General features: G+C 66.5%; 51 protein-coding genes and 2 tRNA genes (2 of these 53 only partly in view). 26 read left to right on the forward strand and 27 right to left on the reverse strand.

The window, feature by feature from the left end:
* The 5 genes in view from AB4879_RS02335 to AB4879_RS02355 are tightly spaced (at most 58 nt apart) and all read left to right on the forward strand, a layout consistent with a single transcriptional unit that may run on beyond the window.
* Window positions 1–269: the end of an amidohydrolase family protein gene (locus AB4879_RS02335; protein WP_370506255.1), read on the forward strand. It extends 901 nt beyond the left edge of the window; only the last 269 of its 1,170 coding nucleotides appear in the window; the start codon falls outside the window, past its left edge; it ends in the stop codon at window positions 267–269.
* A gap of 58 nt (window positions 270–327) precedes the next feature.
* Window positions 328–1,596, forward strand: coding sequence for a M24 family metallopeptidase (locus AB4879_RS02340; protein WP_370506256.1), 1,269 nt, complete (start codon window positions 328–330; stop codon window positions 1,594–1,596).
* Window positions 1,586–2,734 carry a M24 family metallopeptidase gene (locus AB4879_RS02345; protein WP_370506257.1) on the forward strand — a complete coding sequence of 383 codons (1,149 nt, stop codon included), beginning with the start codon at window positions 1,586–1,588 and terminating at the stop codon, window positions 2,732–2,734. The genes AB4879_RS02340 and AB4879_RS02345 overlap by 11 nt, the downstream gene beginning before the upstream one ends.
* Window positions 2,727–3,740, forward strand: a complete 1,014-nt coding sequence (locus AB4879_RS02350) for an enoyl-CoA hydratase/isomerase family protein (protein WP_370506258.1) — start codon at window positions 2,727–2,729, stop codon at window positions 3,738–3,740. The genes AB4879_RS02345 and AB4879_RS02350 overlap by 8 nt, the downstream gene beginning before the upstream one ends.
* On the forward strand, window positions 3,737–6,142 hold the full coding sequence (locus AB4879_RS02355) for a CaiB/BaiF CoA transferase family protein (protein WP_370506259.1): 2,406 nt from the start codon (window positions 3,737–3,739) through the stop codon (window positions 6,140–6,142). Before AB4879_RS02350 ends, AB4879_RS02355 begins: the two co-directional genes overlap by 4 nt.
* Here AB4879_RS02355 and AB4879_RS02360 read toward each other — a convergent pair.
* Complete coding sequence (locus AB4879_RS02360; protein WP_370506260.1) at window positions 6,139–6,726, reverse strand: TetR/AcrR family transcriptional regulator; 588 nt, start codon at window positions 6,724–6,726, stop codon at window positions 6,139–6,141. The genes AB4879_RS02355 and AB4879_RS02360 overlap by 4 nt on opposite strands.
* Complete coding sequence (locus AB4879_RS02365) at window positions 6,723–7,157, reverse strand: nuclear transport factor 2 family protein (protein WP_370506261.1); 435 nt, start codon at window positions 7,155–7,157, stop codon at window positions 6,723–6,725. Before AB4879_RS02365 ends, AB4879_RS02360 begins: the two co-directional genes overlap by 4 nt.
* 119 nt (window positions 7,158–7,276) lie before the next feature.
* Between AB4879_RS02365 and AB4879_RS02370 the strand changes: the two genes are divergently transcribed.
* The 12 genes from AB4879_RS02370 (at window position 7,277) to AB4879_RS02425 (ending at window position 17,477) form a co-directional block, all read left to right on the forward strand.
* Complete coding sequence (locus AB4879_RS02370) at window positions 7,277–8,467, forward strand: amidohydrolase family protein (protein ID WP_102808676.1); 1,191 nt, start codon at window positions 7,277–7,279, stop codon at window positions 8,465–8,467.
* Window positions 8,464–9,909 carry a FadD3 family acyl-CoA ligase gene (locus AB4879_RS02375; protein ID WP_370506262.1) on the forward strand — a complete coding sequence of 482 codons (1,446 nt, stop codon included), beginning with the start codon at window positions 8,464–8,466 and terminating at the stop codon, window positions 9,907–9,909. Before AB4879_RS02370 ends, AB4879_RS02375 begins: the two co-directional genes overlap by 4 nt.
* Before the next feature lie 252 nt (window positions 9,910–10,161).
* Complete coding sequence (locus AB4879_RS02380; protein WP_370506263.1) at window positions 10,162–10,929, forward strand: hypothetical protein; 768 nt, start codon at window positions 10,162–10,164, stop codon at window positions 10,927–10,929.
* Window positions 10,926–11,606 (forward strand): hypothetical protein, encoded by a 681-nt coding sequence (locus AB4879_RS02385; protein WP_199189966.1) that lies wholly within the window; start codon window positions 10,926–10,928, stop codon window positions 11,604–11,606. The genes AB4879_RS02380 and AB4879_RS02385 overlap by 4 nt, the downstream gene beginning before the upstream one ends.
* Before the next feature lie 25 nt (window positions 11,607–11,631).
* Window positions 11,632–13,128 (forward strand): class I adenylate-forming enzyme family protein, encoded by a 1,497-nt coding sequence (locus AB4879_RS02390; protein WP_102808674.1) that lies wholly within the window; start codon window positions 11,632–11,634, stop codon window positions 13,126–13,128.
* 15 nt (window positions 13,129–13,143) lie between these two features.
* Window positions 13,144–13,446 carry a hypothetical protein gene (locus AB4879_RS02395; protein ID WP_102808673.1) on the forward strand — a complete coding sequence of 101 codons (303 nt, stop codon included), beginning with the start codon at window positions 13,144–13,146 and terminating at the stop codon, window positions 13,444–13,446.
* Window positions 13,447–13,454: 8 nt separating this feature from the next.
* Window positions 13,455–14,093, forward strand: coding sequence for a fatty-acid--CoA ligase (locus AB4879_RS02400; protein ID WP_370506264.1), 639 nt, complete (start codon window positions 13,455–13,457; stop codon window positions 14,091–14,093).
* Window positions 14,094–14,103: 10 nt separating this feature from the next.
* Window positions 14,104–14,307, forward strand: a complete 204-nt coding sequence (locus tag AB4879_RS02405) for a bacterioferritin-associated ferredoxin (RefSeq protein WP_370506265.1) — start codon at window positions 14,104–14,106, stop codon at window positions 14,305–14,307.
* 2 nt (window positions 14,308–14,309) lie between these two features.
* A complete protein-coding gene (locus AB4879_RS02410; protein WP_370506266.1) occupies window positions 14,310–14,768 on the forward strand; it encodes a nuclear transport factor 2 family protein in 459 nt (152 codons plus the stop codon).
* Window positions 14,765–15,502 (forward strand): SDR family NAD(P)-dependent oxidoreductase, encoded by a 738-nt coding sequence (locus tag AB4879_RS02415; RefSeq protein ID WP_370506267.1) that lies wholly within the window; start codon window positions 14,765–14,767, stop codon window positions 15,500–15,502. The genes AB4879_RS02410 and AB4879_RS02415 overlap by 4 nt, the downstream gene beginning before the upstream one ends.
* Before the next feature lie 83 nt (window positions 15,503–15,585).
* Window positions 15,586–16,575: an NAD(P)H nitroreductase gene (locus tag AB4879_RS02420; RefSeq protein WP_370506268.1), complete on the forward strand. Its 990-nt coding sequence runs from the start codon at window positions 15,586–15,588 to the stop codon at window positions 16,573–16,575.
* Window positions 16,576–16,595: 20 nt separating this feature from the next.
* Window positions 16,596–17,477 (forward strand): universal stress protein, encoded by an 882-nt coding sequence (locus AB4879_RS02425; RefSeq protein WP_102808715.1) that lies wholly within the window; start codon window positions 16,596–16,598, stop codon window positions 17,475–17,477.
* Between the two features lie 26 nt (window positions 17,478–17,503).
* On the opposite strand, the gene AB4879_RS02430 is transcribed toward AB4879_RS02425, so the two are convergent.
* The 5 genes from AB4879_RS02430 to AB4879_RS02450 all read right to left on the reverse strand — a co-directional run bounded on the left by AB4879_RS02430 (window position 17,504) and on the right by AB4879_RS02450 (window position 22,625).
* Window positions 17,504–19,231 carry a GAF domain-containing sensor histidine kinase gene (locus AB4879_RS02430; RefSeq protein WP_370506269.1) on the reverse strand — a complete coding sequence of 576 codons (1,728 nt, stop codon included), beginning with the start codon at window positions 19,229–19,231 and terminating at the stop codon, window positions 17,504–17,506.
* Window positions 19,232–19,266: 35 nt separating this feature from the next.
* On the reverse strand, window positions 19,267–19,914 hold the full coding sequence (locus tag AB4879_RS02435; RefSeq protein ID WP_370506270.1) for a response regulator: 648 nt from the start codon (window positions 19,912–19,914) through the stop codon (window positions 19,267–19,269).
* 33 nt (window positions 19,915–19,947) lie between these two features.
* Entirely contained in the window at window positions 19,948–20,817 is an 870-nt protein-coding gene (locus AB4879_RS02440; protein ID WP_370506271.1) for a universal stress protein, read from the reverse strand.
* Between the two features lie 72 nt (window positions 20,818–20,889).
* Window positions 20,890–21,162: a dsRBD fold-containing protein gene (locus AB4879_RS02445; protein ID WP_370506272.1), complete on the reverse strand. Its 273-nt coding sequence runs from the start codon at window positions 21,160–21,162 to the stop codon at window positions 20,890–20,892.
* Window positions 21,163–21,233: 71 nt separating this feature from the next.
* A complete protein-coding gene (locus AB4879_RS02450) occupies window positions 21,234–22,625 on the reverse strand; it encodes an acyl-CoA dehydrogenase family protein (RefSeq protein ID WP_370506273.1) in 1,392 nt (463 codons plus the stop codon).
* Window positions 22,626–22,852: 227 nt separating this feature from the next.
* On the opposite strand from AB4879_RS02450, the gene AB4879_RS02455 reads away from it, so the two are divergent.
* On the forward strand, window positions 22,853–23,272 hold the full coding sequence (locus AB4879_RS02455) for a ChaB family protein (protein ID WP_370506274.1): 420 nt from the start codon (window positions 22,853–22,855) through the stop codon (window positions 23,270–23,272).
* Here AB4879_RS02455 and AB4879_RS02460 read toward each other — a convergent pair whose 3' ends face one another.
* From AB4879_RS02460 to AB4879_RS02480, 5 genes are all read right to left on the reverse strand, one after another.
* Window positions 23,273–24,568, reverse strand: a complete 1,296-nt coding sequence (locus tag AB4879_RS02460; RefSeq protein ID WP_102808662.1) for a nitrate/nitrite transporter — start codon at window positions 24,566–24,568, stop codon at window positions 23,273–23,275.
* Window positions 24,569–24,633: 65 nt separating this feature from the next.
* Window positions 24,634–25,434 (reverse strand): ABC transporter permease, encoded by an 801-nt coding sequence (locus AB4879_RS02465; protein WP_370506275.1) that lies wholly within the window; start codon window positions 25,432–25,434, stop codon window positions 24,634–24,636.
* Window positions 25,434–26,285, reverse strand: coding sequence for an ABC transporter permease (locus tag AB4879_RS02470; protein ID WP_370506276.1), 852 nt, complete (start codon window positions 26,283–26,285; stop codon window positions 25,434–25,436). The genes AB4879_RS02465 and AB4879_RS02470 overlap by 1 nt, the downstream gene beginning before the upstream one ends.
* Window positions 26,264–27,457: an ABC transporter substrate-binding protein gene (locus tag AB4879_RS02475; protein ID WP_370506277.1), complete on the reverse strand. Its 1,194-nt coding sequence runs from the start codon at window positions 27,455–27,457 to the stop codon at window positions 26,264–26,266. The genes AB4879_RS02470 and AB4879_RS02475 overlap by 22 nt, the downstream gene beginning before the upstream one ends.
* A 15-nt stretch (window positions 27,458–27,472) precedes the next feature.
* Window positions 27,473–28,504, reverse strand: coding sequence for an ABC transporter ATP-binding protein (locus tag AB4879_RS02480; protein WP_370506278.1), 1,032 nt, complete (start codon window positions 28,502–28,504; stop codon window positions 27,473–27,475).
* Between the two features lie 173 nt (window positions 28,505–28,677).
* On the opposite strand from AB4879_RS02480, the gene AB4879_RS02485 reads away from it, so the two are divergent.
* The 3 genes from AB4879_RS02485 to AB4879_RS02495 all read left to right on the forward strand — a co-directional run bounded on the left by AB4879_RS02485 (window position 28,678) and on the right by AB4879_RS02495 (window position 39,546).
* Complete coding sequence (locus AB4879_RS02485) at window positions 28,678–29,421, forward strand: DUF1906 domain-containing protein (RefSeq protein WP_102808657.1); 744 nt, start codon at window positions 28,678–28,680, stop codon at window positions 29,419–29,421.
* Between the two features lie 480 nt (window positions 29,422–29,901).
* A complete protein-coding gene (locus AB4879_RS02490; protein ID WP_370506279.1) occupies window positions 29,902–39,144 on the forward strand; it encodes a fatty acid synthase subunit beta domain-containing protein in 9,243 nt (3,080 codons plus the stop codon).
* A gap of 9 nt (window positions 39,145–39,153) precedes the next feature.
* Entirely contained in the window at window positions 39,154–39,546 is a 393-nt protein-coding gene (locus tag AB4879_RS02495; protein ID WP_102808656.1) for a holo-ACP synthase, read from the forward strand.
* Between the two features lie 3 nt (window positions 39,547–39,549).
* On the opposite strand, the gene AB4879_RS02500 is transcribed toward AB4879_RS02495, so the two are convergent.
* Window positions 39,550–39,939 carry a VOC family protein gene (locus AB4879_RS02500; protein ID WP_102808655.1) on the reverse strand — a complete coding sequence of 130 codons (390 nt, stop codon included), beginning with the start codon at window positions 39,937–39,939 and terminating at the stop codon, window positions 39,550–39,552.
* Window positions 39,924–40,253, reverse strand: a complete 330-nt coding sequence (locus AB4879_RS02505; RefSeq protein WP_199189965.1) for a helix-turn-helix transcriptional regulator — start codon at window positions 40,251–40,253, stop codon at window positions 39,924–39,926. Before AB4879_RS02505 ends, AB4879_RS02500 begins: the two co-directional genes overlap by 16 nt.
* A gap of 38 nt (window positions 40,254–40,291) precedes the next feature.
* Between AB4879_RS02505 and AB4879_RS02510 the strand changes: the two genes are divergently transcribed.
* Window positions 40,292–41,623: a dipeptidase gene (locus tag AB4879_RS02510; RefSeq protein WP_370506280.1), complete on the forward strand. Its 1,332-nt coding sequence runs from the start codon at window positions 40,292–40,294 to the stop codon at window positions 41,621–41,623.
* A gap of 36 nt (window positions 41,624–41,659) precedes the next feature.
* On the opposite strand, the gene AB4879_RS02515 is transcribed toward AB4879_RS02510, so the two are convergent.
* A complete protein-coding gene (locus AB4879_RS02515; RefSeq protein WP_370506281.1) occupies window positions 41,660–43,624 on the reverse strand; it encodes a hypothetical protein in 1,965 nt (654 codons plus the stop codon).
* Between the two features lie 82 nt (window positions 43,625–43,706).
* Window positions 43,707–44,180 (reverse strand): thioredoxin-dependent thiol peroxidase, encoded by a 474-nt coding sequence (bcp, locus tag AB4879_RS02520; protein ID WP_370506282.1) that lies wholly within the window; start codon window positions 44,178–44,180, stop codon window positions 43,707–43,709.
* Between the two features lie 87 nt (window positions 44,181–44,267).
* On the opposite strand from bcp, the gene AB4879_RS02525 reads away from it, so the two are divergent.
* On the forward strand, window positions 44,268–44,495 hold the full coding sequence (locus tag AB4879_RS02525) for a DUF3618 domain-containing protein (RefSeq protein WP_115320840.1): 228 nt from the start codon (window positions 44,268–44,270) through the stop codon (window positions 44,493–44,495).
* A gap of 156 nt (window positions 44,496–44,651) precedes the next feature.
* On the opposite strand, the gene AB4879_RS02530 is transcribed toward AB4879_RS02525, so the two are convergent.
* A complete protein-coding gene (locus AB4879_RS02530; RefSeq protein WP_370506283.1) occupies window positions 44,652–45,743 on the reverse strand; it encodes a M42 family metallopeptidase in 1,092 nt (363 codons plus the stop codon).
* Between the two features lie 136 nt (window positions 45,744–45,879).
* Here AB4879_RS02530 and AB4879_RS02535 point away from each other — a divergent pair, with 136 nt between their 5' ends.
* The gene (locus AB4879_RS02535) at window positions 45,880–47,607 is read left to right on the forward strand and encodes an MFS transporter (RefSeq protein ID WP_370506300.1); all 1,728 of its coding nucleotides are present in this window, start codon (window positions 45,880–45,882) and stop codon (window positions 47,605–47,607) included.
* Here the strand turns inward: AB4879_RS02535 and AB4879_RS02540 are convergent.
* The 4 genes from AB4879_RS02540 to AB4879_RS02555 form a co-directional block, all read right to left on the reverse strand.
* Window positions 47,604–47,765, reverse strand: a complete 162-nt coding sequence (locus AB4879_RS02540) for a hypothetical protein (protein ID WP_370506284.1) — start codon at window positions 47,763–47,765, stop codon at window positions 47,604–47,606. The two genes, AB4879_RS02535 and AB4879_RS02540, sit on opposite strands and share 4 nt — an antisense overlap.
* A 270-nt stretch (window positions 47,766–48,035) precedes the next feature.
* Window positions 48,036–49,235: a cytochrome P450 gene (locus tag AB4879_RS02545; protein ID WP_370506285.1), complete on the reverse strand. Its 1,200-nt coding sequence runs from the start codon at window positions 49,233–49,235 to the stop codon at window positions 48,036–48,038.
* Window positions 49,236–49,324: 89 nt separating this feature from the next.
* The gene (locus AB4879_RS02550) at window positions 49,325–50,710 is read right to left on the reverse strand and encodes an FAD-binding oxidoreductase (protein ID WP_370506286.1); all 1,386 of its coding nucleotides are present in this window, start codon (window positions 50,708–50,710) and stop codon (window positions 49,325–49,327) included.
* A gap of 119 nt (window positions 50,711–50,829) precedes the next feature.
* Window positions 50,830–50,905, reverse strand: a tRNA-Lys gene (locus tag AB4879_RS02555).
* Window positions 50,906–51,070: 165 nt separating this feature from the next.
* On the opposite strand from AB4879_RS02555, the gene AB4879_RS02560 reads away from it, so the two are divergent.
* Window positions 51,071–52,291, forward strand: a complete 1,221-nt coding sequence (locus AB4879_RS02560; protein ID WP_370506287.1) for an Ig-like domain-containing protein — start codon at window positions 51,071–51,073, stop codon at window positions 52,289–52,291.
* Here AB4879_RS02560 and AB4879_RS02565 read toward each other — a convergent pair.
* The 5 genes from AB4879_RS02565 to orn form a co-directional block, all read right to left on the reverse strand.
* Entirely contained in the window at window positions 52,288–53,574 is a 1,287-nt protein-coding gene (locus AB4879_RS02565; RefSeq protein WP_370506288.1) for a hypothetical protein, read from the reverse strand. The genes AB4879_RS02560 and AB4879_RS02565 overlap by 4 nt on opposite strands.
* Before the next feature lie 221 nt (window positions 53,575–53,795).
* Window positions 53,796–54,254, reverse strand: a complete 459-nt coding sequence (locus AB4879_RS02570) for a hypothetical protein (RefSeq protein WP_370506289.1) — start codon at window positions 54,252–54,254, stop codon at window positions 53,796–53,798.
* Between the two features lie 290 nt (window positions 54,255–54,544).
* Window positions 54,545–54,823 carry a hypothetical protein gene (locus AB4879_RS02575; protein ID WP_370506290.1) on the reverse strand — a complete coding sequence of 93 codons (279 nt, stop codon included), beginning with the start codon at window positions 54,821–54,823 and terminating at the stop codon, window positions 54,545–54,547.
* A gap of 312 nt (window positions 54,824–55,135) precedes the next feature.
* Window positions 55,136–55,208, reverse strand: a tRNA-His gene (locus AB4879_RS02580).
* A 43-nt stretch (window positions 55,209–55,251) separates the two neighbouring features.
* Complete coding sequence (orn, locus tag AB4879_RS02585) at window positions 55,252–55,887, reverse strand: oligoribonuclease (protein WP_370506291.1); 636 nt, start codon at window positions 55,885–55,887, stop codon at window positions 55,252–55,254.
* Between the two features lie 74 nt (window positions 55,888–55,961).
* Here orn and AB4879_RS02590 point away from each other — a divergent pair, with 74 nt between their 5' ends.
* The gene (locus AB4879_RS02590; protein WP_102808644.1) at window positions 55,962–57,533 is read left to right on the forward strand and encodes a helicase HerA-like domain-containing protein; all 1,572 of its coding nucleotides are present in this window, start codon (window positions 55,962–55,964) and stop codon (window positions 57,531–57,533) included.
* 70 nt (window positions 57,534–57,603) lie between these two features.
* On the opposite strand, the gene cmrA is transcribed toward AB4879_RS02590, so the two are convergent.
* Window positions 57,604–57,671 carry the 3' portion of a mycolate reductase gene (cmrA, locus tag AB4879_RS02595; RefSeq protein ID WP_102808643.1) on the reverse strand. 739 nt of this gene lie beyond the right edge of the window, so the window shows 68 of its 807 coding nt (coding positions 740–807); the start codon falls outside the window, past its right edge; the stop codon is at window positions 57,604–57,606.

The following is a 57,671-nucleotide window of genomic DNA, read 5'->3' on the forward strand; positions in this document are numbered from 1 at the left end:
GACACATGTTCAATCACGAGCTGGAGCATTCAGTGCGCGACTACTGGTCCAAACACATGAGCGCGTCGTTCATGGTCGACCCGCTGGGGCTGCAACTGATCGATCAGATCGGCGTCGACAACGTGATGTGGTCGTCGGACTATCCGCACAACGAGAGCACGTTCGGCTACTCGGAGAAGTCGCTGGCATCGGTGGTGGAGACGGTGGGTCCCGAGGCCGCAGTGAAGATAGTCAGCACCAACGTGCAGAAGTTCCTGGGGATCGCATGAGCGAGCGTGCGAGCGAATCATGGATGATGAGCGAGCGTGCGAGCGAATCATGGATCTGATGACGACATCGACCCAGTCCGGCGTCGTCCAGATCGCCCGGACCGGGTATGCGTCGCTGGACATTCCGCAGGAACCCGACTTCGACCGGATGCGTAGCGAAGTCGGCGCGCGGCTGCATGCCGCGATGGCCGATCAGGGCGTGGACGCACTGGTGCTACTGGGCAACGGCAACGTCATCTACGCGACCGGTATCAGCTGGCCGTTGGCGGACGCCGGGTTGTCGCATGTCGAACGGCCGGTGGCGGTGGTCTTGGCCGACGACGAGCACCCGCATCTGTTCCTGCCGTTCCGCGAGGGGGCGGCGATGGAGTCAGGCCTGCCCGATGACCATCTGCATGGGCCGATCTACCTCGAATTCGACGAAGGGGTAGCGGAATTCGCGAAGATCCTCGCCGGATTGGTCCCGGCGGGCGCGACGGTCGCGACCGATGAGTTGACCGGGGCGATGCGACGAGCGGGCGGGGCGCTGTTCCCCAGCGCGCCGGTGGACGCGGCCCCAGTGGTCGGTGCGGCGAAACTGGTCAAGACCATCGACCAGATAGCCTGCATCCGGCGTGCCTGTCAGATCACCGAACTGGCGGTCGCCGAGATTCACAAGTCGCTGGCGCCCGGTGCTCGACAGATCGACCTGTCTGCCGAATTTGTCCGTCGCACTTTCGAACTCGGTGCGACCACGAACATGTTCGACTCGATCTGGCAGGTCATGCCCACATCGAAGGCGCAGGGAACCTGGACCACGACCGGCGATCTCGCCCTGCCGCTGTTGACGACCGAGCGTGAATTGGCACAAGGCGACGTGTTGTGGACCGACGTGTCCATCTCCTACCACGGCTACTGCTCCGACCACGGGCGCACCTGGATCGTCGGTCAGGAACCGACCCGGGCTCAGCAGCGCCAGTTCGAGAGATGGAGTCGAATTGTCGACGGGGTGCTTGGGGTGACCAAAGCCGGCGCCACGTGTGGTGACCTCGGACGTGCGGCGATCGCCGCTGCCGGCGGGGAGAAGCCGTGGCTGCCGCATTTCTACCTCGGTCATGGTATCGGAACGAGTGCGGCCGAAATGCCGATGATCGGAACGGATCTCGGTCAGGAGTGGGACGACAACTTCGTCTTTCCGGCCGGAATGTTGTTGGTGTTCGAGCCGGTGGTGTGGGAGGACGGCACGGGCGGCTACCGCGGCGAGGAGATCGTCGTGGTTACCGATGATGGCTGGATGCCGCTGACCGCCTATCCATACGACCCGTACGAGGTACCCAATGGGAACTGAAATCGAGGCTGATGCCCGGGCTCTGCGGCTCAGCCGTCGTGAGCGTGCACTGGCCCAGATGGAGGCCCACGACCTCGACGTGCTTGTGCTCGGTCGGCAGGCCAATGTCCGCTATATTTCCGGAGCCCCGCAGCTGTGGGTGGTTGGCACTCGCCCGTTCGGTCCGATCTGTGAATTCGTACGCGCCACCGGCGAGATCCATCTCAACAGCACGTGGGATGAGGGTATTCCCGAGGAGATCCCGCACGAGAATCTGTATGGGTTCGCATGGAACCCGATGACATTGGTCGAGATACTGAAGAACATCAAGGGCGCCGACACCGCGCGTCGAGTCGGGACAGATGCCCTGACACCGACTTTCGCCAAACTGCTGCCGATGGCGTTCCCGAACGCGGAGCTGGTGGACGCCGAGCAGGCCATGCAGGCTGCCCGCCGCGTCAAGACTCCCGAGGAACTGCAGGTATTGCGGCACGCGCTGGCGATCGCCGAGGAGGGTCTGGCCACGGGTGCGGCGGCGCTCGGAGCGGGGACCACCACGAAGGCCATCACCGCTGTGGTGTTGGAGGCTGAGGCCGCCGGTGGAGTGAGCACCCCGGCCACCCAAGACGCCGCCTGGGTGACGTCGAAGGAGCATCCGTGGCGGCGCGCCGAGGGCGGTGATGCGATCCGCGAGGGCGACCTGGTGGTGTTGTCGGCCGGGGTGCTGGCCGACGGTTATGTCGCCGAGGTAGCCCGCACACTCTATGTCGGCGAGCCGACCGAGGCCGTGCGCGCGCTCTACCGGCGCCGAGATGCACTGTGGGACAGTTTGGTCGAGGTGTGCCGACCCGGCATGGCGACGAGCGCATTGTTGGATGCCTACGCTCGCGCCGGTGAGCGACTACCGGTCATGCCGGTGGCGCACGGCCTCGGCTTGGGCTTCGACCCGCCGGTCGTCTCGCCGCAGCTGCGGGCCACCGCCGAGGCTGAACTGTTGGAGGACGGGATGGTGCTTGCCGTCGCCGCCCACGTCTGGCAGGAGTCGGTCGGCTCGGTGATCACCCGCGACGCCGTCTTGATCACCGCTGACGGGTGCGAGGTACTGACGTCTAGTCCGGCGTGGACCGCCGCGGCAAGCGTCGCTACGAGCAATGGCTGAGACGAAACGCCCGTCGGCCGAGGAGATCATCCTCTACGACAAGGACCCGAAGACCAAGATCGCGACGATCACCTTCAACCGTCCCGAGTACCTCAATGCGCCGACCGCCGCGGCGCGCCTGCGCTATTCGGACCTGCTGTACCAGGCCGGAGTGGACGACCAGGTCAAGGTCGTCGTCATCCGGGGCGTGGGGGAGGATCTCGGCAGCGGTGCCGACCTCCCCGAGTTCATGGAGTTGCAGAACGACGAGGACGCCGGCCCCCGGCTCGGGGAATTCCGGATCCCGCCCGGCACGGTCGAATACCCGCCGCAGGGAACGTATCGCCGCGGCGCCTCGGTCGGTGCCTGGTACGCCAGCCCGCAGTCGGGTATCCGCACACTGCAGGACTTCAAGAAGATCTCGATCCTCGAAGTCAAGGGTTACTGCTACGGCTGGCACTTCTACCAGGCCGCCGATGCTGACCTGGTGATCTCCAGCGACGACGCATTGTTCGGCCATCCGTCGTTCCGCTACTACGGCTGGGGTCCCCGGATGTGGTGGTGGACCCAGATGATGGGCATCCGCAAGTTCCAGGAGATGGTGTACACCGGCCGGCCGTTCACCGCCGCCGAGATGTACGAGTGCAACTTCCTCAACAGCGTGGTGTCGCGGGACGAACTCGAAGACGAGGTCAGTCGGTATGCACTGGCCTGCGCGCGAAACCGGCCCACCGACACCGTTTTTCAGCAGAAGATGTTCTTCGAGGTGTTCAAGCAGTTCCAGGGCGAGTACTTGGGCAGCCTGCTCGGCAGCACGTTCGAGTCGCTCGGCGGCGCGGCCGTACGCGACGAGGACGAGTTCGACATGCACGCCGGACTCGACTCGGGGCTCGCGGGCGCGGTGAAGGACAACGACAGCAAGTTCCCACCGGAGTGGCGCCTGTCGAAGTCCGGACGTGCGAAAGTCAAGCCCCAGAAGGCCGAGGCAGAGAAGACCGCGACCAAGAAGACGAAGAAGAAGCGATGACCGACTCACCACTGAGCGGCTTTGTCGTGGTCGATCTGTCCACCGGCATCCCCGGCGGGTACTGCACCAAGTTGCTCGCCGACGCCGGCGCCGACGTCATCAAAGTCGAGGCGCCCGAAGGTGATCCGCTGCGGCGATGGTCAGCCTCCGGAGCGCGGATCGGACCACACGAGCACGGCGCGCTGTTCAGCTTTCTGGCCGGTGGCAAGCACAGTGTGGTCGCCGACCCGGCCCTCGACGAGGATTTGCGCTGGGTGGGCGACCTGCTGGCCGGCGCCGACGCCGTCGTCTGGTCACCGGATTCGCCGCTGGCCGAACACCCGGCGCTGACGCCTGCCGCTGTGCACGCCGCCCACCCGCACCTGATCGTCGCCGCAATCACACCGTTTGGTCTGGATGGCCCGTGGAGTGGCCGCCCCGCAACCGAATTCACGCTGCAGGCCTGGTCCGGCGGCATCGTCGGGCTGGGCCGCGGCGCACCGGACCGCGCACCGGTCTACGTCGGCGGCCGGGTCGGCGACTATCTGTCCGGGGCGTACGCCAGTGCGGCGATCCTGGCGTCCCGCATGCAGGTGCTGGCCGGCGGCGCCGGCGATCTCATCGATCTGTCCATGCTGGAAAGTCACGTCATGGGTCTGACCTACTACCCGGTGACCTACTCCGACATGCTCGGGCGGCCCTGGCGCGACGCCCGCAAACTGACCGTACCTGGCGTCGCCCGCGTCAAGGACGGCTTGGTGGACGTCGGATGTGGCACCGCTCAGCAGTGGTTCGACCTGTGCGCGATGATCGGACACCAGGAGTGGATCGACGAGAACGCGCCCGTGAGCATCACCGAGCAGGCCAGCGAGAAAGCCGACGAGCTGTATGCCTGGATGGCCGAGCGCACCGGTGACGAGGTCCGCGAGCTGGCCACGGCGTTCCGGATCCCCAACGCGCCGGTAGCGACGCCCGACACCATCGAGTCGCTGGAGCATTTCGTCGCCCGCAAGACGTTCGTCACCCACCCGGCCGGCTTCCGCCAGCCCGGTCATCCCTACCGGATCACCGGTGTCGAGTTGCGCCCGCCGTCGCCGGCACCGCGACTCGGGGAGCACACCGACCGGCATCGCCAGGCGCCGCGCCCGACCCGGCGGCCCGGCATTGCTCAGGATCGGTTGCCACTCAGCGGGATCCGCGTTGTGGACCTCACCACGTTCTGGGCCGGACCGTCGGCCACCCACCTGATGGCGCTGCTGGGCGCCGAGGTGATCCATGTGGAATCAGCGCGCCGCCCCGACGGCACCCGGATGATCGCCGGGGTTCCCGTCTCCGAGGATCACTGGTGGGAGAAGCAGCCGATCTTCGCAGCGCTGAACACCGGCAAGAAGGACATCACCCTCGACCTGGGCACTGAACGCGGACGTGAACTGCTGCTCCGGTTGATCGCCACCGCCGACGTGGTCGCCGAAAACTACACGCCGCGGGTGCTCGATCACCTCGGCTTGGATTATGCTGCGGTACAACGCATCCGGCCGGATATCGTGATGTGCCGCATGCCGGGTTTCGGGCTGGACGGCCCGTGGCGGGACAATCCGGCGTTCGCGTACGTGATCGAGGCCGCCGCCGGTATCAGCTGGCTCACCGGCTACCCGGACCGCAACCCGTACGAACCGTATTCCGTCGGTGATCCGAACGCCGGCCTGCACGCGTTGAACGCGGTGCTGCTCGCGCTCGAACATCGCCGGCGCACCGGCGAGGGGGCACTGGTCGAGGCCGCGATGGTGGATGCGGCGCTCAACATTGCCGCCGAACAGATCGTCGAGTACTCCGCGTACGGCGCGGTGCTCCAGCGTGCAGGCAACCGGGGACCGTCGGCATCGCCGCAGAACCTCTACCGCAGCAACGAGATCGACGAGTTCGGGCGGGATGACTCCTGGGTGGCGATCGCCGTCGAAAATGACGAGCAATGGCAGGCGCTGCGCAACGCGCTCGGCGATCCGGACTGGGCCGCCGATCCCGACCTCGACACCGAGAGTGGCCGACGGGCCCGCGAGGACGTCGTCGACCGGCATCTGGGCGCGTGGTGCCGGGACCGCACCGGGGACGAAATCGTCGCCGCGCTGTGGCCGGCCGGTGTCCCGGTGGCCAAGGTCATCCAGCCGCACCGGCAGACCGAGCTCGAACAGCTTGCCGCCCGCGAGTTCTTCGAAGTGCTCGATCACCCGGTGAACGAGCCGGCGCGATTCACCACGATGCCGTTTCGCCTGTCTGGCCGGACACCGCCGATCCACACCGCGCCTGCGCCGCTGCTCGGCCAGCACAATCATGAGCTGCTGGCCGAACTCGGCTTGTCCGACACCGATATCGAGGAACTGTCGGCAGCCGGAGTGATCGGCTCGGCGCCGCCGGGCGGAGGCTAGCGTAGGCCGGTGACGGCAGGGGTGACCAATTCCAGCAGCCACCCGCCCCACTGCGCGTCGGTGCGTTTGCCGGGCAGTGCCAACGCGCTGGACACGGTGACCAGCAGGCCGGTCGCGATGAAGGTACGAACACCCATGGCATCGGCGCCGGTGAGGTCCGTGATGGTCTGCTGCAGTGCCAGATAGCGGGCCGCCACCTCGTCGCGCACAACGGGGTCGCCCGCCGCGGCATACGCATGCAGCATGACCAATGCGACGATGCGGTCTTTCTGCAACAGGCGGCGATAGGCATCGCCGAGCGCGACAAGGGGCGCGCCGGAGTCCTCCTGGTGCGCCGGGGCGGTCGCGGCGAACGCCTCACTGACGCGATCGAACACCCAGGTAACGACCTCCAAGAAGAGTTCCCGCTTGGAGCCGAACATCTGCACGATGCGCGGATGGGAGACCTCCGCCCGCGCGGCGATCGCTTCCAATCGGGCTCCGGCCAGACCGTTTTCGGCGAACTCGATCGCGGCGGCGGCGATGATCTCGCGGCGGCGAACCGCCGCCGGCTTGTGCACCCGCGGAGCCGGAGAGTGGCTCATCGTCGTTCGGTACCCCGGATCTGGCGTTTGACCAGTTCGTTGTCGTACAGGCACCGGTAGGTCGTGATCAGGCCGTCCTCGTCGAATTCCAGCCGATCATCGCCGTGGAACTCGACGACGGTGCTGGTGTTGGCGACGGTTCCGGTGAACTTCCACGCCACCAGCACGGCACGCCGACGGACATCGGCGAACAGGCCCTCGAGGGCAAAGCTGTTGTCGGGGAAGGTCCGTGCCATCTCGGTCACGAAGTTCTTGATCGGCTCGCGCCCATACACGGTCTGGCCCAGCGCCGGTTCGTCGTAGACCAGGTCTTCGGCGCACAACGCCGCGACCGCGTCGCCGTCGTGATCGTTCCATGCGGTGGCCCACCTACGGCAGAAGTCCTGCACAGCGGGGGGATCGGAAATCGCGGCGAGGCTGATTGCTGTCATGGCAGCCAACTTACTGGTTTGTAAGAAATTCGACAACGGCCGGGGCTGGGGAGGGGGACGTATTGCCTCGACCGCACCTATGAGAATAGGATTCTCTCCAACTGCATAAGGAGGATTTCATGGGTCAACTGTCGCACCGGGTGGACGTGCCGTTTCCGATCTTCGACGCGGACAACCATCTCTACGAGCCGCCGGAGGCGCTGACCAAATTCCTGCCGAAGGAATACAAGGACTACGTCCAGTACGTGCAGGTCAACGGCCGCACCAAGATTGCGCTGCGCGGTCAGATCAGCAACTACATTCCCAACCCGACCTTCGAGGTCGTCGCCCGCCCGGGCGCGTGGGAGGAGTACTTCAAGTACGGCAACCCGGACGGTAAGACCAAGCGCGAACTGTTCGGTGAGCCGATGCGTGCCATCCCCGCGTTCTTCGAGCCCGGCCCGCGCCTCGAGGTGATGAACGAGCTCGGTCTGGACAAGACCCTGATGTTCCCGACCCTGGCCAGCCTGCTCGAGGAGCGGCTGTCCGACGACCCGGTGGCCATCCACGTCCTGGTCCACTCCCTCAACCAGTGGCTCGACGAGGTGTGGGGGTTCAACTACCAGAACCGCATCTTCACCACCCCCGTCATCACACTGCCGATCGTCGAGAAAGCGATCGAAGAGCTCGAGTGGGTGGTCAAGAGGGGCGCCCGCTGCATCCTGGTTCGCCCCGCGCCGGTCCCCGGATTCCGTGGGCCACGATCGTTCGCACTGCCCGAGTTCGACCCGTTCTGGGAGCGCGTCGTCGAGTACGACCTGCTGGTCGGCATGCACTCCAGCGACAGTGGCTACTCCCGGTACACCTCCGAATGGGACGGTGCCAGCGCGGAGATGCTGCCGTTCCAGACCAATGCGATGGGCATCCTCAACGAGTGGCGTCCGATCCAGGACTCGGTGGGGTCGTGGGTGATTCACGGTGCGCTGTACCGCCATCCGAAGCTGAAGGTCGCGATCGTCGAGGCCGGCTCGAAGTGGATGACTCCGCTGCTCGACGGCTTGGCCGAGGTCTTCCGCAAGGCCCCGGAGGCTTTCCCGAGTGATCCGGTCGAGATGGTCAAGAGCCGCATCCACGTCAGCCCGTTCTTCGAGGACGGCATCGACGATCTGGTCAACCTCGTCGGTGTGGATCAGGTGCTCTACGGATCGGACTGGCCGCATCCCGAAGGGCTGGCGGAGCCGACCTACTACATCGAGGCACTTCAGCATCTGAAGGCCGACGATCAAGCAAAGATCATGGGCGGCAACCTGTCTCGCCTCGTCACCGTGTGATTCGAGAAACACCCTGGCAGACCATCCCTGAGATGGTCTTGAGCGCGGCGGACCGATTCGGCGACTCGGAAGCGGTCGTCGACGGTCCGCTGCGACTGTCTTTCGCTGAGGTCGCGCACCGGGTGCGTTGTGCGGCAGGCGCGTTCGCGAACGTCGGCGTCGAGAAGGGTGACCGGGTCGCCATCTGGGCGCCCAACTCCGCGCAGTGGATGATCGCGGCCTTCGGGGTGCTCACCGCAGGCGGCATCGTCGTCCCGGTCAGCACCCGCTACAAGCAGGCCGAGGCCGCAGACATCATCACCCGCAGCGGTGCCAAGGCGGTCCTGGTCGAGAAAGGTTTCCTGGGACAAGATTTCATCGTCCCGTCCGGTGTGCCTGCGATCGACCTGAAGTCCGGCTTTCTCGACGACGGCCAACCCACGCAGCGGGAGGTCGGCGGAACCGACATCGCCGACATCATCTACACCTCGGGTACCACCGGCCGGCCCAAGGGCGTGATGATGAATCATCTGCAGAACCTGCGGATGTACGCCGAGTGGTGCGATCTGGCCGATCTGCGGCGAGGCGATCGCTACCTGATCGTCAACCCGTTCTTCCACACCTTCGGATACAAGGCCGGATGCATCGCCACCTTCATCCGGGGCGCAACGATGCTGCCCGTTCCGGTCTTCGATGTCGAGCGCGTTGTCGAGCTGATCGCGGCCGAGAAGATCACGATGCTGCCGGGGCCGCCGACGCTGTATCACTCGCTGCTGGCGGTGCCGGACAAGAGCAAGCTCGCCACGCTGCGGGCCGGGGTGACCGGTGCCGCCGACATTCCGGTCGAACTCGTCCGCCGGGTGCACGAGGAATTGCCGTTCCGCACACTGGCCACCGGCTACGGGCTCACCGAGGCCGGCACCGCGACGCTGTCCCGGCCGGGGGACTCGTTCGAAGACGTCGCCACCACGGCTGGCGTGCCGTGCGACGGAGTCGAGGTGCGCATCGCCGACGACGGCGAAGTGCTGGTCCGGGGCTACAGCGTCATGCAGGGCTACTTCGACGATCCGGCGGCCACAGCGGAGGCCATCGACGTCGACGGCTGGCTGCACACTGGAGACCTCGGCAGCTTCACCGAGTCGGGACGCCTGAAAATCGTCGGGCGCAAGAAGGACATGTTCATCGTGGGCGGCTTCAACGCCTACCCGGCCGAGATCGAGGGCTTCCTGATGGAACACCCCGCTGTCGCGCAGGCGGCGGTGATCGGGGTGCCCGACGAGCGGCTCGGTCAGGTCGGCAAGGCGTTCGTGGTGCTGAAAGGGGACCCTCCGCTGTCGGCGGACGATCTGATGGCCTGGAGCCGAGACCGGATGGCCGGTTTCAAGGTGCCCCGGTCGGTCGTATTCGTCGAGGGCCTGCCTCTGAACGCGACCGGCAAGGTGATGAAGGACCAGCTGCGCTGAGTATCCGGAAATATCATTTCCGCACTAAGAAGGCGTAATCTAAGCGTCGTCTGCGCCGGTGTATCGAATCCACCTACCGCCTGATGATAATGTCATTCTCACCGGTTATCGCGCGTCGGTCGTACGTGTGGCGGACCGCACAGTGGTCGCCCGTACGCTGGCGGGATGTTTGGTCCAGAGAGGAGTCCGACATGCGACGCATATCTGCTGTAGCGCGCCGCGTGCCGGACCGCAAAGACATGTGTGGGTGCCATGGCGGCTGAGGTCAACGAGAAGGCCGTCTCAGAAGCGCTGGCCGAGCTCGCCGAGGCCGAAGCCGCCGAGGCCGAAGCCCGAGCCGAGGCGGCGCGCGCCAAGGCCACCGCGGCGCGCTTGCGAGGTGCGGAGCCCGATTCCACGGATGAGGATCCCGCCGACGCCGACGCCCCCGCCGACTTCGACGCCGACGCCGACTTCGACGGCGACGACGACTTCGACGGCGAGGCGGAAGACTACGACGACGACGCCGAGCTCGAGCCCCGCGGCTGGTGGGCTCGCATCGGTGCGGTCACGGTGGCGGTGGCGGTGGTCGTCATTCTTGCCATCGCATCGATGGTGGTGACCGGTCTGATGCTCGTCGCGCACCAGAAGGTCGTCGCCCAACGAGCGCATCAAGCCGAGTTGGTGGCCGCGGCGCGCGAGGGCGTGATAGCGCTGCTGTCCATCGATTACAACCGGGCCAAGGCCGACGTCCAGCACGTCATCGACTTGTCCACAGGAACGTTCAAGGACGATTTCACCAGGGGTGCAGACGATTTCGTCAAGACCGCTGAGCAGTCCAAGGCGGTCACCGTCGGCACGGTCAAATCTGCCGCGTTGGAGAAAGAGAGCGGCGACACCGGCGTGGTGCTGCTGGCTGCTTCTTCGACCGTAACCAATGCCAATGGGGCACATCAGGATCCGCGCGCATGGCGGATGAGCGTGACTGTCGCGCGAGATGGTTCCCAATACAAGATGTCGAATGTGGAGTTTGTGCCATGAGCAGTGACAAGACCACCGAGCCTGTTGAGGGCGACAACACAGAGGTAGCCGTCGTCGACGAGGAGTCGACCGCTACGGAACTGGATGCGGAAACCACCGCCGAGGCCGCCGAGGGGGACGACACCGCTGGCGAAGCCACTACCGAAGCCGAAACCCCGGCCTCGGGTGCACGGCGCGGTCCGCTGAGTTGGGCCGGTAGGCACTGGGCGGCGGTCCTGCTGGTGGTATTGCTGGTCGCTTCCGCGGGTGCCGCCGGCGGCGTCTACTGGTGGTTGTACCGGCCGGATCAGCAGACCAATTCCGCGGCTCAGCAGCAGGCGATCAACGCCGCCCGCGACGGCACGGTGGCCTTGCTGTCGTACTCCCCGGACAGCCTTGACAAGGACCTGGCCAACGCCAAGGCGCACCTCACCGGCGAATTCCTCAAGTACTACAGCCAATTCACCGACCAGATCGTCGCACCGGCGGCCAAGCAGAAGGGCGTCAAAACCGAGGCGACCGTCGCGCGGGCGGCGCTCTCGGAGATGCACCCCGGTGACGCGACAGTGCTGGTCTTCGTCAATCAGGTGACCACCAGCAAGGATCGGCCCGATCCGGCCCTGGCGACCAGCAGCGTCATGGTGAAGCTGACCAAGACCGACGGCCACTGGTTGATCTCCGAATTCAATCCGATCTAGGCCAGCTGAGCAGGAGGACCAATCGATGAGCGTGGCACTGTTGTTGGAGATGGCCGCCTCCGATGCCGAGCGCGTCGGGGTGGTCAGCGACGACCAGCGACTCACCGTGGGCGAGCTGAACACGCTCGCCGACGGCGGGGCGGGCGTCATTGACTCCCGCGGTGCCGGCAGCGTGGTCTACGTCGGCCTCGGCGGGGTCATGCTGCCGCTGCTCATCTTCGCCTCGGCGCGTGCCGCACGGGCGTTCACGCCGCTGAACTATCGCCTGTCGGCCGAGGCGCTGGCCGAACTCATCGACCGGCTACCCGACCCGTTGATCGTCTTCGACGCCGAATACGGCGACGTGGTGGCCGGTTTGGGTGCTGCGCGAATCGAATCACGGGAGTTCCTGGCCGCGGCAGCGACGGCCGAGCCGGTCGCCGAATTCCCGGATCCCGACGACATCGCGGTGGTGCTGTTCACCTCCGGGACCACGTCGCGGCCCAAAGCCGTCGAGCTGTCGCACAACAACCTCACCAGCTATGTGACCGGCACTGTCGAGTTCGCGTCCGCCGAGCCCGGAGACGCCGCACTGATCTGCGTGCCGCCGTACCACATCGCCGGCGTCAGTGCGGCGCTGTCGAATCTGTATGCCGGCCGAAAGATGGTGTACCTGCCCAAGTTCGACGCGCGCGAGTGGATCCGGCTGGCCTCCACCGAAGCGGTCACCAGCGCCACCGTGGTGCCGACGATGCTCGATCGCATCATCACCGAGCTGGAGACCAACCCCACGCCGTTGCCGTCGCTGCGGTCACTGGCATACGGCGGCTCCAAAGTTGCCCTGCCCCTGGTACGCAAGGCGCTCGAGCTGCTGCCCGCGGTGGGCTTCGTCAACGCCTACGGCCTGACCGAAACCAGTTCCACCATCGCCGTTCTCAGCCCGGACGACCACCGGGCGGCGCATGCGGCCGCTGACGAGTCCGCCCGCAAGAGGCTCGGCTCGGTCGGTCAGCCCGTGCCGGGGATCGAGGTGCAGATCCGCGCCGACGACGGTACGGTCCTGGGCCCCGAGGAGGTCGGCGAGCTCTACGTCCGGGGCGATCAGGTCTCGGGCCGCTACGCCGAGATCGGCTCGGTGCTCGACGCCGAGGGCTGGTTCCCCACCAAGGATGTCGCCTACCTCGATGCCGACGGATACCTGTTCATCGGCGGACGCTCCGACGACACCATCATCCGCGGCGGGGAGAACATCGCCCCGGCGGAGGTGGAGGACGTCCTCGTCGAACATCCCCACGTGCGGGACGTCGCTGTCGTCGGCGTCGAAGATGACGAATGGGGCCAGATCATGGTCGCCGTCGTCGTGCCCGTCGCCGACATCACCCCGGATCCGGAAGACCTGCGCGCCCATGTGCGCACCCAGCTGCGTGGTTCACGCACCCCGGACCGGGTGGTGTTCCGCCACGAATTGCCCACCACACCGACCGGCAAGGTGCTGCGCCGCCAGCTTGCCGACGAGCTCAAGTCGCCGACCGCTACCCCGTGATCCCAGGAGGACAACATGATCAAGACCGGCACCCGACTGCAGAGCCAGGTATGCGACACCCAGGTGATCGTCGTGCGCTCATCGGAAAGTCTCGACGACCTGCGGGCCGGCGGCGTCCCGATGATCCCGCTGGATGGCGAGAAAACCGAAGGCGCGCAACTGGATCCGGAGTTCTCCGGCGGCACTGTGATGGGTAAGCGTTACGTCGACTCCGACGGCGCCGAACTTCTGGTCACCAAGGCCGGAGCCGGCAGTCTCAGTGTCGGCACCACACCGTTGGAGCAGAAGACCGCAAAACCGCTGCCGGCCAGCGACTAGGCGTCGGCATGGACGGCGCGGCGGAGGTCGAGACCCACACGCTCGTGCTGGCTATGGACTACCGGGTCCCGGATCCCAGCCGGGTCTGGCCGGTGCTGCAACGCAGCGAGTCCGCGCTCGCCGAGCTCGGCGCGCATTACGTGTTGGTCTACACCTCGACGCGTGAGCGTGGTCGCGTCATGGTCACCATCTCACTGCGGAGCAAAGAGCCCATCCTCGAGGTCTTGCGCTCGCGGGTGTTCCTCAACTGGTTCGACGCTGTGGGGCTCGACGACATCCCTGCCATCTTCGCCGGCGAGACGGTGGACAAGGTCACGCTCGTCGAGCCGTCCGAGGCGACCCCGCCGGGGGTGATCGTCGGGGCGATCGCCGCGGTCGACGACGTCCCCGCGATGATCGGGCGAGTTCACCAGGGACTGCCGCGGTTTGAAGCCGCCGGGGTGCGGGCCGTACGCATCTTCAAGGCCTTCGACGACGACCACGAAGTGATGATCCTGCAAGAACTCGACGACGAAGCCGACGCCTCCGACTGGGTGAATCATCCCGACGTGGCGGCGGAGTGGATGGGCCACACCGGAGTCGGGGCCTACCCGCCGGTCTTCGTCGGCCGGCTGCAGCACATCATGCGGCTGGACGAAAACGGCTGAGGGCCGACCGATGTTCGTCTGCCTTTGCAACGGTGTCACGAGCCAGGTGGTGGCCGAGGCCGTCGAGGCGGGCGCCACCACCACCAGACAGGTCGCGAAGGCGTGCGGAGCGGGCGCCGAATGCGGCCGCTGCCGGCGCACGGTTCGTGCCATCATCGACGCGGCCGACTCGGCGGAACGCAAGCGCCACAACGGCTTCCTACACAAGAGGTGACGATGGACGTGCAGCGCGTCAGCGACGAACTCGAGATCGCGTCGGTCCTGCACCGTTACGCCCGGGCAGTCGACACCCATGACTGGGATCTGCTGCGGTCCTTGTTCACCGACGATGCCCGTCTCGATTACAGCTCCGTCGGCGGCCCGGAGGACGGCCGCGACGAGGTCTGCTCCTGGCTGGAGCGATCGCTGGTGCTGATGCCGATGACGCAACACTTCGTCACCAACATCGAGGCGGACATCGACGGTGACACCGCAACAGTGCGAGCCATGTTCTACAACCCTATGCTGCTGCCGGGCGCGACTGAGACAAGCGCGTGCGGCGGTTACTACCACCACGTTATGGTCCGCACCGACAGCGGATGGCGCAGCAGGCAGCTGCGTGAGGAGAACCTCTGGTTCGACAATCCGCCGAGTCCGCGCAGGCGGGCGGAGTTGACCGAGGAGGCCGAGACATGAGTGGTGTCATCGTCACCGGAGCCGCGTCCGGGATCGGCCGGGCTTCGGCCGAGGCGCTGATCGCCGACGGACGCCGAGTCGCGCTGTGGGACATCGCCCCGGCGGTGGCGGAGGTGGCCGAGGCACTCGGCATGCCGCACACCGTGATCGACGTGTGCGACGGCGACGCGTTGAGTGCTGCCGTCGACGCCGCCGCGGCCGCGATGGACGGAATCGACGGGCTGGTGCACGCCGCCGGGCGGGTCATCGCCGAACCGGTCGGCGCTTTCACCGAGGAATCCTGGGACGCGGTGCTCGACGTCAACCTGCGCGCCCAGGCGATCCTGTCGCAACTGCTGCTGCCACACCTGCAGGAGGCCGCCCGTGCCGGTGCAGCCCCCGCGATCGTCGGCATCTCGAGCATCGAGGGACTGACCGCCAACCCGTTCATCCCGGCCTACTGCGCCTCCAAGGCCGGCCTGCTGGGGCTGACCCGATCGATGGCAGCTCAGCTGGGTCCGGACGGGATCCGGGTCAACGCGGTGTGCCCCGGCTTCATTCGCACCCCGATGCTGCAGATCGCTCTCGACGTCGACGAGGTGCGCGAGGGTTTCGAGGCGGCCGCGCCGATCGGCAGGCTGGGGAACCCGGACGAGGTCGGCGCGGCGGTGGCGTTCCTGATGTCGCCGAAGGCGTCGTTCATCACCGGAGCCCACCTGGTGGTCGACGGGGGAGTGACCAGCAGACATCCCTGACGCTGGGATCAGCCCACTCAAGTCCCCACAGCTTGGGACTTACGCCCCTGTCAGATCCTGCGTGGCGCGGCGACAGTGGACGTATGAGCGTGCCGTTTCCCGAGCCCGAGACCATTCGGACTGTGCTGAGCCTGGCGATGCGGGCGCCGTCGGTGCACAACTCGCAGCCCTGGCACTGGCGGGTCGGGCCCAGCAGCCTGCATCTGTACGCGGACCCCAGCAGACACCTGCCGAACACCGATCCCGACCGCCGCGACATGCTGGTCAGCTGCGGCGCCGCGCTGCACCATTGCACCGTCGCATTGGCCGCGCTGGGGTGGCAGGCCACGATCCGGCGGTTCCCCGATCCGGCCGACAGCGCTCACCTGGCGTCGATCGAGGTGCAGCCGCTCGCCGCCGGTGAACTCGACGTCACCCTGGCCGCCGCGATCACCCGACGTCGTACCGATCGGCGCACCTTCAGCTCATGGCCGGTACCCGGTGGTGACATCGCGTTGATGGGTGCGCGCGCCGCACGGGCGGGGGTGATGCTGCGCCAGCTGGACCTGCTGCCTCATCTGACGGAGATCGTCGCCCGATCGGTGTCCAGGCACGCCGCTGACGCCGACTATCTCAGTGAGCTCAGCGCCTGGAGCGGCCGGTACGGGTCGCTGGCGGGAGTGCCCGCCCACAACACTCCCGCACCCGATCAGCACGCGACGCTGCCGGCCCGAGTGTTCGCAGGCCCGATCCTGGCGCAGCCGTCGGAAACGCCTGCCGCCGAGGACAACGCCGTCCTGCTCGCGCTCGGAACCGAGACCGACGACGACCTGGCCCGGTTGCGCGCCGGCGAGGCGACCAGCCTGGTGCTGCTGTCGGCCACCGCCATGGGGTTGGCGACGTGCCCGGTCACCGAGCCGCTGGAGATCAGCGAAACACGAGAAGCGGTGCGCGAAGACGTCTTCGGTACCAGCGGCTATCCGCAGATGCTGGTGCGTATCGGCTGGGCGGCGGTGAACGCCGACCCACTGCCTGCCACCCCGCGCCGGCCATTCTCCGAAGTGGTCGACGGGCTCGACAGTCGTGTGGCATGACAACCCGGAAGGAATATCAAATGTCAACCTCTGCAACGAAATACGACATCGTCGTTGGTGTGGACGGATCCCCGGAGTCGAAGGTTGCCGTCGACTGGGCGGCACGCGACGCGGCGTTGCGTGGGGCACAGGTGCACCTGGTGCATGTGCTCAGCTCGCCCGTGGTGATGACCTTCCCCGAAGTGCCCGTTCCCAGCGGTTACCTTCAGTGGCAGGAAGATTCGGCTCGTGAGATTCTGGAGAGCGCGACTGAAACCGTCGCAGCGGCCGCCAAGGACGTGAAGGTCACCACCGAGATCGTGAGTGGCTCTCCGATACCGACGCTGGCCGACCTGTCCAAAGACGCCCAGCTGATCGTGGTCGGGTGCCGGGGTCGCGGCGCGCTGGCCCGCAGTCTGCTGGGTTCGGTCAGCACCGGCCTGGTCCACCACGCGCACTGCCCGGTGGCGATCATCCACGACGAGGACACGTTGACGGCCCGCCCGTCGAAGGCCCCGGTGGTCGTCGGCGTCGACGGTTCACCGGCCTCAGAGAAGGCGCTGGAAATCGCATACGAGCAGGCCTCGTTGCGCGGGGTGGAACTGGTCGCCGTGCACGCCTGGAGTGACACCGGGGTGTTCGAATTCCCCGGTCTGGACTGGTCGGCACTGCGGTCGATCGCCGAAGAGACACTGGCCGAGCGGCTGGCCGGCTGGCAGGAGCGCTACCCCGATGTCGTGGTGCACCGGCTGGTGGTGGCCGACCGGCCCGCGCAACAGCTCATCGAGCAGTCGGAGTCGGCGCAGTTGACCGTCCTCGGCAGCCACGGACGGGGTGGATTCGCCGGGATGCTGCTGGGGTCGGTCAGCACCGCGGTGGTGCACGGGTCCCGGCAGCCGGTGATCGTCGCGCGCAGCGGGTAACCTCAAACGCCTTGGACGCCAAGGCCTTACGGCAGTGGTGCGCTCCAGCGAAGCACCGTACCGCCGCCTTCGGCGTTGTCGACGGTGAAGTCCCCGCCGACCTCGTACGCGCGGCGACGCAGGTTGATCAACCCACTGGGGTGGACCTCGGCCGGCATGCCGCGGCCGTCGTCGATCACCTCGATCGCGAGTTCGTCCTCCACCCGCACAGTGACGCTGAGTGACTGGGCGTCAGCGTGGCGCACCGCGTTGCTGACCGCCTCGCGAACCACCGCCTCGGCGTGATCAGCCAGCCCCGCCTCGATCACCGACAACGGTCCGACGTACTGAATGGCGATCCGCGGCCCCGAACCGGCGAACGCATTGACCGCGTCGTCGAGGCGCTGACGAAGCTGTGTGGTGGCGCCCACCGACCCGCCGTGCAGGTCGAAGATCGCGGTGCGGATCTCCTGGATGACCTCCTGTAGGTCGTCCACGCTGCTCGTCAGGCGCTGGCGCACTTCGGGCAGCCGGCTGCGCGGAATCGTGCCCTGCAGGGAAAGGCCGATTGCGAACAACCGTTGGATGACGTGGTCGTGCAGGTCGCGGGCGATCCGGTCGCGGTCGGAGAGCACGTCGAGTTCGCGCAGGTGCCGCTGGGTCGAGGCCAACTGCCAGGCCAGCGTCGCCTGGTCGGCGAAGCCCGCCATCATGTCGAGCTGTTCGTGGCTGAACGTCTGCCTGCCGGTGCGCCGCAGGATCACCACCACCCCGGCGGCGGTGTCGGTGGTGCGCAACGGCAGGACCAGCGCGGCGCCGATCCCGGGTATCGCGGGCAGCTCGTCGCTGATGTCGGTGAACCGCTGCGGTGCCTGCGCGGCGAAGGCGTGGCCGATCACGCTGTCCCGCACGGTGATTGGCGGCAATGATTCGGGCTGGCCGACCTTGCCCGCCGTCTCGACCACCAGCAATTCCTCGACCTGGTCGACGGGCAGCTGAATATCGCTGGGCACTGCGACCAGCACCACGTCCGCCGCGGTGAGTTTGAGCGCCTCGTCGGCGATGAGCCGGAACACCTGGGCCGGGTCCGCACCACCCAGCAACTCGGTGCCGATGTCGCGGGTCGCCTCGATCCAGGACTGCCGCGTGCGGGACTGTTCGTAGAGACGGGCGTTGTCGATCGCGATACCCGCCGCGGCGGCCAACGCCTCGACCAGGACTTCGTCGTCCTCGCTGAACGGCTGCCCGTCCGCCTTGTCGGTGAGATATAGGTTGCCGTACACGTCGTCGCGGATCCGCACCGGAACGCCGAGGAAGGTGCGCATGGGCGGGTGATTCGGCGGGAAGCCCACCGATGCCGGGTGCTGCGTGATGTTGTCGAGCCGGATCGGTTTCGGTTCGTCGATCAGGTGGCCGAGGACGCCGCGTCCGGAGGGCAGCGGGCCGATCAGTTCATGGGTTTCGGCGTCGATGCCCTCGTAGATGAACTCGACGAGCTCATGGTCGTGGCCGCGTACGCCCAGCGCTCCGTAGCGGGCGTCGACGAGGTCGATCGCCGTGTGAACGATGGTTTTGAGCGTGACGTCCAATTCCAGACCGGAGGTCACCACCAGCATCGCTTCGACCAGGCCGTCGAGTCGGTCCCGACCTTCGACGATCTGCTCTACCCGGTCCTGGACCTCGGCAAGTAGCTCGCGCAGACGAAGACCCGACAATGTGTCACGCAGCGGCGAACCCGCCTTGCGATTCCCGTTCGGTCCGACGGTGTCGGTCACCGCCCTCATGTTGCCACCAGAAGGCAACGGCCGCTTCAATCTTGGCTACGCTGGTTATGGTCGAGCTTCGAGATGAACACCGCCGCCTGGGTGCGGCGTTCCATCCCAAGTTTTGCCAGCAGACGCGATACGTAGTTTTTCACCGTCTTCTCAGCGAGGAACATTCGCGCGGCGATTTGCTTGTTCGTCAGGCCCTCGCCAAGTAAGCCGAGCAGGACCCGTTCCTGTTCAGTGAGACCCGACAGCGGATCGGAACGCTCAGCGGCACCGCGCAACTTGGCCATCAGCGCCGCGGCGGCACGATTGTCGAGCAGCGACCGGCCCGCGCCGACATCCTTGATCGCCTCGGCGAGCTCCATGCCCTTGATGTCCTTGACCACATAGCCGCTCGCCCCGGCGAGGATGGCGTCCAGCATCGCCTCGTCGGACGTGAACGACGTCAGCATCAGGCACCGGAGGTTGGGCATTCGGGACAGTAAGTCGCGACACAGCTCGATGCCGTTGCCGTCGGGCAGGCGTACGTCGAGCACCGCGACGTCGGGATTCAGCGCCGGAATCTGCGCCAACGCGTGGGCCACCGAACCGGCTTCACCGATGACTTCGAGATCGGGATCGGCGGACAGCAGGTCGATCAGTCCACGGCGAACGACTTCGTGGTCATCGACGAGGAAGACCTTGACCATGCCGCAACGATATCGGGAGTTCGCTGTCGAGTGTCACAACAATCGCTGACGGTCGACGACCAGAACCGAGCAATCGGTGTTGTGCAGGGCCGCCGACCCGGTCGGACCCAGCAGTTCTTCGATGCCCCGGGCGTTGCGCGCGCCCACTACGACGAGCTGGATGGACCCGGCGTGTTTGGCCAGATAGTTCAGCACGCTGCCGTGGATCGCGACCGGTCGGGCGTCCAGATCGGGATATTGGTTCTTCCAATGCGACAGCCGGCGGTCCAGCTGCGCGCGCACCATCCGGTTGCCGTCGGAGACCGCGTGGGAGTCGTGGACATCGGTGTAGCGCGACTGCCACGAGCCGAGAACCCGCAGCGGCGCGCCCCGCAACCGCGCTTCGGCGACCCCGAATTGCAGAACCGCAGCGCTGTCGGGGGATTCGTCGAGCTCGACGACGATCCAGCCGGGATCATGGCCGGCGATCCGATCCTCGCCCCGCACGATCGCGACCGGGCAATGCGCCGCGGTGACCAGCGCGGTCGCCGTCGACCCGATGCGATCGGCGTCGAAGTGCTTGAGGCCGACCTCGCCGACGCAGATCATCGCCGCCACCCGGGAGGCCTCCACCAGCGTGGCGATCGGCCGGCCCTGAAGGATCTCGACTTCGAGTTTGACCTGCCGCCCGGTGGCCTCGACCGCGTCTGCCGCGGAGCGGACCGCGAATTCGGCGCCGGCGAGCAGGCGCGCCTCCTCCTGCGGATCCACCGGATCAGGGCTGGGCGGGTGGATGGCATAGACCAGCCGCAGCGGGATGTCACGGCTGACTGCTTCGTCGATCGCCCACAACGCGGCCCGCACAGCGCCCCGAGAACCATCGACGCCGACCACGATCGACGGCGGTGTGAACGATTCGGGCATCAGCGACTCCCCGGGACGGCGGACTCCATTGTCGCCGACGGCGACATCAGCGCGCGGTGAAACGCCAGGCCGCTAGCCGGCCGCGGCCTCGATCTCCGACATCGACGTCGCGAAGAGCTGACTGGCCAGGTTGGACAATGCCCTCGCGACGGCCAGCTCGTCGCGCAGTTCCACCGCGTGCTCGGTGCCGGCATCCATGCGGGCGATCCCCATGCCCACCAGGGCGGTACTCCGCCAGGAGAGCAGTGCGGTGGCCCGAGTGCGATCGGCATCCTCGTCGACGGCGATCAGCACAGCCGAATGCTTGGTGTGGTCGAGATCTTCCATGACGTCCCCCTCAGTCATATCGATCCGACCATGTCGGCCGGACCTGCCGATAGGGGCTGAAGTCCCATCGGAGCGGGCCGTTCGGCGGCTCAGCGCTTCGGCTTCGGCGGCGCGAGAACCTTCATGACCATCCGCATCGCCGGCTCGGGAACCCGGTCCTTCATGGCGAGTGCGGTCTCGGCGACACGGCCGCGCGCCGGGGTGCCGCGGCCGAACAGCCGGTTGAACGGACCGCCTGAGGGTTCCAGCTCGACGTGCATCGGCGGTCCGCCGTCGGCGGCGCCGAGCGCCGAGGAGATCACGATCCGCTGGATCTCGCTGGTGCCCTCGAAGATGGTGTACAGCTTGGCGTCGCGGTACCACTTCTCCACCGGATGGTCGCTGATGTATCCCCAGCCGCCCATGGTCTGGATGGCCCGCTCGGTGGTCTTGACGGCGATCTCGCTGGCGGCCAGCTTCGCCATCGAGCCTTCACCGCGCTCGAACGGGACGTTGTTGGCGGCCATCCAGGACGCGCGCCAGGTCAACAGCCGAGCGGCGTCGATACCGGTGGCCAGGTCGGCCAGTGGGAAGGCGATGCCCTGGTTGTCGATGATGGGAGCGCCGAACGCCTCGCGGCGGTTGGCGTAGGCGGTGACGTATTCCAGTGCGGCCCGGGCGATTCCGAGCGCCTGGGCAGCCACCATCGGGCGGGTCTGCTCGAACGTGCCGAGCGTGGCCGATCCGGAGCGCCGCCCGCCGGTGGCCATGGCCTCGCGGGTCTTGGCGAGTTTATGCTCGAGCTTGTCCTGCCCGCCGAGCAGGTTCGCACCGGGCACCCGCACGCCGTCGAACTTCAGCTCCGCGGTGTGCGAGGCGCGGCACCCGAGCTTGTCGAGCTTGCGGACAAGCTCCAAACCCGGTGTGCCACCGGGCACTACGAACAAAGCCTGTCCGCGATGGCCCAGCTCCTCGTCGACGACGGCATTGACGACGTGCACGTTGGCGATGCCGCCGTTTCCGATCCACATCTTGTGCCCGTCGATGATCCAGTCGTCACCGTCGCGCCGGGCCCGGGTCCGCAGGTTGCGCACATCGCTGCCGCCCTCGGGTTCGGAGATCGCCAACGCGGCCAATTTCAGATCCCCCGGGGTGCCGAAGCACTCGGGCGCCCAGGTCAGCATCTGCTCGGGTGTGGCTGCCTGGCCGATGGCCGACAGCGCCAGCGCCGGCATGACCACGGCCAAACCGATTCCCGCGCAACCCCAGAACAGCTCCTCCATGAACATCGGCAGTGACAGGCCGGTCGGATCACCGATCAGGTCGCGATAGAACAGCGGACTATAGAACCCCCGGGCAGCCGCGTCCTCCAATACCGGCCAGGGAAACTCCTGGCGCTTGTCGTAGTCGGCGGCCACCGGCCGGATGCACTGTTCGGCGAATTCGTGTGTGCGGCGAGCGAGATCGTGTTGCGCCGTCGTCGGCGTGAGGTCCAGACCCATCGTGCGTCCCTTCGACGCTTGGGTGATACCTCCGGTACCGGATGATCAAACGTCGGGCCGACGGGCGGGAAAAAGTTGGAGCCCGGGCTGCCGCGGAGTCGGGTTGCACGGCAGCTCGGGGCTGACTGGGATATCGACCGCCGACCGGTGGGCGTTACCGACCGTTTTCACCGACGTTTTCCGCCCCTGATCGCCGGGTAGCCGACCCCGATACGGAGGTGATGTCGATGCCCAAGACAACCAAGCGCGGCGACGCCAAGAAGAGTGAGTTGCCCAGCACTCTGAGGAAATCCGACGCGAAGGCGCAGCGCACATTCGCCAAGGCGCATGACGCGGCGGCCGAGGAATACGGCGAGGGCGAGCGGGCCCACCGGGTGGCCTACAGCGCGCTCAAGCACAGCTACGAGAAGGTCGGCGACCACTGGGAGGCCAAGAGCTCCACGGGGCCCTCGGATTCCCGGGCCCGCAGCGGTGGTCCCAATCCCAAAGGCAAGAGCGCCGAAGGGGTGGACGCCAATGCGAGCAAGAAGCATCTGCCCGACGTCGCCAGACGGCTCGACATCAGCGGGCGTTCCGCGATGAACAAGGGCGAACTGGTCGACGCCATCATGAAGGCCAATCGCCGCGAGAGCAGCCGCAACCGCTGATCAACGGTCCGGACGAGGGGCGGCCGGCGCCGGCTCGGAGTCGCTGAAGAACTCCAGCAGGTACCGGCTTTCCTCGATCTGGCCGATCGTGCGCCTGGCTTTGCGGCGGGTGATCAGAATGCCTGCGATCGCGAACGCCCACACCGCGTATTGGACGCACCAGGCCACCCGGAACGATTCGAACGAGTAACCGCCGGTCGCACCGATGATCACGCCCATCGCCTGCATGACCAGCAGTGAGGCCAGGAAGCCGCCCATGTTCACCGCGCCCTGTGCGGTGCCCAGCGTCGAGCGCGGATTGAAGGTACGGGCGAAATCGAAGCCGACCATCGAGCCCGGGCCGCCGAACGAGATCACCACGATCAGCAGCACCAGCAGCCAGCGCGGCGCCGCGGACGGCAACGCCAGCACCACTGTCCAGATGAGCGCATTGCTGATGACGATGCCCAGCACGATCCACGACCGCCGGTGCGGATGCCGTCCGGTGATGATGCCGATCAGCACCCCGAAGACGATCGCGGCAACCACCGAGATGGTCAGCAGTGTTCCCGCCTCACCGCGCGAAAGATTTTGCGCCACCGTCAGATACGGGACCCCCCACATCAGCGCGAAGACGGTGACCGAGAACTGGGTGCCCATGTGGGTGAAGAAGCCGAGCCGGGTGCCGGGTCGCATCCAGACCGTCTTCACACTGGCCAACGTCTCGCGAACGCTGGTCACGGGATCGTGGGCGGTCACGCCGCTCGGGGTGTCTTTCACCAGGGCCAGGGTCAGCACCAGGGACAGCACGCCGAACGCCGCGACGGCCAGGTAGGCCCGGGTCCACCCGGACCCGATGAGCAGCGACAGGAACGGCACCGCTGAAAGCACCTGTCCCAGTTGGCCTGAGATACCGGTCAGCTGAGTCACCAACGGGATCTGGCGCGGTGTGAACCAGTGCGGCACCAGCCGTAACACCGAGATGAACGTGAACGCATCGCCGAGCCCGACGACCGCGCGGGCGGCGATCGCGGTGGGCAACGACACAGTGACTGCCAGCACCAGTTGACCCGCGACCATCAGAGTCGCACCGGTCAGGATCATCCTTTTGGACCCGAACCGGTCGAGGAGCAGTCCGGCCGGGATCTGTGCGGACGCATAGACGATCACCTGCAGCACGACGAACGTCGACAGCAGGCCGGGGCTCGCCGAGAATCGCTTGGCGGCGTCCAGCCCGGAGACGCCCATCGTGGTGCGGTCCAGGACGGCCACGATGTAGGCCAACGTTCCTGTCGACCACACAATCCAGGCCCGCACTGTCCGTCACCCTTCGTCGATCCGCCCCACCAATCATCTCCCGGCGGCGCAAATTGATTCCCGGGCTATACGCGTGTGGATGCGGGATCACCGCCGAAGCGTTGCGCCAGCCACACCGGGATGATCGCCAGCACGGTCAGCGTCGCGGCGACGACGTTGATCACCGGGGCCTGGTTGGGCCGGAACAGGTTGCCGAAGATCCAGATCGGCAGTGTCTGCACTGTCGGCCCCGCGGTGAACGTGGTGACGACGATCTCGTCGAAACTGAGCGCGAAGGCCAGGATCGCACCGGCGACCAGCGCGCCCCGCATCATCGGGAACGTGACGTAGCGAAACGTCTGCCAGCCCGAGGCGCCCAGGTCGGCCGAGGCGTCCTCCAGACCGGTGCCGAGCCGGCGCAGCCGGGCCTGGGTGTTGTTGAACACGATCACGATGCAGAACGTCGCGTGCCCGACGATGACCGTCGCCAGCCCCAGCGTCATCCCCAGTGCCGAGGTGAACGTCGCGTTGAGCGCGATACCGGTGACGATCCCGGGCAGCGTGATCGGCAACACCACCAGGAAGCTGATGGTCTGCCGCCCGAAGAACTCGTAGCGCTGCACGGCGAACGCGGCCATGCTGCCCAACAGCAGCGCAAGAGCGGTCGCGCACAAACCCACCACCACCGAGTTCGCCAGCGAATGCCACATACCGTCGCTGGCCCAAGCGTCGGCCCACCACCGCAGCGTGAAACCGCTTGGCGGGAAAGCGAACGTCTTCGACGAGTTGAACGCGTTGAGCAGCACCAGGAGCAGCGGCGCGTACAAGAAGACGAGCACGAACAGCGTCCAGATCCGGACCAGCCGGCGCAGGGTGGGCGACAGCATCAGACGTTCTCCAATGCGCCGGTGCGCCGCATCGCGAGCAGGTAGAGCACGATCGCCACCAGCGGGATCAGCGACAGCGCGGCCGCCAGCGGTTGGTTGTTGGCGGTCACCAGCTGTCCGTAGATGATGTTGCCCAGCATCTGGGTTTTGCCGCCGACGATCGTCACCGCGATGTAGTCACCCATCGATAGTGAGAACGTGAAGATCGAACCGGCCGCGATGCCGGGAAACACCAACGGCGCCACGATGGTTCGCAGCGTGGTGAGATCCGACGCGCCCAGGTCGGAGCTGGCGTCGATCAGCGGGTCGGGCACCCGCTCGAACGCCGCGAACACCGGGATCACCATGTACGGCAACCAGAGGTAGGCCAGCGTGAGCACCGTGGCGATCAGGCCGTAGCCCGGTGTGTACCCGGCCACCCAGTGCAGCGGACCCTCCGGCGACAGCAACATCCGCCAGGCGTAGGCCTTGACCAGATAGCTGGCCCACAACGGGGTGGTGACCGCGACCACCAGGGCCAGCCGCAGGCGCGGTGAGGCGACCTTGGCCATGTACAAGCCGAGCGGCACGGCCAGCACGATGCAGATCGCGGTGACGCTCAACGCGATCCCGACCGTACGCAGGGTCGCTGTGCGGAACACCGCGTCGGTGAGCACCCGCACGATGTTGTCGCCGGTGTAGGAGCGCACCACCGCACCGGTGAAGGTGTCGGTGCTCCAGAAGGCTGAAAGCAGCAGTACGCCAAGCGATCCCAGGTATGCCACCACCAGCCAGGCCAGCGGCGGAACGAGCAGGAAGGCGAGGCGGAGGCGCCGGCTCACCCCGTGGCTCAGCCCTTGATCTGCTGCCATTTGTCGACCCACTCGTTGTAGGCCGTGCAGTTGTCACCGCTGCCGTCCACGCATTGCTTCTGCGGCGTCGTCCAGTAGCTGATCTTCTCCGCGTAGGCGGAATCGGTGGCGTGGTAGGTGTCGCAGAACGTCTTGTCGCTGGTGAATTCGCAGGCCTTGGTCTGCGCGGGGGCCTCACCGAAGTACTCGGCGACCTGGGCGTTCACCTGGGGCGAGGTGATCCAATCCATCCACTGGTACATGCAATTGGGATTCTTGGCCTTCGACGAGACCATCCAGGTGTCCGACCACCCGGTCGCGCCTTCCTTGGGCAGCACGGTGGCGATCTTGACCTTGTTGTCGGACGTGATCATGTTGGCGATCACCTGCCAGGTGGTGCCGATCACCGAGGTGCCGGACTCGAAGGCCTGCACCGCCTTGGTGTAGTCCGACCAGTATTCGCCGATGTTGCCGTGCTGCGCCTTCAGCAGATCCACCGCGGCATTGAGTTGGTCCTCGGTCAAGGAGTACGGATTCTTGATGCCGAGTTCGGGTTTCGTCTTCGACAGGTACAGCGCGGCGTCGGCGATGTAGATGGGGGAGTCATACGCGGTGACCTTGCCCTTGTACTCCGGGGCGCCGGGGAACACCGCCCCCCAGCTGTCCGGGGCGCCCTTGACGACATCGGTGTTGTACATCAGCAGGTTGGCGCCCCAGCCGTGCGGGATGCCGTACATCTGGCCGTTCACCGAGTTCCACGGCTTGTCCTTGAGGAACGCCGAGATGGTCTCGTAGTTGGGCACCAGCTTGGTGTTGACCGGGGCGACGTCGCCTGCGTAGATCAGGCGCAGCGTGGCGTCACCGGACGCCGACACGCCGTCGTATTGACCGGTGCGCATCAACTGCAGCATCTCGTCGGAGGTGTTGCCGATCTTGACGTTGACCTTGCAGCCGGTCTTCTGCTCGAACGGGTGCACCCAGTCGACCTTGGGGTCGTTGGACCCGTCCTCGGCGTAGCCGGGCCAGGCAATGAGGTTCAGCTGGCCTTCGCCGCTGCCGAGGGCCGACAACGGCTCCATTTTCGGCGGTGCGGTGCCGCCGCCGCCACCGGAGTTGTTGGAACTCGAGCAGGCGGCGACCAGTGCGGCGCACACGGCCAGCGCAACGCCCAGGCGGCGGGTGGTGGTTCTCATGGCGAGCTCCTCTTCTCAGGCGGACAGGGATCGGACGGCGCTGTCTGGCCAGGCCAGGACGACGGTTGCACCGTGGGCGAGGTCTGTGGATGCCTCGGCCGACAGCAGTGTTGCGGTCAGACCGACCCCGGATGCGTCGACGGCCACCCGGGTGATCGGTCCCGCGTACACCACTTCGGCGACTTGGGCTGTGACACTGCGCATTCCGGCCGGGACGGTCTCCTCAGGTGCCAGCACGGCGATGCGTTCCGGACGGATCGCAACGGTGCCGGCCCGGCCGACCAACGCTTCGGCGGTCGCACCGTCGACCACGTTGGAGGTGCCGACGAAGTCGGCGACGAACCGGTTGGCCGGGTTCTCGTAGACCTCGCGCGCGGCGCCGACCTGTTCGATGCGGCCCTCGTTGAACACCGCGAGCCGGTCGCACAGGGTGAGCGCTTCGTCCTGATCGTGGGTGACGATCACGAACGTGATGCCGACCTCGCGCTGAATCGCCTTGAGCTCCACCTGCATCTGCTCGCGCAGTTTGAGGTCCAGCGCGCCGAGCGGCTCGTCGAGTAGCAGCACTTTGGGCCGGCCCACCAGCGCGCGGGCCAGCGCGACCCGCTGCTGCTGGCCGCCCGACAACTGCGCGGGCTTGCGCGCCGCGTGCCCGGATAGTCGCACCATGTCCAACGCGGCTGCCGTGCGCTCGCGGCGTTCGGCTTTGGGTACGCCCTTGACCTTCAGGCCGTACTCGACGTTCTGGGCGACCGTCATGTGCGGAAACAGCGCGTAGTCCTGGAAGACGGTGTTGGTGTCGCGCCTGGCCGGCGGCAACGCGGTGACGTCCGCGCCACCGAGATGAACCGTGCCGGCGGTCGGCTGCTCGAAGCCCGCGATCATCCGCAGCACCGTGGTCTTGCCCGAACCGGACGGACCGAGAATCGCGAACAGTTCCCCGTCGGCGACGGTCAGGTCGGCGCCTTCGACCGCGGTCACCTCGCCGAACACCTTTCGCACCCCGCGCAACTCGATCTGCGGTGCGCGAGAGGGGGCTGGCGGCATGGGGGGATCCTACGGATTGAGTTGTCCACCCGCAGCGTCATGGTGGACTTCGCCGGTCATCGAAGCTCTGGGCCACCGGATTCGCGATCCACACCCTGGCTGCCGAAAGGTGATGCAGATGTGACCGGTGTCGTTGGTGTGGTCGTTGAGGCAACTGTCATATTCTGAGGCTCGTGTTCATGTCGCGACGCGACGTCCTCAAACTGGCCGCCACGACCCCGGCCGCCCTGGGTCTCGGGACGCTGGCGTCGACGCTCACGACGCCCGTTGCGGGCGCCGAGCCGGCCACCGCCGCCACCGGGTCCCTCGGCGTCCTGCTCGACTACGCGGCAGGCGTCATCAGCGGCAGTGATCTGAAGGCATCCGGTGCCGTCGGCGCCATCCGGTACGTCTCGGACCGGCGGCCTGGCGGGGACTGGATGCTGGGCAAGCCGATTCTGCTGACCGAGGCCCGCGATCTGTATCAGGCGGGTCTGAAGATCGTGTCCAATTATCAGTTCGGCAAGCAGGACACCGCCGACTGGCTCGGCGGCCAGCAGGCCGGCGTCATCCATGCCAAACGGGGCTGGCAGCTGCACACCGCCGCCGGAGGCCCGGTGGCCGCCCCGATCTACGTGTCGATCGACGACGACCCGACCCCGGATCAGTACAAAGCACAGGTCGCGCCCTACCTGAAGGCCTGGGAATCGGTGATCGGACATCAGCGCGTCGGCGTGTACGGGAACTCCAAGGTCATCGACTGGGCGCTGCAGGACGGCCTCGGGTCCTGGTTCTGGCAGCACAACTGGGGTTCGCCGAAGGGCTACACCCACCCTGCCGCGCACCTGCATCAGGTCGAGATCGACAAGCGCAAGGTGGCGGGTGTGGGCGTCGACGTGAACAACATCCTGAAGCCGCAATTCGGCCAGTGGGACTGAGTCAAGGCGAAAAACTTACCGGCTAGTAAGGATTTGCCAGCAAACTCAATGACGCCATTTTGGTGAACAATTGTGGACTGAAAAACCGAGCAAGTGCTTGGGTGGCGATCTCGGCCGCAGACGCGCGACAGAAAATCGTCAGGTAACGATTCGATAACAGTCGTGCTTTGAACAGCACTGTTTCGCCTACTCAACCGTAACCACCTGCATGCAGGACGTTTGTCCCGGATGGTCTGGGCACCTGTTCGGCGCGGTGTTACCCAGCGTGCTGTTACCCGTCCGTAGAACTCGTCAGTAACCAATCTTGGGCGGAAAAAGGTGCTGGTTCTTATGCCACTCTTAGTACAGCAGAGATGTCAGCCGGCGCCCTCCAGGGGGAAGCGCGCGGCGGCCGTGATTCGACGGGGAATCGCCCACACCGACATACGAAAACGAAGACGCGACGACCGCGACGACGAGCACGACAGGGAGATACACAAGGTGACGATCCACGAGCACGACAGGCTTTCCACGGGCGACGGATCATGGCGCGGGGGCGCCAAGGAGACCACCACGCATGCGCTGGTCGATCGTCTCAACGCCGGTGAGCCGTACGCCGTGGCTTTCGGTGGACAGGGCAGCGCCTGGCTGGAGACCCTCGAAGAGCTGGTCACCTCGGCCGGTATCGAATCCGAGCTCGCGACCCTGGCCGGTGAGGCTGAGCTGCTGCTCGAGCCCGTCGCCGACGAACTCGTCGTGGTCCGCCCGATCGGTTTCGAGCCGCTGCGCTGGGTGCGCGCGCTGGCCGCCGAGGAAGCGGTGCCCTCGGCCAAGCAGCTGACGTCGGCCGCGGTGTCGGTCCCCGGCGTCCTGCTGACCCAGATTGCCGCCACGCGCGCGCTGGCACGCCAGGGCATGGATCTGGCGGCCGCCCCGCCGGTGGCCGTCGCGGGCCACTCCCAGGGCGTGTTGGCGGTCGAGGCGCTGCGCGCCGGTGGCGCCAAGGATGTCCAGCTGCTCGCTCTGGCCCAGCTGATCGGCGCCGCGGGCACGCTTGTCGCCCGTCGCCGCGGTATTTCGGTCCTCGGTGACCGCCCGCCGATGGTCTCGGTGACCAATGCCGAGCCGGAACGCATCTACGAACTGCTCGAAGAGTTTGCTCAGGACGTCAGGACCGTGCTGCCGCCGGTGCTGTCGATCCGCAACGGCCGACGCTCGGTCGTCATCACCGGAACCCCGGAACAGCTGTCCCGATTCGAGCTGTACTGCGAGCAGATCGCCGACGCCGAAGCCGCCGACCGCAAGAACAAGAACCGCGGCGGCGCGGTGTTCGCGCCCGTCTTCGATCCGGTCCAGGTCGAGGTCGGCTTCCACACCCCGCGGCTGGCCGACGGGATCGACATCGTCGGACGCTGGGCCGCTGCCGTCGGCCTGGACGTCGAGCTGGCGCGCGCCCTGACCGACGCGATCCTGGTTCAGCAGGTCGACTGGGTCGAAGAGGTCACCGCCCTGCACGACGCCGGAGCTCGCTGGATTCTCGACCTCGGCCCCGGCGACATCCTCACCCGGCTCACCGCGCCGGTCATCCGCGGCCTCGGCATCGGCATCGTGCCGGCCGCCACCCGCGGCGGCCAGCGCAACCTGTTCACCGTCGGGGCGGTTCCCGAGGTGGCCAAGCCGTGGTCGAGCTATGCGCCCTCGGTGGTCACCCTGCCCAACGGCTCGGTGAAGCTGTCGACCAAGTTCACCCGGCTGACCGGTCGCTCGCCGATCCTGCTGGCGGGCATGACCCCGACGACCGTCGACGCGAAGATCGTCGCCGCCGCCGCCAACGCCGGCCACTGGGCAGAACTGGCCGGTGGTGGTCAGGTCACCGAAGCCATCTTCGACAAGCGCGTCGCCGAGCTGGAGACCCTGCTCGAGCCGGGCCGGGCGATCCAGTTCAACTCGCTGTTCCTGGACCCCTACCTGTGGAAGCTGCAGCTGGGCGGCAAGCGCCTGGTGCAGAAGGCACGCCAGTCCGGTGCGCCGATCGACGGCGTCGTGGTCAGCGCCGGCATCCCCGAGTTGGAGGAAGCCGTCGACCTCATCGACGAGCTGAACACGGTCGGCATCGCCCACGTCTGCTTCAAGCCGGGCACCGTCGAGCAGATCCGCTCGGTCATCCGGATCGCCGCCGAGGTGCCCACCAAGCCGGTGATCGTCCACATCGAGGGCGGCCGCGCCGGTGGCCACCACTCCTGGGAAGACCTCGACGACCTGCTGCTGACCACCTACTCGGAACTGCGCGGTCGCGCCAACATCACGGTCTGCGTCGGTGGCGGCATCGGCACGCCGGAGCGCGCCGCGGAGTACCTGTCCGGCCGGTGGTCGGCCGTGTACGGCTACCCGCTGATGCCGGTCGACGGCATCCTGGTCGGCACCGCCGCGATGGCCTGCCTCGAGGCGACCACCTCGCCGGCGGTCAAGCAGCTGCTGGTCGACACCATCGGCACCGACCACTGGGTCGGGGCCGGAAAAGCCGTGAACGGCATGGCTTCCGGGCGCAGCCAATTGGGCGCCGACATCCACGAGATCGACAACGCCGCCTCCCGCTGCGGCCGTCTGCTCGACGAGGTGGCCGGTGACGCCGAGGCCGTTGCGGCGCGCCGCGACGAGATCATCGCCGCGATGGCCGTCACCGCCAAGCCGTACTTCGGCGATGTCGGTGAGATGACGTACCTGCAGTGGCTGCAGCGCTTCGTCGAGCTGTCCATCGGCGACAACGACTCCACGGCCGACACCAAGACCGACGACTCCCCGTGGCTCGATATCACCTGGCAGGACCGCTTCGCCGAGATGCTGCAGCGCGCGGAGGCCCGGCTCAACGCGAAAGACACCGGCCCGATCGAGACGCTCTTCGATGCGTCCACCGCCGACGGCGAGTGGCTGCTGGAGAACCCGGGCCAGGCTCTGGAGGCCCTGCAGGCCCGCTACCCCGACGCCGGGTCGGTGCTGCTGCACCCGGCCGACGTGCCGTTCTTCGTCCAGCTGTGCAAGACGCTGGGCAAGCCGGTCAACTTCGTCCCGGTCATCGACAAGGACGTGCGGCGCTGGTGGCGCAGTGACTCCCTGTGGCAGGCCCACGATGCGCGCTACACCGCCGACCAGGTGTGCGTCATCCCGGGCACGCAGGCCGTCGCGGGTATCACCCGGGTCGATGAGCCGGTCGGTGACCTGCTCGACCGCTTCGAGCAGGCCGCGGTCGACGAGGTGCTGGCCACGGGCGCACAGCCCGAGCCCGTCGCCGCCCGGCTGCGGGTGCGCACCGACGCGACCGGGCCGCTGGCCATCGTGCTGGATTCGCCCGACGTGCTGTGGGCCGGTCGCACCGCCACCAACCCGGTACACCGCATCGCGGCCCCTTCGAATTGGCAAGTCCGCGACAACAATTCGGCAACCAATCATGACACCGGGGCGCGCCTGGAGGTCACCACCGACAACCGTGTGGTGCTCAGTGTCCCGCTGTCGGGCACCTGGATCGACATCGCATTCAGCCTGCCCGCCACCGTGATCGACGGCGGTATGCCGGTCGTTCGCACCGAGGACGCGGCCACCGCGATGCGCGCTGTGCTGGCCATCGCTGCCGGGGTGGACGGCCCCGACGCGCTGCCGCCGGTCGTCAACGGCTCGACCACCGTCACCGTCGGCTGGGATCCCGAGCGGGTCGCCGATCACACCGGCGTCACCGCGACGTTCGGTTCGCCGCTGGCGCCGACGCTGTCGATCGTTCCTGACGCGTTGGTCGGTCGCTGCTGGCCCGCGGTGTTCGCCGCCATCGGCGGCGCGGCCACCGACTCCGGCTTCCCGGTCGTCGAGGGTCTGCTCAGCCTGGTGCATCTGGACCACGCGGCCCGCCTGCTCAAGCCGCTGCCCAAGGAACCGACCCAATTGACCGTCACCGCAACGGCTTCGGTCGCCACCGACACCGAGGTCGGCCGGGTCGTGCCGGTGACGGTCAACGTCACCGACGCCAAGGGCATGATCCTGGCGGTCCTCGAGGAGCGCTTCGCGATCCGCGGCCGCACCGGCGCCAAGGAGCTCACCGACCCGGTGCGTGCCGGGGGAGCGGTGTCGGAGAACGCCACCGACACCCCGCGCCGTCGTCGCCGCGACGTCACGATCGGTGCGCCGGTCGACATGCGGCCGTTCGCGGTGGTCTCGGGTGACCACAACCCGATCCACACCGACCAGGCGGCCGCGCTGCTGGCCGGGCTGGAGTCGCCGATCGTGCACGGCATGTGGCTCTCCGCCGCGGCCCAGCACGTGGTGACCGCCACCGACGGCAAGCCCGCCCCGCCGGCCAAGCTGATCGGCTGGACCGCCCGCTTCCTGGGTATGGTCAAGCCCGGCGACGACATCGACTTCCGGGTCGACCGGGTCGGAATCGACTTGGGTGCAGAGGTTTTGGAGGTCACCGCCAAGATCGGTACCGACCTCGTGATGAGCGCGACCGCCCGGTTGGCGGCACCGAAGACGGTGTACGCCTTCCCCGGTCAGGGCATTCAGCACAAGGGCATGGGCATGGAGGTGCGGGCTCGGTCCAAGGCCGCCCGCAAGGTGTGGGACACCGCCGACAAGTTCACCCGCGAGACGCTCGGCTTCTCGGTGCTGCACGTCGTCCGGGACAACCCGACCAGCCTGATCGCCTCCGGCGTGCACTACCAGCACCCCGAAGGTGTGCTCTACCTGACGCAGTTCACTCAGGTCGCCATGGCCACTGTCGCCGCCGCGCAGGTCGCCGAGATGCGTGAGCAGGGCGCGTTCGTCGAGGGCGCGATCGCCTGCGGCCACTCGGTGGGTGAATACACCGCGCTGGCCTGCGTGTCCGGGGTGTATCCGCTGGAGGCGCTGCTGGAGGTGGTCTTCCACCGCGGCAGCAAGATGCACGACATCGTCCCGCGTGACGAGATGGGCCGTTCCAACTACCGGCTGGCCGCGATCCGGCCGTCGCAGATCGACCTTCCCGATGCCGACGTCACGGAGTTCGTGGCCGAGATCGCCGAGCGCACAGGGGAGTTCCTGCAGATCGTGAACTTCAACCTGCGCGGCTCGCAGTATGCGATCGCAGGCACGGTCCGCGGTCTCGAGGCGCTGGAGGAAGAAGTCGAGCGGCGCCGCGAGATCAGCGGCGGCAAGCGGTCGTTCATCCTCGTTCCCGGCATCGACGTGCCGTTCCACTCGGACGTGCTGCGAGTCGGCGTCGACGATTTCCGACGCGCGCTGGAACGTGTCATGCCCGCCGATGCCGATCCGGCGTTGCTGATCGGGCGCTACATCCCGAACCTGGTGCCGCGGCCGTTCACGCTCGATCGCGACTTCGTCCAGGAGATCCGGGATCTGGTGCCGGCCGAGCCGCTGGACGAGATCCTCGCCGACTACGACACCTGGCGTAACGAGAAGCCGCGCGAGCTGTGCCGCAAGATCGTGATCGAGCTTCTGGCCTGGCAGTTCGCCAGCCCGGTCCGCTGGATCGAGACCCAGGACCTGCTGTTCATCGAAGAGGCGGCCGGCGGTCTGGGTGTCGAGCGCTTCGTCGAGATCGGCGTGAAGTCCGCGCCGACGGTCGCGGGCCTGGCCAGCAACACCTTGAAGTTGCCCGAATACGCCCACAGCACAGTGGAAGTGCTCAACTCCGAGCGCGACGCCCCCGTGCTGTTCGCCAGCGACGAGGACCCGGCCACCGACGACTCCGATGACGAACCGGCCGCCACGAGTGAGGCGCCGGCCGAATCTGTTGCGGTCGAGGCCGCACCGGCAGCAGCGCCGGCGGCCGCACCGTCCGGCGGCCCCCGCCCGGACGACATCGGATTCGACGCCGGTGACGCCACACTGGCGCTGATCGCGCTGAGCGCCAAGATGCGGATCGACCAGATCGAGCCGCTCGATTCGATCGAGTCGATCACCGACGGCGCGTCCTCGCGGCGTAACCAGCTGCTGGTCGACCTCGGTTCGGAGCTGAACCTGGGCGCCATCGACGGTGCCGCCGAGGCGGATCTGGCGGCGCTGAAGGGTCAGGTCGCCAAGCTGGCGCGCACCTACAAGCCGTTCGGCCCGGTGCTCTCCGATGCGATCAACGATCAGCTGCGCACCATTCTCGGCCCGTCCGGCAAGCGGCCGGCCGCCATCGCCGAGCGGGTCAAGAAGACCTGGGAACTGGGCGACGGCTGGGCCAAACACGTCACCGCCGAACTGGCTCTGGGCACCCGGGAGGGCAGCAGCGTGCGCGGAGGCGCACTCGGCGGCCTGCACGACGGTGCGTTGGCCGATGCCGCGGCCGTCGACAAGGCGATCGACGCCGCGGTCGCCTCGGTCGCCGCCCGCAAGGGCATTGCGGTCTCGCTGCCGTCGGCCGGTGGTGCCGCGGGCGGCGTGGTCGACTCGGCCGCGCTGACCGAGTTCGCCGAGACGGTGACGGGCCGTGACGGTGTGCTGGCGTCGGCTGCCCGCATGGTGCTGGGTCAGCTCGGGCTGGACACCCCGGTGACGGCCGCTCCCGCGGCCAGCGACGCCGAACTCATCGACCTGGTCACCGCCGAGCTCGGCTCGGACTGGCCGCGGCTGGTGGCCCCGGCGTTCGACGCCAAGAAGGCGGTGCTGCTCGACGACCGCTGGGCCAGTGCGCGCGAGGATCTGGTCAAGCTCTGGCTGGCCGACGAGGGTGACATCGACGCCGACTGGCTGAAGCTCTCGGAGCGATTCGAGGGTGCCGGCAATGTCGTTGCCACCCAGGCCAACTGGTGGCAGGGCCGGGCTCTGGCGAGCGGACGCAACATTCATGCGTCCCTGTTCGGCCGGATCGCCGCAGGTGCCGAGAACCCCGACAAGGGTCACTACTCCGGCGAGGTCGCGGTGGTCACCGGTGCGTCGAAGGGCTCGATCGCCGCATCGGTGGTGGCGGGTCTGCTCGACGGCGGCGCCACGGTGATCGCGACGACGTCCAAGCTCGACGACGACCGGCTGGCGTTCTACAAGGCGCTCTACCGCGACCACGCCCGCTACGGCGCGTCGCTGTGGGTGGTCCCGGCCAACATGGCCTCGTACTCCGACATCGACGCCCTGGCGTCGTGGGTCGGTAGTGAGCAGACCGAAAGCCTTGGGCCGCAATCGATTCACCTCAAGGACGCCCTGACCCCGACGCTGCTGTTCCCGTTCGCGGCGCCGCGGGTGGCCGGCGATCTGTCGGAGGCTGGCTCACGCTCCGAGATGGAGATGAAGGTCCTGCTGTGGGCCGTCCAGCGCCTCATCGGTGGGCTGTCGTCCATCGGTGCCGAGCGGGACATCGCCTCGCGCCTGCACGTCGTGCTGCCCGGTTCACCCAACCGCGGCATGTTCGGCGGTGACGGTGCCTACGGCGAGTCCAAGTCCGCGCTGGATGCGGTGGTCAACCGCTGGAGCGCGGAAACGTCCTGGGCGCAGCGGGTCAGCTTCGCGCACGCGCTGATCGGCTGGACCAAGGGCACCGGTCTGATGGGTCACAACGACGCCATCGTGGGTGCCGTCGAAGAGGCCGGCGTCACCACCTACAGCACCGAAGAGATGGCTGCGATGCTGCTCGACCTGTGCTCGGTGGAGGCCAAGGTTGCCTCGGCCAACGCGCCGCTGAAGGTCGACCTCACCGGTGGACTCGGCGACGTCCAGCTCGACATGGCCGAACTGGCTGCCAAGGCCCGCGAGGAAATGACCGCCGAAGCAGCCGGATCCGACGACGAGCCGACAGCGGGCACCATCGCCGCCCTGCCGTCGCCGCCCCGCGGCTATGTCGCGAACACGCCGCCGGCGTGGGCCGACCTCGACGTCGATCCGGCCGACCTGGTGGTCATCGTCGGCGGCGCCGAACTGGGCCCGTACGGCTCGTCGCGCACCCGCTTCGAGATGGAGGTCGACAACGAGTTGTCGGCAGCCGGTGTGCTCGAATTGGCCTGGACCACCGGGTTGATCAAGTGGGAGGACGATCCCAAGCCGGGCTGGTACGACAGCGCGACCGGTGAGATGGTCGACGAGGCCGAGCTGGTGGAGCGCTACCACGACGCCGTCGTAGAGCGTTGCGGCATCCGCGAATTCGTGGATGACGGCGCCATGGAGGCCGACCACACCACGCCGCTGCTGGTCAGTGTCTTCCTCGACAAGGACTTCCGGTTCGTGGTGTCGTCGGAGGCCGACGCCCGAGCGTTCGTGGAGTTCGACCCCGAGCACACCGTCATCCGGCCGGTGCCCGACTCGTCGGACTGGGAGGTGATCCGCAAGGCGGGCACCGAGATTCGCGTGCCGCGCAAGACCAAGCTGTCGCGCACGGTGGGGGCGCAGATCCCGACGGGCTTCGACCCGACGGTCTGGGGCATCAGCCCGGACATGGCCAGTTCGATCGACCGGGTTGCGCTGTGGAACATTGTCGCCACCGTCGACGCATTCCTGTCGTCCGGGTTCACCCCGAACGAGCTGATGCGCTGGGTGCACCCCAGCCTGGTGGCCTCCACCCAGGGCACCGGTATGGGCGGTATGACGTCGATGGAGACGATGTACCACGGCAACCTGCTCGGCCAGGCCAAGCCCAACGACATCCTGCAGGAGGTCCTGCCCAACGTCGTTGCCGCGCACGTCATCCAGTCCTACGTCGGTAGTTACGGGTCGATGATCCACCCGGTCGGCGCGTGCGCCACCGCGGCGGTGTCCGTCGAGGAGGGGATGGACAAGATCCGCCTCGGCAAGGCCGAACTGGTGGTCACCGGCGGCTTCGACGATATGACGGTGGAGGCTGTCACCGGTTTCGGTGACATGGCGGCCACCGCCGCCACCGAGACGATGCGGGCCAAGGGCATCAGCGACTCGAAGTTCTCCCGCGCCAACGATCGTCGCCGGCTGGGCTTCCTGGAGGCGCAGGGCGGTGGCACCATCCTGCTGGCGCGCGGTGACCTGGCATTGAAGATGGGTCTGCCGGTGCTGGCCGTGGTGGGCTACGCGCAGAGCTTCGGCGACGGCGTGCACACCTCGATCCCGGCTCCGGGTCTCGGCGCACTGGGCGCCGGGCGCGGCGGCAGGGATTCGCAGCTGGCCCGCTCGCTGGCCAAGCTGGGCGTCGGCGCCGACGACATCGCGGTGATCTCCAAGCACGACACCTCGACGCTGGCCAACGATCCCAACGAGACGGAGCTGCACGAGCGGCTGGCCGACTCGATGGGCCGTGCGCCCGGGGCTCCGCTGTTCATCGTCAGCCAGAAGAGCCTGACCGGTCACGCCAAGGGCGGCGCGGCGGTCTTCCAGATGATGGGGCTCTGCCAGATCCTGCGCGACGGCGTCATCCCACCGAACCGCAGCCTGGACTGCGTCGACGACGAGTTGGCCTCCTCGGGGCACTTCGTGTGGCCGCGCGAGACCCTGCGACTGGGCGACAAGTTCCCGCTGAAGGCGGGTCTGGTCACCAGCCTGGGCTTCGGTCACGTGTCGGGTCTGGTCGCTCTGGTGCACCCGCAGGCGTTCCTGGCCTCGCTGAGCGAGCAGGAGCGGGCGGACTACACCAAGCGGGCGCACGAGCGGGTGCTGGCGGGTCAGCGGCGGCTGGCTTCGGCCATCGCCGGTGGACGGCCGATGTACGAGAAGCCTGCCGATCGCCGGTTCAACCATGACGAGCCGGAGAAGCGCCAGGAGGCGGCGATGCTGCTCGACCCGGCCTCACGGTTGGGCGATGACGACGCCTACGTGCGATAAAGTCGCGCCGTGGCAATAGTCGGAGTGGGGATTGACGTGGTCTCCATCCCAGATTTCGCCGAGCAGGTCGACCAGCCGGGAACCGTGTTCGCCGAGACGTTCACGCCAGGTGAGCGCCGCGACGCCGCCGACAAGAGTTCGGTGGCGGCGCGGCACCTGGCGGCTCGGTGGGCCGCCAAGGAAGCCGTCATCAAGGCGTGGTCCGGCTCGCGGTTCGCGCAGCGTCCGGTGCTGCCGGAAGGCATCCACCGCGACATCGAGGTGATCACCGACATGTGGGGCCGGCCCAAGGTCCGCCTCACCGGTGACATCGCCAAGCATCTGGCCGAGGTGACCATTCACGTGTCACTGACGCATGAGGGCGACACCGCGGCGGCGGTGGCCATCCTGGAGACCGGCTAAAGCTCAGCCGGTCTGGTGGGCGATCTGAATCAGGTTGCCGCAGGTGTCGTCCAGAACGGCAACCGTCACCGGACCCATGTCGGTGGGCTCCATGGTGAAACGCACCCCGAGCGCACTCAGCCGCTCGAACTCTGCGTGGACGTCGCCGACAGCGAACGATGTGAACGGGATGCCGTCATCGGTCAGTGCCTGCTTGAACGGTTTGGCAGCGGGATGGCCGTCCGGTTCCAGGACGAGTTCGGTGCCGGCCGGCTCCTCCGGGGAGACGACGGTGATCCAGCGGTGCTCGCCCATCGGGATGTCGTACTTGGTCGTGAACCCGAGCACCTCGGTATAGAACTTCAGCGCCTTGTCCTGGTCGTCGACGAGCACGCTGGTCATGGTGATTCGCACGGTGATTCCTTTGTGTTCTGCAGCCACCGCTCGACGATCGGTGCCAGCGGCGCGGTGTTGATGTAGTGGAACTTGTAGCGACCCGAGCGCTTCGTCTCCACCAGACCTGCGGCCACGAGAAGGTCGAGGTGTTGCGAAATCGCTTGTCGTGACGAACCGAGACCGTGTTTGGTCGCCAGGCGGGCGCAGATCTCGAACAGCGTCTGCCCGTTGCGCTCGGTCAGCTCGTCGAGGATCGTCCGGCGTGTGGGATCCGCCAACGCCTTGAAGACATCACCCACAACTGGGCACAATAGGCAAGCATTTCCTTGCATGTCAATGCCTGCCGCCTGCGCCCGCTAACGTCGTCGGTATGAGTGATCTCGTCGACCGCGTGCAGGCGGTGTTGCCCTCGGTGCGGGCTGACCTGGAGGACCTGGTCCGCATCCAATCGGTGTGGGCCGACCCGGCCCGGCGCGATGAGGTGCATCGCAGTGCGCGGGCTGTGGCTGACCTGTTGAGCAATGCGGGCTTCGCCCAGGTCGAGATCGTCGCCGAGGGCGGTGCTCCCGCGGTGATCGCGCACCATCCTGCGCCGCCCGGCGCGCCGACCGTGCTGCTGTATGCCCATCACGATGTTCAGCCCGAAGGCGAAGCATCGCAATGGAATTCGGATCCCTTCGAGCCGACCGAACGGGATGGGCGGCTCTACGGCCGCGGTACCGCCGACGACAAGGCCGGCATCGCAACCCACCTGGCGGCGTTCCGTGCGCACGACGGCAGGCCACCGGTCGGCGTCACGGTGTTCGTCGAGGGGGAGGAGGAGTCCGGCTCGCCGTCGTTGGGCACGCTGTTGGCCGCCCATAAGGACAAGCTGGCCGCCGACGTCATCGTGATCGCCGACTCGGACAACTGGACCTCCGAAATCCCGGCGCTGACAGTGTCATTGCGCGGACTGGCCGACTGCGTGGTCGAGGTCGCCACCCTGGACCACGGACTGCACTCGGGGCTGTGGGGCGGGGTGGTACCCGACGCGCTCAGTGTCCTGGTCCGCCTGCTGGCCAGCCTGCACGACGACGACGGCAACGTCGCCGTGCAGGGCCTGTACGAGACGAGCGCTGCGGACGTCGACCGCGGCCCGCAGTGGGTGCGGGCCGAGTCCGGTCTGCTCGACGGGGTGCAAGAGATCGGCTCGGGCAGTGTGGCCCAACGGATGTGGGCCAAGCCCGCGATCACCGTCATCGGCATCGACACGACACCGATCGGCAAAGCGTCGAACACCCTGACGCCGCGGGCCCGCGCCAAGGTCAGCATGCGGGTCGCTCCCGGCGGGGATGCGGCTGCCCATCTGCATGCGCTGCGCCGCCACCTCGAGCAGCACGCCCCCTGGGGCGCACACGTCAAAGTCATTCCGGGCGATATCGGCCAGCCGTATGCGATCGATGCCAGCGGCCCGGTCTACGACGCGGCGCGGGCCGCCTTCCGGGAGGCCTGGGGCACCGACGTCGTCGACATGGGGATGGGCGGCTCGATCCCGTTCATCGCCGAGTTCGCCACCGCGTTCCCCGACGCCACGATCCTGGTGACCGGAGTGGAGGACCCGGGCACGCAGGCGCACAGCATCAACGAGAGCCTGCACCTGGGGGTGCTGGAGCGGGCCGCCACCACCGAGGCGCTGCTGCTGGGGAAGCTGGGCGAGCGCTGAAGCGACACATGCACATCCTGAGCGTCGGACCGCCGCTCAGGATGTGCTGGCTCGCCAGTTCGCGACCACCTCGCTCGTGCGGAGCGCTCGGTCGTACATGCGGAACTGGCGGAGTTCACCGCGCATTCGCGGCGCCAGCCTCAAGGTGGGGGCGGCATCGAAGGTCCGCAGCTCGCGCGCAAACCTCGCCCATCCGAACTGCCGCCGGTCGCCGCCGTCGTTGAACTTCCCATCCACGACGAAGCTGATGATCTTGGGTCCGCCGTCGACGATGATTCCCACGTGGTGCCAGACACCGGGTTGCAACACACCTGGATCACAGTCCCACGAGACTTCGGCCAGGCCGAAGTCGCGCACCACGCGGGACGGCCCTTCGAACCACGGGCCGAGGGCGCCCCGTATTGAAAGCTGCAGGGTGCCACGGTCTGTCGTGCTGACAGCCAGGCCGTCACCATTTTCGTCGCGGTTGTCCACGATGACCTGCCCGAAATCTAGGGATTCCAGGTTCAGCAAGAAATCGAGAGTGAATCCTCTGCTTTCTTGCTCTTTCGTCCCACTCCCAAGATCCGGCAGGAGCGAGATCGGCAACGTACGTGGTTCGCGCACGATGTCGTCGCCGCCGTCCACGATGAGCCCATTTTGGGTGACGGTCCGAGCAGTGTGTTGGTTCCAGAGCATTTCGAGAAACTCCGCCGGAACTTCGTGGACGCGCGCGATGCTCTTCTGGGTCTCGGTGAAGAAGTACCGTCCGTTGTCCGCTACAAAGTCCGGGTAACTCATACGAACACTCGGGTTCACGTCGTACAGCAGGATTTCCGGCTCTGACCAGGCGATCACCTTTCCCGTCGGTGAGTCGATTTCGTGGCCGGCGGCAAGCCAGGCGGGGTTGCGCTGGCTCCGGACCGTGTTCCCGCCGTGATTGTGAAACCAGTAGAGATAGCGCCCATTTCCGGCGTTCCATACGAAGTTTGCGGCTCGGGTGTTCTTCACTTTTCGCGCGCCGGGGCCGTAAGTCATGAACTCGGGTTGTGTCCATGTGTGCCCTTGGTCCCTTGAATAGGCCTGTGCGGGGTTATCGGTCGCGGTGCGGTAGACGGTGAACAGGCTGCCGTCCGAAAGCGCAACGATGCTTTGCTCTTCAGCAATGGGTCCCACCGGTGCGCGCAGGCCGATGTCTCCGTCAGGCAGAGTTTCCCAGCGGATCTTGGCCGGGTCGCGCTCGGCCAGAATATTGTCGCTACGGAGAAAATTGCCTTCCGATTCTGCGATGAACTCGTCACCCCCGAAGTTGCCCACCTTGTGCAGGGTGACGTAGACGGCATCGCGATCGATCAGGGGACGTCCGACCTGCCAGAAGAAGCGCACCTTGCCGCCGTATATGTTCCGGCGGTCGATGTCGGTCTCACGGACGGGTATCTCGTACCGCGCGGTGGACCAAGACCTACCGTTGTCGTCGCTGTATTTGAAGACGAAGGCGCCGAGCGTGTCGACACGCTTGTCCATGGTCCCGTCAATGCGCTTGACCTCGCGCAAGTTGTCCTTGTTGTAATTGTAAAACGCATAGATTCTGCCGAAGGGCGTCTTCAGCAGCGTGGCATAGGCGGACTCAGGCGGTCCCGGTGGTTCGATGGCGATCAAAGGCGACCATGTGTGGCCGAAATCGCTGCTGCGTATAACCACGACATGCTCACTGGTGGCCCCTTCGCCGCCGCCTGACGTGGTGAGGACACACACCCATGCGCGGTCGTCAGCTTTAACTATGTAGGGCTGGTCGGCATAGGCCTCATCGGGGATCGTCCAGCCACTGCTGATATCGCGCCATTTATCGCGCGCGCCCGGAGTAGAACTCGAGCCAGACTCGGGCGCCGCGGAACGCTCCGGGGGCGCCAAGGTCTGGCCGAGGAGCAGCCGATCAACTCCGACTCCGATGCCGCCCCCAACCAGAGCGGCCGCGCCGGCGAGGCCAGCTCCGGCGAGTACATGGCGACGATTCGTCGGCATGCTCGTAAGTTATCACTGGCAAACCGCAGTCGCCCCGTCTTGGTGAGTGCTTACGAGGCAGCCGGAAACCACAGCCGGAAAGCTAGACCGAGATGTCGCGGCGCAGTTTGGCGACGTGCCCGGTGGCCTTGACGTTGTACTGAGCGACCTCGATCTTGCCCTTCTCGTCGACAACGAACGTCGACCGGATGACGCCCTGCACGGTCTTGCCGTACATCTTCTTCTCGCCGTAGGCGCCCCACGCGGTGAGGACCTTCCTGTCGGGATCTGAGAGCAGGGGGAACGTCAGCTCGTCGCGCTCGGTGAACTTGGCCAGCTTCTCCGGCTTGTCGGGGGAGATGCCGACCACGTCGATGCCCGCGCCGTTGAGTTCGGCCAGGCTGTCCCGGAAGTCGCAGGCCTGTTTGGTGCAGCCGGGCGTCATCGCGGCCGGATAGAAGTACACGATCACCTTGCGGCCTTTGAAGTCGGACAGCTTGACGGTCTTGCCGCTGGCGTCAGGCAGGCTGAACGCCGGCGCCGTGTCGCCGACTTCGAGGCGTGCTGTGTCGGTCACCTAGTAGTCCCTTCCTCCACCGGTGCATCGGGGTTAGCCCGGGTTGATCTAGGGTAGTTCGGCAGAGCGGCGATTTGGAGGACGGAAGTGGCTGACCGGGACCCCGAGGTCATCAAGGCCGAGATCGACCAGGCGCGTGACCGGCTGGCGGTCACGGTGGACTCGCTGGCCGAGCGTGCCAACCCACAGCGCATCGCCGACGATGTCAAGGCCGCCGTGTTGCGCTTCGTCACGAAGCCGCCGGTGGCCGCGGCGCTGGCCGGTGTCAGCGTGGTGACCGTCGTCCTGGTCATCCGCCGCATCCGTAACGGCTAACCGCGACCGCCGAACGCCGCTGCGTGGCGGTCGGCAGCGGTGCTGCTCGCATAGCACTTGAACCCATTGTGCCGCAGTCCCTTTCGCATGACCCCGGCAGCCGTTACGCTTCGCTCGTCGGTGGAGGTGAGCGGCTCGTACCCGGGCGGAACTGCGTTACGCAGTTGGGGCGAGCACGAACTCGACGAGGACGTCTGTCATCCCGGGAATCGCGTCTGCCGGGATGACCTCGTAACCGTGTGTGCTCAGCGTGGGCAGACACAGCAATCCCGACCGGGCGGTCTGCCCTACTGCGACGGAGTGCGACGCGTCGGATTCGAATGCCCCGAGAACAGCCGCTTGCGGGGATAAGTCGAGCTTTGTGGCGATGTCCATCAGCCGATCGGCGATGTTCTTGTCGTAGATGGACTTCTCGTCGCTGTAGGCAACGATGGGCCCGCCCCCGACGGTGGTGGCGTACTCCGCTTCGGTCGGCCCGACCTCGAGGGCCAGGGTCATGTCGCCCGGCAGCGCGTGGCTGGCGTAGGTGCCGCCGATGCCGCCGATCTCCTCGCTGACGGTGAAGACGAAATAGACGTCCGCCGGTGCGCGGCGGCCATCCGCGTGCAGGCGCCGAGCCGTTTCCAGCAGGGCCGTCACCGAAGCCCTGTCGTCCATGAAGTAGCAGCCGAGATATCCGCCCACCTCCACGAGACGGCGCTTGCTGCGGTCGATGCAGACCCGGGTGCCGGGCCGGACGCCCGCGGCGGCGAGTTCCTCGGTGGTGCGGCCGGTGAAGACGTAGACGTGGTGCCAGTCCAGTGACTTGTCACCGCGGTCCGGCTTCGTCTGCCAGATCCGCCAGCTCTCGGTAGTGGTGTGCTCCGAGCCCAGGGTCAGCACCGCGGGCACAATGCCGTGGTTTCCCAGCGCCGCCACCGGACCCAACCCGAAGTTGCCCGGATACATGGTTCCCAGGGGCGTCAGGTGCAGTGTTCCGTCCGGATTGATGCGTTTGACGAGCATCGAGAGTTCGTCCATGTGTGCCATCACCCGAATCGGAGAGTGGCTCTCGTCACCGGACCCGCGGAGCAGCCCCACCAGGTTGCCGGCCTCGTCCACCCAAACCTCGTCGACCAGCGGCGTGAGTTCGCGACGGCAGATGTCGCGGACGGCATCCTCCTGACCGACCGGCCCGTAGGCGGCCAGCAGCTCCTGTAACAACGGACGATTCAGGTCCCGGACTGAGTGGTGTGGATCGTGGGTCATCGAAAGTGAGTAACCGGTTATCGGTCCGATAATCGCGGTGGGAAATTCACAGGAAGTCATTTACATAGTTAATGAATGTTTTGGTTATCCCTCGACTGGACGTGAAGGGAAGCCGACAGTGACGACTACCGACCCGATGACCGACGCACCGGCGGTCGATACCGAACTCGACGCCGTCGTCGAGACCACCCGACGGCGGCAGCGGATGGACCGGGAGCATCCCCGCTACAAGTGGGTGGCGTTGTCGAACACGACGCTGGGTGCACTGCTGGCCTCGATCAACTCCTCGATCGTGCTGATCTCGCTGCCGGCTATTTTTCGCGGCATCGGGCTCAACCCGTTGGCGCCCGGAAACGTGGGCTACCTGCTGTGGATGCTGATGGGATATCTCGTCGCCACCGCCGTGCTGGTGGTGCCGCTGGGCCGGCTGGGCGACATCTTCGGCCGGGTCCGCATCTACACCCTGGGCTTCGTGGTGTTCACGATCGCGGCGATCGCCCTGTCCTTCGACCCCTTTCATCTGGCGAGTGGCGCGGTGTGGCTGATCGGCTGGCGGGTGGTCCAAGGCGTCGGCGGCGCCATGCTGATGGCGTGTTCGGCGGCGATCCTCACCGATGCCTTTCCCAGTCGCCAGCGGGGGATGGCCTTGGGCGTCAATCAAGTGGCCGCGATAGCCGGCCAGTTTCTCGGGTTGCTGATCGGCGGTCTGCTGTCGCAATGGGATTGGCGGGCGGTGTTCTGGGTCGGCGTGCCGCTCGGGCTGGCCGGAACCATCTGGAGTTTCCGGTCTCTGGTGGAGGTCGGTGTCCGTACCCCGGCCAAGCTGGACTGGTCGGGTACCGCGCTGTTCGCTGTCGGATTCACTGTGCTGCTGGCCGGCATCACCTACGGCATTCAGCCCTACGGGGGGCACCCGACCGGCTGGACCAATCCGTGGGTGCTGGGCGCCATCGGGTCGGGCGTGGTGCTGCTGGCGGTGCTGTGCATCGTCGAGCTCCGGGTTCGCGCTCCGATGCTCGACGTCCGCCTGTTCACGTCCAAACCGTTTGCCCTGGGCAACCTTGCGGGGTTGATGGCGGCGGTCGGGCGCGGGGGACTGCAGTTCATGCTCATCATCTGGCTGCAAGGGATCTGGTTGCCATTGCACGGCTACAGCTTCGAATCGACTCCGTTGTGGTCGGGCATCTATCTGCTGCCGATGACTCTCGGCTTCCTGGTGGCCGGCCCGCTGTCGGGCACGCTATCCGACAAGTTCGGCTCGCGTCCCTTCGCCATCGGCGGCATGTTGTTGATGGCCGCGACTTTCCTTGCGCTGATGGTCATTCCGGTGAACTTCAGCTTCTGGGTGTTCGGGGCGCTGATCTTCCTCAATGGTGTGGGAGGCGGCGTCTTCACCTCGCCGAACACGGCAGCGATCATGTCCAGCGTGCCGGCGTCCGAGCGCGGTGCCGCCTCGGGCATTCGGGCCACGTTCACCAACGCCGGCATGTCGCTGTCGATCGGCATCTTCTTTTCGCTGATGATCGCCGGCCTGGCCAAGTCGTTGCCGGGCACGCTGAGCGCCGGGCTCCAGCAGCAGGGCGTCTCGCTGACCGACGCACACCGCATAGCGGAGCTGCCGCCGGTGGGCAGCTTGTTCGCGGCGTTCCTGGGCTACAACCCGATCGGCGAGCTCATGGGTGACACGCTGCAGCAGCCGGGCGTGAATGCATCGGTGCTGACGGGCAAGGAGTTCTTTCCGAACCTGATTTCGGGGCCGTTCCACGCCGGGCTGACGGTGGTGTTCATCGCCGCGGCGGTGATGATGGTGATCGGGGCGGCCGCGTCGTGGGTCAACCCGGGGCGCGTCGCCGAGAGTGACTAGCGGCGGCGCAGCCAGTCCCCGAGCGAGCGGCGGAAGCCGGGGGGATTGGCCGTCAGACCCAGCCGGCCGCAGCTGTGCACGTGCAGCGGAGTCGCCGGTGCGGGTGTCTGCGGAGCTACCTCGCCCTGGGGGTGGGAAACGAGGTTTTCCGGCTTCATGCGGCTAAGTCCTCACTGCGTCACTGGACGCGCGGTCCGGGGGCGGCTGTTGGTCAGTACAGCTAACGCCGACTATAACACCGCATTTTGCATAAGTGCAGCACAAAGCACTACTTCGGATCGTGGATAACCCTTCCGGTTATCTTCATGTCGACATTTTTGCTGGTCAGTAGACTGTCCCGGCGTTTTGCCCAGCAGATTCACAGCGATGCATCTCACAGGCGTCGCCGACTGGTACACCCGCAACCTCGGGCAACGTCGAAGTCGTGATCAGGGCAGGGCGATCGGCAGCCGTTCCCAGCCCCGCACGGTCGAGGTCGGTGCCAGTTTGGCGTTCGCGTAGTCGATGTCCCACTCGGGGAAGCGGTTGAGCAGCTCGTCGAGCGCGACCCGCCCCTCGATGCGGGCCAGGTTGGCGCCGAGGCAGTAGTGGACACCCTTGCCGAATGTCAGATGGCTGATGGTGTCGCGGTGGATGTTGAAGCTGTCGGGGTCGTCGTAGCGGCGCGGATCGCGGTTGGCGGCGCCGAACAGCAGGAGCATCGCGCTGCCGGCGGGCACCGTTGTGCCGTAGCACTCGAAGTCTTTGAGCACATAGCGCCCGACGTGCGGGCCGGTGGGTTCGAAGCGCAGTGTCTCGTCGATCGCCCGGTTCAGCAGCGAGCGGTCGTTGCGGACGTCGCGGCGCTGATCGGGGTGCTCGGCCAGAACCTTGGCCAGCCAGCCGATCAGCCGCCCGGTGGTCTCGTTGCCTGCGCCGGCTACCACCTGGGTGTAGTGCAGCACCTCTGTCCGGGTGAGTTTGCGGCTGACCCCGTCGGAATCGACGAACTCGACGTTGAGCAGTGCGGTCATCAGATCGTCGGAGGGGTTGTTCGCCCGCCATTCGACGTAGTCGGCGTAGATCCGGCCGTCGGCGATGCGGTCGGGGTCGGCGACTTTCATCGGGGTCCCGGGTTTGGTGCGCAGGTTGGCGTCATTGGCATCGCGCACCGAAACCTGTTCGGACTCCGGTATTCCCAGCAGCATGCCGATCACGCGCATCGGCATCATCGAGGCCAGTTCGGCGATGATGTCGAACCCGCCGGAGCCGACCAGCGGATCGAGGCAGCCCACGCAGTACCGGCGGATCTGGTCTTCGATCTCCGCCATCCGCCGCGGTGTGAACACCCGCGACATCAGCCCGCGCAGTTGGGTGTGGGCGGGCGGATCCTGGAACATCATCACGCCGCCGGGCATGTCGAAGTCGGACTTGATCAGCTCCAGGATGTCGCTGCGGCTGTTGGAGAACGTCTCCCAGTCCGACAGCGCGGCCTCGACGTCGGCGTGCCGCGACAAGGCCCAGAAGTCGTAGCGCTCGTTGCGGTAGATCGGCGCCTCGTCGCGCAGGCGGGCATACACCGGATACGGGTCGGTGACGATGTCGACGTCATACGGGTCGTAATAGACGGTGTCGTTCGCAATCGCCATATCCATCCCCGGTCCTGGCCCCGTTGCGTGCTGAGCGATCGCTCAAACGCTCGGGTGGTGCCATGTTTAGCAGCCCCGGCGAGCACCGGTCAAGGATGTTGCTGGACGAAAACGACGCCGGGGTTCAGGATTCCGGCCGGGTCGAAACTGTGCTTGATCCGCTGCATCAAGGCCAGCTTGGCCGGATCCTCGAGCTCGCAGAAATAGTCGGCCTTGGCCCGCCCGACGCCGTGTTCGCCGGAGATCGCCCCACCCAGCGACATCCCCATCGCGAAGATCTCGGTGAGCAGCTTCTTGCGGGTTTTCGGATCTTTGCAGAACAGCACGCCGTGCACGTTGCCGTCGCCGGCATGCCCGCACCCGCTCATGCCGACGCCTTCGGCCATTGCGATGTCCCGGGCCCGGCGCAGGAACTCCGGCATAGACGCCCGGGGCACGACGACATCGATGATGTCGTCGGCTCCGATCGCCTTGGCCGTCCAGAAGACGTTCTCCCGCGCCACGATCAACCGGCGCGCTGAATTGCCTTGCAGTACATACGCATCCAAGGCGCCCCAGTCGGTGAGCAGCGCGCCCAGCGCGGTGGCGTCCTCGTCGAGGCGGTCGGTGTGGTTGTTCTCCAGGGCGACGACGAGGTAGGCCGCGCAGGTCTCGCGGATCTCCTCGGGGATGCCCAGCTCCAGCTTCTCGGCGTTGACGATCGCGGCCATCACGACGTTGTCGATGTACTCGACGATCGTCGGGTTCAGCCCGCTCGAGATCAGCTTCGGCACGGCGGCCATGACCTGGTCGAAATCGTCGAACGGCGCCAGCACGGTGACACTGTGCGCCAGCCGGGGCACCAGCTTGACGGTGACCTCCGTCGCCAGCGCCAAGGTGCCCTCGGAGCCGATGATCAGCTGCGTGAGGTCGTACCCGGTGGAGATCTTCGACATCTTGCCGCCGGTACGGATGATCTCGCCGGTGGGCAGGACGGCCTGCAGGCCGAGCACGTTGTGGCGGGTGACTCCGTACTTCACCGCGCGCATGCCGCCGGCATTGGTCCCGACGTTGCCGCCGACGCTCGACGACAGCTCGCCCGGGTACACCGTGTAACTCAGCCCGACGCGGGCGGTCTCGGCATCCAGCTCGGTCAGGGTGACACCGGGCTGCACCACCGCGACGTGATTGTCGGTGTCGATCTCGACTATGGCGTTCATCCGCTCGAATGAGATCAGCAGCCCGTCGGCGACCGGCTGGGCGGCACCGGACAGCCCGCAACCCGATCCTCGGGCGGTCACCGAAACATGGTGTTCGCTGGCGGTTTTCAGCAGCGCGGCGACCTCTTCGGCGGTGGCTGGCTTGGCGAGGTAGGCGGGACGTTGCGGCGGGATGGTCAGCGCTTCGTCGTGGCCGTAGTCGTCGGAGATGGCGTCGCCGGTCAGCAGGTGGGTGCGCCCGACGATGTCGGAGAAGAGTGCCGCCAGATCGGCCATGGCCAAACCCTAGTCAGCAGGGCTCAGGATCGACAGGTCTGCGGCTCTGGGGAGCGAGGGAATTCGGTGGCGTCGCTGCACATGACAAGAGCCCCGCCCGAGGGGCGGGGCTCTTGCTGTGGTGCGCCGTCAGGGTTTCGAACCCCGGACCCGCTGATTAAGAGTCAGCTGCTCTACCAACTGAGCTAACGGCGCGTGACCGCGTCGCCGACTTTAACAAACACCACTGCCGAACATGAAATCCCGCTGGTGGACTCGGCCGGGCCGCTGATCTGCATGGTCGCCACCAGTCTGGAAGTTCCCTTAGACTATTGCCAAACATTCCCAGCGTTTGCACAGCTAGCAGGATTTGAGGGCGGTATGTGGCAGGTCGGCTCGCTGAACCGGCCGGGGCGTCGAACCCGGCTGGCGGCCCTCGCGATCATCCCCGCCCTGCTCATCGGGCTCAGCGGGTGCAGCAGCGGTGAGTCGGCGCCCGCGCCGGTCAAGGTCATTGCGGACAAGGGCACACCCTACGGCGACCTGCTCGTGCCGCAGCTGACGGCGTCGGTCAAGGACGGAGCGGTCGACGTGCCGCTCGACCGCCCGGTGACGGTGCGCGCCACCGGCGGGGTCCTGGGGTCGGTGATGATGGTCAACGAGTCCGGCAAGCAGGTGGCCGGCACGCTCAGTCCGGACGGCGTGACGTGGTCGACCAGTGAGCCGCTGGGCTACAACAAGAGCTACACGCTGAGCGCGCAGTCGATGGGTCTCGGCGGCGTGACGACCGAGAAGCTGACCTTCGAAACGCAGTCGCCGGAAAACCTGACAATGCCCTACCTTTTGCCCGGTGACGGCGAGGTCGTCGGCGTCGGACAGCCGATCGCGGTGCGCTTCGACGAGAACATTCCGAATCGCCTGGCGGCCGAACGGGCGATCAAGGTGACCACCAACCCGCCCGTCGAAGGCGCGTTCTACTGGCTGAACAACCGTGAGGTGCGCTGGCGCCCGGAGAACTTCTGGAAGCCGGGCACCACGGTCGACGTCCAAGCCAACACCTATGGGGTCGATCTCGGTGACGGGTTGTTCGGCCAGCAGAACTTGTCGTCGCGCTTCACCATCGGGGACGAGGTGATCGCGACCGCCGACGACAACACCAAGCAGCTGACCGTCCGGCGCAACGGCGAGGTCATCAAGACCATCCCGATCTCGATGGGCAAGAACAGCACCCCGACCAACAACGGTGTCTACATCGTCGGCGACCGGTTGTCGCACATGATCATGGATTCGTCGACGTACGGCGTTCCGTCCAACTCGCCCAACGGCTATCGCACCGAAGTGGATTGGGCCACCCAGATGTCCTACAGCGGCATCTACGTCCACTCGGCGCCGTGGTCAGTGGGCGCGCAGGGATATTCGAACACCAGCCACGGCTGCCTGAACGCCAGTCCGAGCAATGCGCGGTGGTTCTATGACAACACCAAGCGCGGCGACATCGTCGAAGTCCGCAACACCGTCGGCTCGACGTTGCCGGGCACCGAGGGGCTCGGTGACTGGAACATTCCGTGGCAGCAGTGGAAAGCGGGCAACGCCAACGCTTAGTTGCGGTCGTCGAAATTGCGGACGAACGACAGCACGCGGGGCGACAAGTGCGGGGGAGTCCAGGGTTCGTGGGTTGATCCCGGCGCCGATTTCACAGCGTGCAAACCCTTTTCGCCGCCGAATCGGCCGATCAGCTCTGTGACGGCGGCGACGTCCTCCGCGACAGTCGGATACAGGATATTGTCGATCTGCTCCTGCAAGGCCGTCAGTTTCGGCTGAATCCCCTTGACCATGTCCAGCACGCTGGGATCGCGGCTCAGCGTGGCGAGGTCGCCGGGCGCCAGCCATTGTTTGCCCGGCTGATTCGCGCGTGCTGCCATGCGCTCCCGGTCCAGGTGAACGTCCACATACGGCTCGCCATGTCGGCGCGCGGTGAACTGGTACCGAAGCGCGTTGCTTTCGTCGTGCTGCAACCACTCATTCAGCTCGCTCAGCCATCGGTAGTCGAACGACGATTCCGTGAGGTCGTCGAACAACGCATCAACCGCCCGGGCCTGAGGGCTGTTGTGGCCGAACACTTTCGACGCGGTAGCGACCGACCGTTGTCGATGGCTGTGTACGGCGGCGGTGACGGCGACCAGAGCCGACCCGATCTTGCGTCGACGCCCGTCGTTAATGCGCTCGTCGAAGGTGGAACCGTGGGTCGTCTGTAGGTCGAGAACGATGCCGGTCACGACGTCAGATAACGTGTCGCTCTCAATTATTATGTGCTGCAACCACTCTCGGTTCACCATTGCTCGAAGGCGGCCGTAGGCCTCGCGATAGCGCTTGTTCTCGGAATCCGTGAGCGCGCACACCTTGTCAAACGTGATCCCGGTGTCCACCGTCGGCCCGGCGCCCGATGCCTGCAGGCTGGTCACCAGCGCGACGGTGCGGGCGTTGATGTCGTCAACCGGCGGACCGCCCTCGTGCAGCCAGCGGTCGCACTCGCGCCGCAGTGTGCCCAGGCAGCGCGTTATCGAGGTGTGCATCGCTGATGCGGTCATCCGGTCGCGAACGTCGGCGGTGCGGTAGTAATCAAGGGTCGCCGAGGTCATTGCATGTGCCAGGGCTTGGAGGGTCCCGAGAACCACCAGGATGGCCGGGTCGTCGTGCGGCGGGGGATCCGCGGCTGCGGCACCCTGCCATATCTCCCAGGCGTCGGCGCAATAGTCGAATGGGTCGTCAGCGTCGATGGAGTCTAGGGCTGCGCGGAAGGCGTCGAGTCGATCGGTCCAGACACCGAGAGGGCCGGTGTCCCCGGCGAACCCGCTCGATTCAGTGGTTATGTCGTGGCCGTGCATGCTGCAACCTCCCCCAGCTAAGCGCTGCAGTTATTACCAGACGGTAGCTCATGCTCGGATGTTTATGTCAGTTAACTGCGACGAGCGGACGGAATCTTTACCATTTCGGTGTCCTGGGCGACCGGATCAGCCCTCGTGAGCCGCGCAAAGGCGGTATTTGAACCGGCAGCCTCAGATGGACACCTGTCCGTTTCGCCGGGCCGAGGAACAAATCGTTGGTGCTACGCAGAGAGTTGGTTGCCAAACTTGGTGGCAACCTCTAATCCGGCCATCGTGGCCGCACTGCGGGACGTGACCGTGGCGGGCCCTGGCAAACCTTCGTGCTGCCACTGCTCGCATTGGAGACGTACTGCGTTCAGCTCATCGATCAGTGAGGCGTGGATGGCGGAGAGCGTCAGCGGATGCGCGCCTCTCGCTGTGCTGTGGTGATCGCGAGCAGTCGACGTGATCGCCGCCGCCAACACCTCAATTACGCCCAGGACTAGAAGCATTGCCGGATCGGTGGCCGAGGGGGGATCGGAGATGGCTGCGCTTTCCCAGATGTCCCACGCGTCCTCGCAGAACGTGTACGGGTCGTCGGCATCGATTGAGTCGAGCGCGGTGACGAACGCCGCCAGGCGGTCCTGCCAGGCGGCCAATTGCTGCGAACCGTCGATTTCAGCGAATTCGTTAGTGGTCATTACTTGGGTCCCTTCGCGATATGCGTCCCCCCGGACGCGAAGCCGTTGTCCTGCTCTTTACCCCGTTGTGAAGATTTTGAATCATCAATCTTTGCCAGGGGCCACCTGGACGCAGTGAGTCTGGCCACAGCGTGCAGCCGTCCGTCCGGGCAATAAGGGCTCGCGCCGGCCGCTCCGGAACCATGCTTCGTGATCAGTGAACTATTAGCTCGCTCGTAACCGGTCGGCCAACGCTCCCGTAACTAAGCGGCCGGGAGTGGATGTTCATGGCGCAGCCGAACCTTGCGGCGTCAGGGCTGATAGCCGGGAACGAGCAGCTGCCCCGGGTAGTTGACGTACAGGGCCAGGCAGGCGAGGTTGTGCCTGCAACCGATGATTGCCCCGGCGTCGGGTGCGGCGCCGACGACTTGGTTGCCCCGCGACGGCAGGTTGCAGTTCACGACGTAGGGGTTCAAGGGGACGATCCCGTTGACACACGGTTGCGGGCCACTGGCAATCTGGCTGGCCGGTGGGTTGAACGAGCTGAACCCCAAGCCCAGCATGGCAGTGCCGATTCCGAGGACGGCCACCGCGAGTGCACGTCCAGATCTGCCGCAGTTCCTCTTCTTCATCTGGTTTGACTTCATCGTCAAGACTCGCTCTCTACGGGGTGAGCACCTGTTCACGCTGACCGGACGCCCAGTAGCTATTCGGAGCCGCATGACCGCCGGATTGGTCGGGGACGGATCGCGAAGCGAGCACTGCGCCACACGGCTTCGGCGGGCTGCCCGCAGTTCGGGGTCATGCGGAACGGCTGTAGGGCTACAGCAAGGTTGCGATAAGAGCGCAAGCTCCTTGGGCACAAAAAAAGTCAGGCCCCGAAATCGGGGCCTGACCTGCAGGGTGGCTGACGGGACTCGAACCCGCGACAGCCAGGATCACAACCTGGTGCTCTACCAACTGAACTACAGCCACCATCGCTGCGAACCGTCCGAAGGCGGCAGCAGCGTCGTCGATACTAGCTGTTGTCAGCCTCTCCAGCCGAATCCGATTCGCCCGGGGCGTCAAGCTCGGCCGCGGCAGCGGCAATCTCGCTGGTAGACGGCCCTGGCTGGGGGACGAACGCGGTGCGTCGGTAGTACTTCAGCTCGCGGATCGACTCCTGGATGTCGGCCAGTGCGCGGTGGGCGAGCCCCTTTTCCGGCTGTCCGTAATAGATCCGCGGATACCAACGCCGGCACAGTTCCTTGATCGAGCTGACGTCGATCATCCGGTAGTGCAGGTAGTTGTCCAGCGTCGGCATGTCCCGCGCGATGAACCCGCGATCGGTGGCGATCGAATTGCCGGCCAGTGGCGCGGTCTTGGCCTGCTTCACGTGGGAGCGGATGTACTCCATCACGAGTTCCTCGGCGGCCGGCACGTCGATGACCGACGCGCGGACCTCCTCGGTGAGCCCGGACCGGCTGTGCATCTGGGTGACGACCTCGACCATTCCGTCTAGTGACTCGTCGTCGGCATGGATGACGACGTCGATGCCCTCACCGAGGACGTTGAGCTCGGCATCGGTCACCAGGGCGGCGATCTCGATGAGCTTGTCGGTCCGCAGATCGAGGCCGGTCATCTCGCAGTCGATCCACACCAATTCTTCACGCACAGCGCTCAACCCTAAGCCCCCGCCGGCTTGTAGTGTCGTAGCGGCCATCACCCGAGCGACCACGGAGGCGGCCGATGAGCAGCGAATCGACGACGACCCCTGCCCAGCAGATCGCCGCGGGGTACGCGACGACCGGGGCGACACTCGATCTCGGCTCGGTGGTCATCGACGGCGCAGTCGATCCGGCGGCCCAGGTCCGCATCCCGCTTGCCATGATGAACCGCCACGGCCTGGTCGCCGGGGCCACCGGCACCGGTAAGACCAAGACGCTGCAGGTGATCGCCGAGCAGTTGTCGGCCGCCGGGGTACCGGTGATGATGGCCGACGTCAAAGGTGACCTGTCCGGTTTGTCGCGGCCGGGGGAGTCCAGTGACCGGACCCTGCAGCGCGCCAAGGACACTGGCGACGACGGCTGGGTGGGCGCGCCGTTTCCCGTCGAGTTCCTTTCACTGGGCACCGGCGGAATCGGCGTCCCGGTGCGCGCCACGATCTCGGCGTTCGGGCCTATCCTGCTGTCAAAAGTGTTGGGGCTCAACGCCACTCAGGAGTCCACGCTGGGGCTGATCTTCCACTGGGCCGACCAGCAAGGGCTGCCGCTGCTGGACCTGAAAGATCTGCGGTCGGTGATCACCTATCTGACCAGCGACCAGGGCAAGGAGACGCTGAAGACCATCGGCGGGGTGTCCGCCCAGACCGCGGGTGTCATTCTGCGCGCACTGGTCAACCTCGAGGCCGAGGGCGGCGACACCTTCTTCGGGGAGCCCGAGATCGACCCCGCCGATCTGCTGCGCGTCGACGCGCAGGGCCGCGGCGTCATCACCCTTCTTGAGCTCGGCGACCAGGCCGCGCGACCGGTGATGTTCTCCACGTTCCTGATGTGGGTGCTCGCCGACCTGTTCACCTACCTGCCTGAGGTCGGTGACGTCGACAAGCCCAAGTTGGTGTTCTTTTTCGACGAGGCGCATCTGTTGTTCACCGATGCGTCCAAAGCGTTCCTGCAACAGGTCGAGCAGACGGTCAAACTGATCCGCTCCAAAGGCGTCGGGGTGTTTTTCTGCACCCAGCTGCCCACCGACGTGCCCAACAACGTGCTGTCGCAACTGGGTGCCCGCATCCAGCACGCGCTGCGGGCGTTCACGCCGGATGATCAGAAGGCACTGTCGAAGACGGTGCGCACCTATCCCAAGACCCAGTTCTACGATCTGGAAACGGATTTGACGTCATTGGGCATCGGCGAGGCCATCGTCACGGTGCTCTCCGAGCGCGGCGCTCCGACTCCGGTGGCGTGGACCCGGCTGCGCCCGCCGCAGTCGCTGATGGACACCATCGGCCCCGATGCGATCAAGGCCGCGGCGCAGTCGAGTTCGCTGTTCGCCAAGTACGGCCAGACCGTCGACCGCGAATCCGCCTACGAGATGTTGGCGACGAAACTCGCACCGCCTCCGGCCGAGCCCGTCGACCTGCCGCCGCTGTTGCCCACCGGAATCGACCTGCCGCCGATGCCCAAGCCGCAGAAGGCCGAGCCCGGCGTGCTCGATCAGGTGATGAACAGCCCGGCGTTCAAGAGCGCGATGCGCTCGGCGGGCACCGTGATCGGCCGCGAGATCACCCGCAGCATCTTCGGGACCGGTCGCCGGCGGCGCTAGGCGCCGAGATCGACGAAATGCGGCCATCTACTCGCACTTCTGCTGCCAAGTGTCGGTTTGGGCGAGAAAGCTAGTCGCCGCCCAGCTTCTTGTAGACCGCGCCGACGATCGGCGTGACGATCGAGCGCGGCGCGTACC

Source organism: Mycobacterium sp. SA01 (assembly GCF_041287105.1).
Lineage (GTDB): Bacteria > Actinomycetota > Actinomycetes > Mycobacteriales > Mycobacteriaceae > Mycobacterium.

Coding starts and splice junctions, on each gene's coding strand:
- AB4879_RS02560 (WP_370506287.1), top strand. CDS start 51,071: ATGTGGCAGGTCGGCTCGCTGAACCGGCCGGGGCGTCGAACCCGGCTG.
- AB4879_RS02565 (WP_370506288.1), bottom strand. CDS start 53,574: ATGCACGGCCACGACATAACCACTGAATCGAGCGGGTTCGCCGGGGAC.
- AB4879_RS02545 (WP_370506285.1), bottom strand. CDS start 49,235: ATGGCGATTGCGAACGACACCGTCTATTACGACCCGTATGACGTCGAC.
- AB4879_RS02420 (WP_370506268.1), top strand. CDS start 15,586: ATGAGCGTGCCGTTTCCCGAGCCCGAGACCATTCGGACTGTGCTGAGC.
- AB4879_RS02385 (WP_199189966.1), top strand. CDS start 10,926: ATGAGCAGTGACAAGACCACCGAGCCTGTTGAGGGCGACAACACAGAG.
- AB4879_RS02355 (WP_370506259.1), top strand. CDS start 3,737: ATGACCGACTCACCACTGAGCGGCTTTGTCGTGGTCGATCTGTCCACC.
- AB4879_RS02590 (WP_102808644.1), top strand. CDS start 55,962: ATGAGCAGCGAATCGACGACGACCCCTGCCCAGCAGATCGCCGCGGGG.
- AB4879_RS02515 (WP_370506281.1), bottom strand. CDS start 43,624: ATGCCGACGAATCGTCGCCATGTACTCGCCGGAGCTGGCCTCGCCGGC.
- AB4879_RS02505 (WP_199189965.1), bottom strand. CDS start 40,253: ATGCAAGGAAATGCTTGCCTATTGTGCCCAGTTGTGGGTGATGTCTTC.
- AB4879_RS02465 (WP_370506275.1), bottom strand. CDS start 25,434: ATGCTGTCGCCCACCCTGCGCCGGCTGGTCCGGATCTGGACGCTGTTC.
- AB4879_RS02340 (WP_370506256.1), top strand. CDS start 328: ATGACGACATCGACCCAGTCCGGCGTCGTCCAGATCGCCCGGACCGGG.
- AB4879_RS02455 (WP_370506274.1), top strand. CDS start 22,853: ATGCCCAAGACAACCAAGCGCGGCGACGCCAAGAAGAGTGAGTTGCCC.
- AB4879_RS02400 (WP_370506264.1), top strand. CDS start 13,455: ATGGACGGCGCGGCGGAGGTCGAGACCCACACGCTCGTGCTGGCTATG.
- AB4879_RS02410 (WP_370506266.1), top strand. CDS start 14,310: ATGGACGTGCAGCGCGTCAGCGACGAACTCGAGATCGCGTCGGTCCTG.
- AB4879_RS02540 (WP_370506284.1), bottom strand. CDS start 47,765: ATGAAGCCGGAAAACCTCGTTTCCCACCCCCAGGGCGAGGTAGCTCCG.
- AB4879_RS02530 (WP_370506283.1), bottom strand. CDS start 45,743: ATGACCCACGATCCACACCACTCAGTCCGGGACCTGAATCGTCCGTTG.
- AB4879_RS02440 (WP_370506271.1), bottom strand. CDS start 20,817: ATGCCCGAATCGTTCACACCGCCGTCGATCGTGGTCGGCGTCGATGGT.
- AB4879_RS02480 (WP_370506278.1), bottom strand. CDS start 28,504: ATGCCGCCAGCCCCCTCTCGCGCACCGCAGATCGAGTTGCGCGGGGTG.
- AB4879_RS02370 (WP_102808676.1), top strand. CDS start 7,277: ATGGGTCAACTGTCGCACCGGGTGGACGTGCCGTTTCCGATCTTCGAC.
- AB4879_RS02550 (WP_370506286.1), bottom strand. CDS start 50,710: ATGGCCGATCTGGCGGCACTCTTCTCCGACATCGTCGGGCGCACCCAC.
- AB4879_RS02570 (WP_370506289.1), bottom strand. CDS start 54,254: ATGACCACTAACGAATTCGCTGAAATCGACGGTTCGCAGCAATTGGCC.
- AB4879_RS02350 (WP_370506258.1), top strand. CDS start 2,727: ATGGCTGAGACGAAACGCCCGTCGGCCGAGGAGATCATCCTCTACGAC.
- AB4879_RS02470 (WP_370506276.1), bottom strand. CDS start 26,285: ATGGCAGCAGATCAAGGGCTGAGCCACGGGGTGAGCCGGCGCCTCCGC.
- AB4879_RS02395 (WP_102808673.1), top strand. CDS start 13,144: ATGATCAAGACCGGCACCCGACTGCAGAGCCAGGTATGCGACACCCAG.
- AB4879_RS02445 (WP_370506272.1), bottom strand. CDS start 21,162: ATGACTGAGGGGGACGTCATGGAAGATCTCGACCACACCAAGCATTCG.
- AB4879_RS02345 (WP_370506257.1), top strand. CDS start 1,586: ATGGGAACTGAAATCGAGGCTGATGCCCGGGCTCTGCGGCTCAGCCGT.
- AB4879_RS02415 (WP_370506267.1), top strand. CDS start 14,765: ATGAGTGGTGTCATCGTCACCGGAGCCGCGTCCGGGATCGGCCGGGCT.
- AB4879_RS02425 (WP_102808715.1), top strand. CDS start 16,596: ATGTCAACCTCTGCAACGAAATACGACATCGTCGTTGGTGTGGACGGA.
- AB4879_RS02535 (WP_370506300.1), top strand. CDS start 45,880: ATGACCGACGCACCGGCGGTCGATACCGAACTCGACGCCGTCGTCGAG.
- AB4879_RS02405 (WP_370506265.1), top strand. CDS start 14,104: ATGTTCGTCTGCCTTTGCAACGGTGTCACGAGCCAGGTGGTGGCCGAG.
- AB4879_RS02365 (WP_370506261.1), bottom strand. CDS start 7,157: ATGACAGCAATCAGCCTCGCCGCGATTTCCGATCCCCCCGCTGTGCAG.
- AB4879_RS02360 (WP_370506260.1), bottom strand. CDS start 6,726: ATGAGCCACTCTCCGGCTCCGCGGGTGCACAAGCCGGCGGCGGTTCGC.
- AB4879_RS02380 (WP_370506263.1), top strand. CDS start 10,162: ATGGCGGCTGAGGTCAACGAGAAGGCCGTCTCAGAAGCGCTGGCCGAG.
- AB4879_RS02390 (WP_102808674.1), top strand. CDS start 11,632: ATGAGCGTGGCACTGTTGTTGGAGATGGCCGCCTCCGATGCCGAGCGC.
- AB4879_RS02450 (WP_370506273.1), bottom strand. CDS start 22,625: ATGGGTCTGGACCTCACGCCGACGACGGCGCAACACGATCTCGCTCGC.
- AB4879_RS02475 (WP_370506277.1), bottom strand. CDS start 27,457: ATGAGAACCACCACCCGCCGCCTGGGCGTTGCGCTGGCCGTGTGCGCC.
- AB4879_RS02435 (WP_370506270.1), bottom strand. CDS start 19,914: ATGGTCAAGGTCTTCCTCGTCGATGACCACGAAGTCGTTCGCCGTGGA.
- AB4879_RS02510 (WP_370506280.1), top strand. CDS start 40,292: ATGAGTGATCTCGTCGACCGCGTGCAGGCGGTGTTGCCCTCGGTGCGG.